The following is a 57,671-nucleotide window of genomic DNA, read 5'->3' as shown; positions in this document are numbered from 1 at the left end:
TCGCATCGCCTGTTCACACAGCAGGGGCTGCGTCTTACCGCGCCGCTGAACTTCGGCTTCGTCGCCGATCCGGATCCCGGCTTCGAGTTCACGGGATGGGAGGGGCACTTCCCGGGGACGAAAAATCCGGACACGCGTGTCCTGAATCCGCAGAACGACGGTCCGGGCGAGCGTATGCTGCTCGCGAAATTCACCCCGTTGCCGCAAGGCGAGTTCGAGCTTGTCTACGACGTCCCCGAGGCCTGGCAGTCGGTGCTCGGCGCGCCGAAGCGTTTCCGCGGCGTGTCGGGCGAGGAGATCGACCTCGAGCTGCCGAAGGGCGGCACGAGCGGCTTCGACTTCCTCGGCTGGGGCGGAAACCTGAACGACAAGGACGTGGTGTCGCCCGTGGCATGGCGGTACGCGCAGAAGATCCGCGTGAAGCTGCTCCGGCATCTGCTCGTCAAGCCGATCCTCGTGCCGCGGCCCTGCACGACCGGCGGTCCGGCGGCGTTTACACACGTCCTCCGCGTGACCACGGTCAAGAACGAGACCACCACACTCACCTACGGCATGCAGGCGGGCGCGGGCGACGGCCTTGAGTCGGGACAGGTGGAACTGCCGCCACCGCCGCCGACGGCCGTTCACGATGCGCGTTTCAAGAACATCGACGGGGCTGCGCAGGGTTCGCTGACCGACATCCGCGCGATCAAGGGGTCGCACACGTACACGGGCACGCTGCAGCCGGGCGAGAACGGAAATCCGCTGATGCTGACCTGGGATCCGATCTCCCCGACCGTGACGGGCAGCTTCGTGCTCGCCGTCGGCAGCGAGTCCGTGAATATGCGCGCCACGACATCCCTGAAGGTGGACGCGGGCACATCGAGCGGTTTCACCATCGAGGTAACGCAGGACACCTGCCGCGAACTGCCGCGCACTGAGATCAGCGTGGCCGTGTCCGATGTGGATGCGTCGAGCTTCCCCTTCATTCGCGGACGCGTGTGCGTGACCGACAAGCAGGGGAATCCGATTCTCAACGTGCGGCCGTCGGATGCGCAGCTCTTCGAGAAGAAGGGCGGCCAGCGCGCCCCGGCCATCCTCATCGCGCTCCGTCCCGCCGACGACTGTTACATCTTCGAGGGCTTCCTCGACAACGGCGAGACGCAGGACGTGAAGAACCGCCAGCGCAGCTTCGGCATACTCATCGCGCTGCGGAATCCGAGCGGACAGGACGACAAGGATGTGACCATCACGCTCCCTGTGCCGGATCCGGGCACGGAGACGGGCAACGGCAACGGGCAGCCCAACACGGCGTACAAAGTGACGCACGGCGACGGCTGGCAGCTCGTGTCGCTTCCCGTGATGCTGACGGATTCCCGCGTGAACAGCGTGTTCGGCGACGGATCGGTGCGCAGCCCGCTCTACGGCTTCGACACCGAGCAGGGGTATCGGACAACCGACGCCCTGACCTTCGGCAAGGGCTACTGGCTGCGATTCGCGGGCACGGGTGAGGGGCGTGTGAACGGCATCGAGCGCACGATCTTCGATGTGACGGGTCTTCCCGGCACGGGCCAGGCCGCGGCCGACGGGTGGAACCTGATCGGCGGCATCTCGTACGACGTGCCGCTGGCATCGATCTCGCAGACGCCCTCGAACGCGATCATCTCGTTGTTCGAATACAACGCCGGATACAAACCCGCCACGGTGCTGAAACCGGGCGCGGGGTACTGGGTGAAGCTGCGGCCCAACGCGACGCTCAAACTCGTGAAACCCTTCGCCGGTTCCGGCGGAGGCGCGACAAAATCCGCCGCTGTGGAAACGGACCACGCGCGTGTCGTGGCATCGCTGCCGCGCGCGGCCACGTTCTCCGTGTCTGATGCAGGCGGTCGCGGCACGGACCTTTTCCTCGCGCCGGACGCCGCCGTGCGGGCTTTGACACAGGACGAGCGCGTCGCGGCGGAACTCCCGCCCACACCGCCGTCATCCGCCTTCGATGCGCGTTTCGCCGGTGACGCAGGTTTCGCGCCGGATGCCGGCGAGCAGACGCTGCGCCTGCAGGGCGCGGCGCCGTGGCGCATTCACATGACCGACGGGACGGGCGCGTACACGTTCACACTCCAAGACGGCACGCCGCTCGGAACGCTGGACGCTCGTGCCGGCAGCGGCATCATGGTGCCCGCACCCGCCGACGGCGGCAACATCACCCGCGTTCTCGTCCGCAAGACGGTGACGCAGTCCGGCGCGCCCGCGTTGTTCGCGCTCGGACAGAATTACCCGAATCCGTTCCGCACAGGTGTGTTGGGATCCGTCGCGACGAGCCTCTCGTACGACGTCGCAGCCGAGCAGACCGTGACGCTGACCGTGTACGACGCACTCGGCCGCGTCGTGCGGACGCTCGTGTCGGGCCTGCACGCCGCGGGGCGCCACACCGCGCAGTGGGACGGCCGCGAGACGTCGGGACGTCCGTCGCCCGCGGGCACGTACCTCGTCGAACTGCGTGCAGGCGACACCCGCATCACACGCCACATGATCATCGTGAAGTAAGGAGACGCGCCATGAAACGATTCAATCTCTCCCCGCATCGTGTGTTGGCCGTGCTGCTCCTCGGCTGCCTCCTGCCCGCCGCGCCCGCGTTCGCGCAGACGCACGCGCAGCAGGTGACTATTCCCTTTCTCGTGAAGAACAACCGCGGCCAGGAGAGCACGGTGCTCACCGGACTGCATGAGGCCGCGACGAAAGGTCTCGACGCGTCGATCGGCGAGCAGGAACTGCCGCCGGTGCCGCCGTCGGAAATTTTCGACGTGCGGCTGGTGAGTCCCGCGCAGGGCATCACGCTCGGCGAGGGCTCCCTCCTCGACTTCCGGCCATGGCCGGGTTCGGGACAGACGGTCACCGAGACGTACCGCATCCGCTACCAGGCGGGGCGTACCTGGCCGTCGGTGACACTGCTCGTGCCGCCCGCGCTGCACAGCGGCATCAAGACCCTCCGCATTAACAACAACGTGGCGAAGGCGGGCGACAGCGTCGTCACGCAGTTCGCGACAGGCGACATCAACATCTCGGTGGAGTACACGCTGACGCCGCTCACGTTCACTGTGGCGCCGGCGAGCGTGGTGTTCTCGCTCAGCACACGTGACACCGTGCTTCCCGCCACGAAGACGGTGCGCGTGACGCCCAGCATCACCACGGCGTCGTGGAGCGCCTCGGCGAGCGCCTCGTGGATCACACTCAGCCGCACCAGCGGCACCGGCGCGCAGGATCTCGCCATCGGCGTGAATCACCTCGCGTTCGAGAACGGCCGCACGTCGGGCGAGGTGCGCATCCGCCAGTCGTTCGCGAATCCTCCCGTGATCATCCCCGTGCACGTCGACATGGTACTGTCGGCGGGCGACGCACCCGAGGTGGCGGACTTCTCGCTCGGCGACGTGTACCCAAATCCGGCGGACGCGACGGGCGGCGGTGCGGTACTCGCCTACACGCTCGAACGTGCGTCGGCGGTGTCGGTGTCGGTGCACGACGCCCTCGGACGCCGCGTGCGCCTCATCGAGGCGAGCGCGCAGCGCGCCGCCGGCCGGCACACGGCGCAGTGGGATCTGCACGATGACGCGGGGCGGCGCCCGGCAGCGGGCATGTACCTACTGCGTGTCGACGTGGCGGGTGTGTCACGGATCCGCTCCGTCGTCCTGCGCTGATTTTCCACCGACTTCCGCAGTCATTGCGGAGGGAGGTCGCAGGACCTCTCTCCGCGGCTGCGGTGATACTCATTCTCCATAGGCACAAAGACTCAGGACTGCACCGATGACGAAATTTGCCCGTACACTTCCTATTTTTTTTGCGGCAGTTACACTGCTGTGGCTCGCGCCGGCGGTGCGCGGCGCGTATCCTACCGCGAACAGGCACGCGTCCTTCCCGGGCTCGTCGTACATCAGTGTGCCGAACTCCATATCACTCAACGGTGCGTTGGCGCAGAGCGGCGCCATGACCATCGACGCGTGGATAGCGCCGTCATCGTATGCCGGTTTTCCGACCATTGTCGGCAACACATGGAACACGGGATACTGGCTCGGCCTGAACACCACGGGACAACTGCGCTTTTATCCCGGATCGGGTGTGCTGTATGAAAGCAACAGTTCTGTGCCGCTGAACAAGTGGACGCATGTGGCCGTCTCATTTTCGGATGTAAAGAACGAGATACTCTTTTACATCAACGGCACGCTCGACCGCGCCATCGGCGGGGTGACGCAGTCGCTCGGAACCTCGGTGGACGATCTCCGCATCGGGGCCGACAGGCAGGGCGCATCGGCGAATTATTTCTTCAGTGGGGGCATCGACGAAGTGCGCATCTGGTCGGCGCCCATCAGTTACAACGTGGCGCTCGGTTTGTTGTACCGCGTGCCGCATGTGTTTGCGGGCGGGCTGTACGGCAACGCACTCGCCGCGGCGTGGCGTATGAACGGCGACGCCGTCGATTCAGCCCGCGGCAACGACGGCAGCGCCGTCGGCAGTGTCACGTATCCCGCGGGGCCGGGAGTACACTACGAACGCATCTGCGCCCTCTTCGTAAACGACGGCAGCAGCGGTCACGACTATTTTTCGGGTCCATCACACACGGGCAACACCTTCTCCGGAAGTTACACCATCGAGTCCTGGGCCTACCTTGCCGCGGGCGGTGCGGCGACAGCGTTTCAGACCTTTGTGTGTAAGGGCTCGGTGCCGAACAATTCCTTCTCGTACTGGCTGGGCGTGAACAAACAGAACGGGCGCCTCCGTTTTGCGCCGACCGGCGTCTGGGCAAACGTGCTTGAAAGTACGGATCCGCTGCCGACCGGGCAGTGGGTGCATGTGGCCGCGACCTATGAGTACGGCGGAAACACGGGCACCGCGCGTCTCTACATCAACGGTGTGCAGAAAGGATCGGCGGGCTTTGCGGGAGCGTCCCCATCGTCGCAGGCCTCTCTGTTGGTCGGCACGTCCGATCCGCAGTTCGGTCCAGCGCAGGCCTACGCCCTTGCGGGACGGCTTGACGAATTGCGCCTCTGGAACGTCGCGCGCAGCGCGGCCGACATCGCGAACACATTTCGCCTCGAGTTCGAGAGCGGGGCGGCGGGCCTCACAGGCGTCTATCATTTCGACGGCGACGTGCTCGACCAGTCCGTCTCCGCGAATCACCTGTACAATACGAACTCTTCCGCTAACGGCCTGTACTTCCGCGACGCGTCCGATCTTCCCGCCGCGGCGACGCTTGTGCTTACCGTGCCGAACGGCGGCGAGAACTGGACCATCGGCAGCACGCAAAACATCACGTGGGTGTCGGCGGGTCTGGGCACCGTCACCATCGAGTTGTCGCGCGACGGAGGTGCGAGTTTCGGCGAGACAGTGGTCTCAAACACTGCCGCCGCCGCTGGAAGTTATCCGTGGACGGTGACGGGTCCGGAAACCCAAAACGCCCGCGTGCGCATCCGTTCCGGAAGTTCGCCCGAACTGATCGACTCGTCGAACGCCGATTTTTCCGTGCTTTCGCCGCCGCCCGTGATTCTGGCGAAACCCTCGTCGCTGGTGTTCACGGCGGGGCAAAACGGGCCGCTGCCTCCTGCACAGGATCTCACGATCTCAAACTCAGGTTCCGGAGTGTTGTCGTGGAGCGTTTCGTGGAGCAGCCCCTGGCTCGACGTGACACCCTCGGGCGGCAGCGGCAACAGCGGCACGATACAGGCGCATATCCCGAGCACCGTGATCGCACCGGGCACCTATCTCGACACGATTCGTTTCACGGGCAACGCCGCAAACATGCCGTACGCCGTGCCCGTCACACTTATCGTCACCGCGACACCACGCTTCGCGGCCGAGCCGGCGGCACTGCAGTTCTCGACGCAGCCCGGCGTGAATCCGCCGCCGCAGTATGTCAAAATCCGGAATGCCGGAACGGGATCACTCGCATGGACCGCGAGCGCCACCGTGCAGTGGATGCAGATCGCACCCGCGGCCGGCGCGGGCGGTGACTCGATACTGGTCTCGATCAACGCTGCCAGTCTTGCTCCGGGTACACACACAGGCGGTGTGCTTCTCAACGGAAACGGCGACAACAGCCCGTTTGTCGTGCCCGTGCAGTTGATCGTTTCGAATCTCGCGTATTATCCCGTTTCGGGCCGCGTGGATGCGGGCGGTGTGCCCCTAGCGAACGCGCGCATCGACATCAGCGGCGACAGCGTGCTGCAGGTTCTGACCGGCGCCGACGGCAGCTTCTCGATTCCCGGCTTGCGCACGGGATCATATGTCGTTACAGCGTCGAGTCCCATGTACTCGTTCATCCCCGCGGCACACACGATTGCGCTGCTCGTATCACCTCGATCCGATCTGAACTTCTCCGCCACACCGCGTGGAGGCAGCGTGATGCTGCACTACAGGAAGGGGTGGAATCTCGTCTCACTGCCTGTCGATCCAGTTGACGGCAGTATCACCACACTTCTGCCCGACGCCTCGCCGGCCAAGGCCTGGCGCTACGCACCCGATACCGGGTATGTGGAGGAGTCGCGCCTGGTCTTCGGAGTCGGTTATTGGATCAAGTTTGCGAAGACCGACAGCGTGCTCATAAGCGGCGCTTTGCGCGGCGCGCTGCGTCTGGTGTTGAAGGGAATAGGCGGCGGCTGGAATCTTGTTGGCGCGGGTTCGGGTCCGGTGGACATCGGCACGTTGCGGCAGACGCCCGTCGATGCGCTCGTGAACGTGTTCCAATTCACACCCGGCGAGGGTTACCGTTTTCCCGAGGGCAATCTTCTCCGGCCCGGTCGAGGATACTATGTCAAGGTACGGCGGGATGCCGTGCTGGATCTGACCGCTCCGCCATTTGCGCCGCCCGATGCGGCGGTCGAGCGGTGAGCGGGGAGTCGAGGATCGATGATACGTCTACCGCGCGTGTGTCGGGCTGAACGTGTCGAAGCCGACACACGCGGGGAAGGGAGTACGTGAGAAAAGCACACAGGAGGAACGGAGGGAAGGGAGGTGTACCAAACGCGCGGCGCGGGGTCGCTATTGCACGCTGTGCCGGTCCCGCGGGTTGCACAGCATGCTTGTGTCAGTCTGAACGTGTCGAAGCCGACACACGCGGGGAAGGGAGTACGTGAGAAAAGCACACAGGAGGAACGGAGGGAAGGGAGGTGTACCAAACGCGCGGCGCGGGGTCGAAATTGCACGCTGTGCCGGTCCCGCGGGTTGCACAGCATGCTTGTGTCAGTCTGAACGTGTCGAAGCCGACACACGTCGGGTAGAGAGTACCGGGGGCTGCCTGCTGGAGCGTTTCTCCTGCCCGATTCCCGGCCCGGCCTATTAACACAAAACCCCGCCATCGGCGGGGTTTTGTGGTACAGTCCGGAACACTTAGTTCTTCGAGGGTGCGGCGGGCTTGTCGGCCGGTGTGGTGGTCGAGGCCTTCTGGGCGTGACCGGCGCACTTCGACATGTCGCAGCTTTCCTTCTTGCCAGTGGTAGCAGCGTGTGATGCACATTCGGCCTTCTCCTTGTCGCTGCACGAAGCCTGCTTGGCCTTGTCGCCACAGGCGTCCTTGGTCTGACCGACGGTCTTCGACGCGCAGCAGGATGCGGCCTTGCCGCCTTCCTTCTTGGGATCCTCGTGTGCCGTGGCGGAGATCAGCGTGAACGACAGGGCAAACATCGCGGCGAGGGCAAATACTTTCTTCATCAGTGTGTCCTTTATAATTGGTGAGAATGAGAGTTCGGGATATTGTAACTCCGTAAATATAGAGACCCCGAACCGAGGGATGCAAGACGGATCGACACCGAATTTTCGATCCCGGCAGGGGAGAAATCGGTGACCTTTGAATCCGGCTGCGGCGTGGATATCTTCCCGAAATATCCTTCCCCATTCATTATTCTCGAAGAGGCCTCCCATGCAGAAGTATGGCGCGGAGTTTTTCGGAACATTCTGGCTCGTTCTCGGCGGATGTGGTAGTGCGGTGCTCGCGGCCGCATTCCCCGCAGTGGGCATCGGACTCCTGGGCGTCTCGCTTGCCTTTGGTCTGACAGTGCTCACGATGGCCTATGCCATCGGACACATTTCCGGATGCCATCTCAATCCGGCCGTCTCGATCGGCCTGTGGTCCGCCGGACGTTTCCCGGCGAAGGAACTCGTCCCCTACATCGCCGCACAGGTGCTCGGTGCCATCGCCGCGGGCGGCGTTCTTCTGGTGATCGCAAGCGGGCAGGCGGGGTTCACGACCGCGGGCGGCTTCGCGTCGAACGGCTTTGCGGAACATTCGCCCGGGCAGTATTCCCTTCTTGCGGCGCTGGTGACAGAAATCGTCATGACCATGATGTTCCTCCTCATCATCCTCGGAGCGACGGATGAACGCGCGCCGAAAGGTTTCGCGCCGGTCGCCATCGGCCTCGGTCTCACACTCATCCACCTCATCAGCATTCCCGTCACAAACACCTCGGTCAATCCCGCGCGCAGCACCGGTGTCGCTCTTTTTGTCGGCGGCTGGGCGGTGGCGCAGCTCTGGTTGTTCTGGATTGCTCCTATTGTAGGTGCGGTTCTTGGTGCGATGGTGTATCGTTTTATCGGGAGACGGTAGACGGTTAGACGATCAGACGGTTAGACGATCAGACGGTTAGACGATCAGACGATTAGACGATCAGACGGGTAGACGATCAGACGGTTAGACGATCAGACGGTTAGACGATCAGACGGTTAGACGATCAGACGGTTAGACGATCAGACGAATGGACACATGGCCGTGGAAGCGACTGAGGCCGCTTAGCGACATCAACCTATGAAGTGGCCGTTCTGGTGTGGACGCTGCCTGATACAAGATGGCATTGGGATCTGGCGCGTATGCGCCGGATATTTCGCGCTTCACGTTGAAGGCGAATACCATGCAAGACGTTCGTTCACTGTTCCCCTATCTCGAATCCGGCCGCATCTACCTGAATCACGCTGCGACCGGACCGTGGTCCACCTACGTCGAGGACGCGGTGCGGCGCGCCACCGAGGTGTTTGTGCGGGGCGACATCGAGATCTATCAATCCTTCCTGCGCGTGCTGGGCGAGACACGTGTGCTCGCCGGCGACATGCTCGGATGCGCGCCGGAACGGGTCGCGTTTGTGCAGAATACGTCCGAAGGGCTCAACGTGCTTGCGAGCGGCCTTGCCTGGAAGCCGGGCGATCGCATCGTGCTGGCCGAGCAGGAATTCCCCGCGAACGTGTACCCTTTCCTGAACGCCACGCGGCACGGTGTGGAACTCGACTTTGTCCCGCAGCGCAACGGCGTGATCGAGCTGGCGGACGTCGAGCGCGCCATCGGTCCGCGCACGGTGCTGGTGGCGCTCAGTTGGGTGCAGTTCCTCTCGGGCTATACCATCGACCTCAAGGCGCTGTCGGATCTCTGCGCCGCGCGCAACGTGCTGCTGTCCATCGACGCGATACAGGGACTCGGCGCGCTGCGCCTCGACCTGCGCGAGACGCCGGTGGATTTCCTTTCGGCGGGCGTGCAGAAGTGGCAGCTCGCACCGCAGGGTGTGGCGGTGATCTACGCCAGCGAACGCGCGCAGGAGCGCATCGCGCAGGCGCATTTCGGCTGGCTCAGCGTGGGACACGCGTGGGACTTCTTCGACTACCGCCTCGCGCCGCGCGACGATGCGCGCCGCTACGAGAACGGCACCTACAACACCGTCGGCATATTCGGGACACACGGGTCCTATTCTCTCTTCCAGCGCGTCGGCATGGAGAACGTGGAGCGCAGCGTGCGCGCCCTCGCGAATCATGCGTACGAACGCATCGCGGAAAAGGGCTTTCCGCTGCTCACCCCCGCCGATCCGGCCCGCCGGGCGGGCATAGTCACCTTCCGCCACGACCGCGCCGATGCCGTCGCCGAAACGCTGCACACACGCGGTATCACCGTCTCTGCGCGCAGCGGTCACATCCGCATCGCGCCGCACTTCTACAACACCACCGACGAGATCGACGCCGCGGTGGAGGCAATCGGTGTCGCGTGACACGTTACACGTAGCAAAGTAGCAAAGTAGCAAGGTAGCAAAGTGGAAAGGCGCGAACGGCTCGCGATCTTCTTTTACTTTGCTACTTTCCACATTCCACTTTCCACGTTCAACGTAGCAAAGTAGCAAGGTAGCAAAGTGGAAAGGCGTCCGCGATTCGCGGTCTTCTTTTACTTTGCTACTTTCCACATTCCACTTTCCACGTTCAACGTAGCAAAGTAGCAACGTAGCAACGTAGAAAGGCGCCCCGGCTCGCGGTCTTCTTTTACTTTGCTACTTTCCACCTTGCTACTTTCTACGTTCTTCATCCGCAGTGTAACTTCCCGCGAAGCGGGTTTGTCCTTCTAGCATACGCACATTCCGGAGGTGGTATGATACGTCGGATTCTGATGGTGTTCGCTGCGTGTTTGTGTTGTGGCAGTGTCGCGCAGTCGCAGGGGAACATCGACTGGGAGGACTTGGCGACGGTGTTGCAGCCCGCTTCGGTTTCGCATCCGACATACGGTTGGATGGCGGGGCAGCGGCAGTACACGGGACTGGCGTACGATTCGGTGCGCAAACTTCTCTATGTTGTGAACCCTGCTCTGGTCACGGTGGGAAGCAATGGAGTGCCGCGGCCCACGATACGCATCCTCGATCCGATGACATTGCTGCCGGTCACATCCGTCGGGCGTGATGCGGTGACGGGCGCGGGAGGTGTGCTGCCCGTACCTCTCGATACGGTTGTGACAGGCAAGGGGTGGCCGAACGCATACTACGGAGGATATGGGAACGGACAGATGTCGCTCTATAAAATCGATGTCGACGACGAGGGCCGCATCTGGGCTTGCAATCTCGTGGCCCCTCTGTTCGGGATCTGCTTCCCCGGTCCTCCGCCGAATTGTGACTCCACCTACCTGTATCAGGGTCCGTTGCGCATCTACCGCTGGGACACCCCGTGGTCCACACCGCGTCGTATGTACGTGACGCTGGACCTCACGCGCGCAAACACCGGCTCCCTGGGCAACAGCGACATGTCGTGGTCGCGCTGGGGCGACGCTTTCGAAGTGACGGGGAAACGCGAACGAGTGTACGATGCAACACTCGGCGCCTTCAAGGTGGTGGACAAAACACAAGTGTATATCACGGGTATAAAGGATGGAGGACAGGACAATGAGATCCTGATACTGCAGCGTGATACAACACTCAACGTGTCCGACGGACTCGGCAGGAAACTCGAATACCGCATCGCGCGGCGCCTATGGACGTATGCGCCCAACACCGGTGGAAACGGACTCGCGGTAACAGGAAATGCCATCACGGACGATATATATACTTCCACGGGCAGCCGCGTCCTCCGATGGTCGGGTGCAATAACGAGCACGTCGGTCCCTGTGACGATACTCGACACGCTGTCATCCGATCCGATCACCGGCACGGGTCCTGCGGGTCCTCTTTCGTTTTTCGCGAATCCGAAAAATGCGAACCAACGATTTCTACTTTGCGCGGATGCGTATCCCACGAATCCGACGAACCCGCCCAATCTCAACACACGCGCCCGTGTCATGGACGTCTCGGCGATCGGATCGGCGTCCCGCGTTATTGGGAATACACCGTATCTCGGCCAGAACGTGTATCATTCCATCGGCAACAACGCATATATATCCGATGTGGACCACGGCATCCAGTGGTTTGGCAACGAACCTGATTGCCTGTATGCGTTTGTCCTGATGGCGAATAACGGCATCGCGACGTACAGGAATCGCGGCATGGCCCCCGGATTCGGCTGCTGGCTTCCGGTGAATGTGACACGCTTCACTGCGGACATGAACGAGGGCGTGATCGCGCTCCACTGGAGCACCGATAACGAACAGAACAATCTCGGTTTCGAGGTGCAGCGCCGGTTTGCATCGGGAGAGGATTGGAGCGGCATCGGCTTCGTGCCCGGGCGTGGCAGCACGTCATCGGTCTCGCGGTATTCGTACACGGATGTGATCGGATCGATGCATCACACGTCGGGCGGAGCCGCGTACCGTCTGCGGCAGATCGACAGCGACGGATCGGCGACGTACTCGCACAGCGTGGCGGTGCTTCTCGGCATGGCCGATGATTTCTCGCTCGAACAGAATCACCCGAATCCCGCCGTCACACATACCGACATCGCCTACTCCGTGCCCGCCGACACACACGTACACCTCGCGCTGTATGACGCGCTTGGCCGTGAAGTACAGGTGGCAGTGGATGCGGTGCAGACCCGTGGTTCCCACACGGCACATATCGTTTTGGGACACACTTCTCCCGGTATCTATTTCTGGCGACTGATCGCCGGCGGACGAACGCTACAGCGGGCGATGGTGGTTGCTATACGTTGACCGGGTAGATGTGGCAGTGCGGAAAGTAAAAGGTCGCAACGTAGCAAAGTAGCAACGCAGCAAGGTAGCAAAGTGGAAAGGCGTCCGCGATTCGCGGTCTTCTTTTACTTTGCTACTTTCCACATTCCACTTTCCACGTTCAACATTCCACTTTCCACATTCGACGTGGCGGAGTCGTTACACCCCTGCCTGCCCATTGGCCCGCAGGAGCATGTCGACCACTTCGCGAACGGCGCCGGCGCCGCCGTCGGCGCGGGTGACGTAGTGGACGGCGATACGGACGCCGGAGTGCGCGTTGCGCGGGGCGCAGGAGAAGCCGACACGCCGGAGCACGGGCACGTCGAGCATGGAGTCGCCCATGTAGGCGATCTCCTCGTCGCGGAGATTGTACAGCGCGCGAAAATCCTCGTAGGCGTCGAGCTTGTTGAGTGATCCCTGGTACAGATCGGTGATGCCCAGTTCGCGCGCGCGCTGCTCGATGATATGCGACTGCGAGCCGGTGATGAAACCGACGCGTATGCCGAAGTCGACGGCCAGCCGCAGGCCGTGTGCGTCAGCGACGTGAAAAGTCTTGGTCTCGAAACTCTGTGACGTGAACGAGACACCACCCACGGTGAGGACGCCGTCGACATCGAAGAGAAAGGCGCGCACGTCGCGCAGGCGCGCGTCGTGTTTCGCCGCGGGGTTTTCGCGTCTCACTCGGTGAAGTCTCCCGCCTGCACCAGCGCGCCGGTCTCGCGCGCCGCGCGGTCGACGGCCACAACCTGCGCGAGGAGCACGTCGATGTACGACAGCGGCAACTGGCTGGCCGCGTCGCTGAGCGCGTTGCGCGGATCCGGGTGTGTCTCGACAAAGATCGCGTCGATACCCACGGCCGCGGCCGCGCGCGCCAGCGGAAGAATAAATTCCGGACGACCGCCCGAGGCCTCGCCCTGGCTGGGCACCTGCACCGCGTGTGTTGCGTCCATCACCACGGGATAACCAAGCGAGCGCATGATCACGAGTGAACGCATGTCGACCACGAGGTCGTGATAGCCGAAGCTGACACCACGCTCGCAGAGAAGGATGTTCGTGTTGCCGGTCGAGGCCACCTTGGCAGCGGCGTGGCGCATGTCGCCCGGCGCGAGGAACTGGCCCTTCTTGATGTTCACCGCCTTGCCCGTGCGGCCCGCTGCCAGAAGCAGATCGGTCTGCCGCGACAGGAAGGCCGGAATCTGCAGCATGTCCGCGACCTCGGCCGCGGAAGTCGCCTCGTCCTCGCGGTGAATGTCGGTGACCACGGGGAGGCCGAAGGTGCTGCGCACTTCGGCGAGAACAGCAAGCGCTTCATCCATGCCGAGGCCGGTAAATCCGGACAAGCTGGTCCGATTCGCTTTGCGATACGAGGATTTGAAGACAAGCGGGAGTCCGAACCGCTCGGCGACGAGGCGGAGCGTCTCGGCGGTGCGGAGCGTCATGTCGCGGCTTTCGACCACGCAGGGCCCCGCGATGAGCGCCAGCGGAGCGCCGGCGCCGATGTGCATGTGTGCAACAGACGCGGCGTTCATGAGTGTGCCTTTCCCTCGATGCCTTCCTGCAGCCGTGCGGTGCGGTCGGCGATCTTGAGTTTTTCGATGAGATCCTCGAGCGCGCCGTTGATGATGTCGCCGAGGTTGTAGAGTGTGAGTCCGATGCGGTGATCGGTGAGCCGGTTCTGCGGGAAGTTGTACGTGCGGATCTTGTCGGATCGATCGCCGCTTCCCACCATCAGTTTGCGGGCCGCCGATATCTCGGCGTTCTGCTCGCTCATCTTCAGTTCGTAGAGACGTGCGCGCAACACCTTCATGGCCTTCTGCCGGTTCTTGAGCTGCGAGCGTTCCTCCTGGCAGGTCACAACGATGCCGGTGGGAATGTGCGTCAGGCGCACGGCGGTTTCGACTTTGTTGACGTTCTGCCCGCCCTTGCCGCCGGAACGGTAGATGTCGATACGCACATCGTTGTCGCTGATCTCGACATCGACGTCCTCGACATCGGGCAGCACCGCAACCGTGGCCGCGGAAGTGTGTATGCGGCCGCTCGCCTCGGTGGCGGGGACGCGCTGCACGCGGTGCACGCCGCTCTCGAATTTCATCGCGCCGTACACATCGTCGCCGCTCAGAGAAAACACAACTTCCTTCATCCCGCCCACGCCCGATTCACTGAGCGAGATAAGTTCCTGTTTCCAGCCGCGCACTTCCGCGAAGCGGCTGTACATGCGGTAGAGGTCACCCGCGAACAGGGCCGCTTCCTCGCCGCCCGTGCCGCCCCGGATTTCTATGATCACGTCCTTGCTGTCGTTGGGATCACGCGGCACAAGAAGGATCTTGAGTTCGTTCTCGGTCTCCGCGATGTCGGCAACGAGTTGATCGATCTCTTCGCGCGCCAGGCGCACGAGATCGGCGTCGTTCTCGGAGTCGAGTATTTCCCTGTGCCCGGCTTCGTCCTGTTTCAAGCGGCGGTACCGTTTGTACACGGTGACCAGCGCCTCGAGCTGACGGCGTTCCTTGGCGAGTTTTGTGTATCGGGTCTGGTCGGACGCTATCTCGGGAGTGCCCATGAGCGCGCCGAGTTCGTCGTACCGCGCGATGACTGCATCGAGTTTATCAAACATGGGTAGCGGGGATTTCCTTCATAACGAACAACCTTTAATATACGGAAATTCTGTGGTAGATGGGTAGATGGTAGTTGGTAGATAGGTAGATGGTAGATCGACCTATGGAGTGTGAGTGAGGAGACAGGGTACAGGATTCAGGAGACATGCACCGTGTAAACTCATTCCTCCTGTCTCCTTTCTCCTGTATCCTCACACGGGTGTTAGGATTCAGGATACGGGAGACAGGAGACAGGCATCGGCCAAGTTCCTTCCTTCTGTCTCCGTTCTCCTGTATCCCCACGCGGGTGTGAGGATTCAGGATGCGGGAGACAGGAGACAGGCATCGGCCAAGTTCCTTCCTCCTGTCTCCTTTCTCCTGTATCCTCACACGGGTGTTAGGATTCAGGATACGGGAGACAGCTCCGTGTCTACGTGTTTATATGAGAGCGCAACCGAGCAGACGTGGAGAATCCGTATATTTCTCGATTCTTGAGACGATTGGAGACATAACAGGTATGAGTGATTCAAAGGCCGTACGGCGAAAAAAGGGCGCGGAGACACGTGCCGTATCGTGGGTCTGGGGTGCGTGGAACGGACGGCAGGCGGCGGTGGCCATGGGACTGCTTGCGGTGCTGGCCGTTGCGTCGGTGCTGTTCTACGTGCTTCCGCTTACGAAAAGCGTAGGGGCGGCGGGATTCCCGTCGGACGAACCCTGGATTGCGCTGACCTTTGCAAAGAACCTCGTGCAGCACGGCGTGTATGCGCCGCATCCCTCAATCCCGTCGTTCTCGGGCAGTACCTCGCCCTTGATGGTGCTGTTGCTGGCGCTGCTCGGACTGCTCGTGTCGAGTCCCACCACCGCCGCGTACATCGTCGGAGCCGCATCGTACGCCGCCGCAGCGGTGTTCCTGTTCCGCCTCGCGCGCAAAGTGTTTCCGGGAGAAGACTGGATCGCCTTCGCCGCCGCCCTTCTATTTGTGCTGTATCCGCGTTTGCAGGCCGCCGCCGCCTCGGGCCACGCAACCATGTTGTTCATCGCCCTCTCGATCGGCGCATGGGCGCTGTATGCCGAACGCAAACCGCTGTGGTTCTTTACCCTAGCAGGCCTGGCGCTGTGGGTCCGCCCCGACGCGCTTGTGCTCCTCATCGCGGCGCTGTTCCATCTCTTCTATCACCACCGCGTGGTGACCGAACGACCGGCCGCCGACGCAACTGATCCGCAGGTCACGCGCCTCGCGTCACGCAGAGGCATGTTCGTGTGGTTCGCTCTGTTCCTCGTCTATCTCGTATTCAACCTCGCACTGAACGGAACCATATTTCCGAATTCTGTCGGATCCAAGTTGGCCTATTTCCATAATGCCGACGGCGGGAGTTTTGCCTCGGGTGTGTTGACATACTTCACCAGCGCAGAAGGAGCGGTGTTGATTCTTGCCGCCGTTTTGGGGATCGGACTCCTTATGCGCGGTTTCCTGAAGCGGAAGCGTATTCCCGTTCTGTCGCCCGCGGTGTTCGCCGCGGGACTGATTATCGCCTACGGCATCTTCCTTCCCGTCCTGCGCGATGACGCACGCTATCTCGCGCCCGCCGTGCCCGCGTTCATCCTGCTTGCACTGTGGGGCGCGCGGCGCCTGTTCGGGCTGCTGGCGGAACAGCTCGGGACAGAGGCGCCGCAGCGCCTTGCGCGTCCGGTGCTGATGCTGCTCGCGATCGCGGCGCTCGCGCTCGGACTCGCGGGCACCGTACCCTCGCGCGAGAGTTATGTGAAGGCGGTCCGCTACGTCAACGAGCGGCAGATCGCCGCCGCGCACTGGCTCGCGCAGAACACAAATCCTGACGCACTCATCGCCACGCAGAGCGCGGGCGTGATCGGATATTTCAGCGGCAGAAAGGTTGTCGATGTGACAGGTGTGTTGACGCCGGAACTCGTGAGCAGCATCGGCGATCTCGGGAAACTCGAGACGTATCTCGCCGCTGTGGGCATCACGCATTACGCGATGCTGCGCGAACAGTATGAGGTCGTGAACGTGAATCCGTTGTTCACCTCCGACATCCGCGTGCCCGAGGTGATGGAAGTGCTGCCGTTCAAGAAGAAACGCAGCCACATCATGCCGCAGGCGGCCAGCGCGTTAAACGTCCGCGCCGCGACGATGATGGCCTCACGTCTGAACGAACAGGCGCTCGCCGTGCTCGAGGAATCGTACAAGCTCGATCCCGCATCCGCGCGCACGCAGACGCTCATCGGCCTGTGCCTGCTGAGCATCGGCGATTCGACCCGCGCGATCAACGCTCTCGAGCGGGCTCTGCGGCTGCAGGAGGATTACGGCGCGGCGATGCTGCCGCTCGGCGACATGTACAGCGCGAAACGCGAGCACACCGCGGCCATACGCCTGCTCGGACAGGCCGTCCTTCTCTCTCCGAATTCCACGCGCAATCGCGAGGCCTTCGAGAAGGCCGCGTTGTCGCACTACCGCGACTCGCTCGCCGCGCTCGGATTCCGCAGCATCATGCTTCGCGGGCGTCGATGAACGCGGGGTGCCGGAGTGTTGAAGGCCGTGCGCGCGACTGAGCCGCGCTCCGCGCGGCGTCGTGGTGCGGCGGCGCTGTGCCTGTGCGCCGCGCTGGCTCTTGCGGGTCCGCTCGCGCCTGCGCAGACGCTGCCCGCGCGCGAGTGCCGCGCGGTCTGGCTCACGACACTCTCCGGACTCGACTGGCCTTCCGCCGCGACGCGCGGGAATCCCGAGGCGCAGCAGCGCGAACTTCGTGTGATACTCGACAATCTCGTGGCGCGGAACATCAACACCGTCTATTTCCAGGCGCGTTCGCGCGGGAACGCGTTTTACCGCAGTGCCATCGAACCCTGGGCCGCGGAATTGAGCGGCAGTTTCGGGACGGATCCCGGATGGGATCCGCTCGCCTTCGCCATCAGCGAGGCACACGCGCGCGGACTCGAACTCCACGCATGGGTGAACGTGTTCAAGGTCTGGAGCGGCGGTGCCTCTCCGCCGCGAAGCACGCCGCCGCACATCGCGCACGCATCACCCACGTGGGCCACCGAGTACAAGGGCGAGCAGTGGATCGATCCGGGCATCCCCGAGGCGCGCGAGTGGCTCGTGCGGCTATTTTCGGACATAGCGCTCCGATATGATCTCGACGCGATCCATCTCGACTACGCGCGCTATCCGGAGGCGGACTTCGACGACGCGGCGACATACAGGCGCCTCGGTCGCGGGACCGAGCGCGCGGCATGGCGCCGCGCAAACGTTGACGCCTTTGTCGAGGAACTCTCGGCGCGACTGCGGGCATTAAAGCCGCGCCTGCGTCTCGGCGCAGCGCCGATCGGCATCTACGAAAGCATCCCCGACGCGCGCGGCTGGCAGGGGTATCACGCGCTGGGCCAGGATTCTCGCGGCTGGCTGCGCAAGGGTCTCGTCGACTATCTCGCGCCGCAGATCTACTGGGGGCTCAAACGACGCGGCAGCAATGTGGATTTCGACGCGCTGATCCACGACTGGCAGCGCGCGTCGTCGGGACGGACCATCATCGCGGGCATGGCCCCGTACAAGGACGATGTGCGTCCCTGGATCGGCGACATGATCGACGTGAGCCGCGCAGCAGGCGCCGCGGGCCAGGCCTATTTCCGCTATGAGCATGTGCGCGACGGCAGCGCTTTCGCGGGGCGGTACGAAACGCGGATACTGCCCCCCGCGGCGCCCTGGCGCGATCCCGTGCGCCCGAATCCGCCGACCGCCTTGCGCGTTGAACGCGGTGACGGGGCGGCGACACTGACATGGAGGTCGCCCGCGCCCGCGGCCGACGGTGAGACCGTCACACGCAGCGCGGTATATCGGATGGAACGTGACGCGGCCGCCGCACCCGTCCTGCTCGCCGTGCTGCCAGAAGGAGTGACACAATACCGCGATACGCAGCGCGCCACCGAGGCCGAGTATGTCGTCACCGCGCTCGACCGCTGCAACAACGAAAGTGACGCCTGCTCCAGCGCCTTCATCGCAGGCCGCGCGCGCACACCCTCGCCCTCGCACGCCCGCACGGCGCCGCGCCTCGCCGAACCAGTGTTCCACGGCGAGCGCCTGCTGCTTGTCGCATACCAGTTACCCGCGCCGGCGGACATGCGCCTGCGCCTCATGGACGGTGACGGAGCCGAACTTGCCGTGCTCGTGGAGGGACGCATCGACGCGGGCACACACATGCTGGGCCTCGATCTCGACCGCCTTCCACCGCGCGCCGCGCGCCTCGTGTTCGAGACCGGCGAGACGACGCAGCTTCGCGAACTCACGTCCGCGCCATGACAACACACGACGCGCTGCCGCCGGACATCGCCGCGCGATGCGCGGACGCGGCGCGCTGCGGGCAGTTGTACGAAGGTCTGCTCGACCTTGCGCGGAAACGGTTCGCGGCGAATCTGAGCGCCTTCGGGACCCTCGTGTGCGAGGCGCTCGGCGCGATGCCCGATCCCGAGAGAGCGTTAGTCCAGCTCTCCCGTTTTCTGAATGCGTCGTTCAGTCCGGGCAGCCTGGTGGACGATTGTATCCGACGTCCGCTGCTGCTCGACACATTCTTCCGGCTTGTCACCACCTCGGGTTTTCTTGCCGATGTGCTCGTGCGCGACGCGGAACTGTACCGCTGGCTGATCGACAGCGAGGCCCTCGACACACGTCCCGCGCGTGAAGACATGCTTGCCGAGGCGCGCGACGCGTGGACGCGATTCACCTCGGCTCCGCGTCGCGTGTTGTCGCTGCGGCGGTATCAGCGCCGTGAGCTGCTGCGCATCGGCGCGCGCGACATATTGCGCGGGACGGCGCTCGAAGACACCGTGCGCGAACTCTCGTGGCTGGCCGATGCGGTGGTGCAGGTGCTTCTTGCGCATGCGATCGACACCGTCAAGGAGCGCCAGCCCGGTCTGCGTGTGCCGCCGCTTGTTGTCCTTGCCCTCGGCAAATGGGGCGGCGAGGAGTTGAACTACAGCTCCGACATCGATTTTGTTGTTTTCTACGAGGCGCTTGACGAGGGCGACACCGAGGCGGTATTCAGCGCCGCGGTGAAGGTTGTGGAGTATCTCGTGCGGTTGCTCACCGAGGTTTCGACCGACGGTATGTTTTATCGCGCCGATCTGCGGCTGCGCCCCGATGGTGCGGCGGGTCCGCTGGCCATGTCGGCCGACGCCGCGATGTCGTATTACGCGGCGCGCGGGGCGCTGTGGGAGAGACAGATGCTGCTCAAGGCGCGCTGCGCCGCTGGTGATGCGGGCGCCGGCGCGCGGATGCTCGAGCGGCTGCGGCCGTTTGTCCATCCGCGGACCCTGGCGGCTCCGCCCTCCCAGATAGCGGCCGACATACGCGCGCGTCTTTCGCCGCGATGGGGTGAAGCGGACGACGTGAAGCACGGGCGCGGCGGCATACGCGATATCGAGTTCGCCGCGCAGTTCCTCCAGTTGATTGCTGGCGCGACGCCGGACGCGGGCACGGGCACGCTTGCCGCGCTCGACACGCTGGCGGACGCGGGGCGGCTGAGCGAGGAGGAGCGCGACGTGTTTGCGCGCGGGTACCGCATGCTGCGCCGCGTCGAGCATATGGTGCAGCTCGAATCGTTTGAACAGACGCACCGCGTGCCGCGCGAGAACAGTGCGCGCGCCGTTCTTGCGTGGAAACTTGGATACGAGGCCACCGACGAATTCACGCGCGCGCTCGAGGAGACACGCGCGGCAGTCGCCCGCTGCGCCGATGCGGTGCTCGGTCCCGTCGATGCGGCACAGGCGCAAGCGTCGGTGCCCGGACCCGAGGCGCTGCGTGTGATGGGTTTCCGGGAGACCGAGACCACCGCGCGCGCGCTGCGCGGACTGCGCGAGGGCCGCGCCTCGCGGCCGCATGACGGCGCGCAGCGCGCGCGCATGTCGGCGATGTTCGACGCGCTGCTCGCGGACCTTGCGCGCGAACCGCTGCCCGACGCCGGCGCGCGGGGTCTCGAGGCCCTGCTTGCCGCGTCGCCCGCGCCGCGCACCGTCGCCGAATTCCTCTCCCGCGCGCCGGCGCGGCGCCTGCTGCTGCGACTGGCCTCGGCGGCGCCCGGACTTCTCCGCGCGCTCGGCGCCGCGCCCCTCGCGCTCGAAGGACTGTTCAGCGGGTCGGTTCACACGGATGCGGCGGCCGATCCCGCGTCGTTCAAACTGCATCGCGAAGCCGCCTACGCTGCGGCCTTCCTGCTCGGCGAATTACCGATCGCCGCCTATGCCTCCGCGCTCGGTGAAACCGCCGACGCCTGCCTGCAAGCGGCGATGTCACAGCTCGCGCCCGGCGCCCCCTTCCTCGTGCTCGCGATGGGCAAATACGGCGGCTGCGAACTCGCGCCCGGCAGCGACCTCGATGTGATCTTTCTCTATCGCGAAACGCCGCGCTTCGGCGGAGACGACGCGCAGGCCCTCGCTCGTGCAGTGATACACGCGCTGGGTCCGTCCGCCCTCGGCGCTCACGCCTACGAGGTGGACGCCCGGCTGCGTCCCGAGGGCAGGAGCAGTCCGCTCGCAACATCTTTCGACGCATACAGGCGGTACTTCGACGGCCGCGCATCGCTGTGGGAAAAGCAGTCGCTGCTCAAGGCGCGCGCCGCGGCGGGGGATGCCGGACTCGCGGCCGAGACGGCGGACTTCATCTCCGGCGTCCTTCACAATGTGACGCTGGACGCTTCCGCACTGACGGGCATCGTGGAGATGCGACGCCGCATGGAGCCCGTGAACCGTTTCCGTCAGGCGGATTTTTTCGACGTGAAGCTCTCGCAGGGCGGACTTGTCGACGCCGAATTCGCCGTGCAGGTACTCCAGCTCGCGGCTGCGGGATCCGGCGGTGCGCTGCGGACACCAAACAGCTTCGCCGCGATCGATGCGCTGCCGTTCGCGTATCCTCCACTCGCAGCGCGCGCACGCGAGGCCGCTGCATCGTATGCCGCGTTGCGCGCGCTGCAGGCCGCGCTGCGGCTCACGCTCGAATCACCGTCGAATCTGCTCCCCGACGACCGCTCCGCCCTTGCTGCGGTGCTCGGCTACGAGAGTGACACGTCGCTTGTACGTGCGCTGCACCGGCATCGTGCCTGCCTCCGCGCACTCTTCGACGACGCGGTGCGCATGGCGGCACTAAAACAGAATAACGGATCCGATACTCCAGAACGTGATACACCATGATTCCCTCTCCCTTCGTCGCCGCCACCCCGGCTCGTCCCTGCACGGCACGCCCGCGCACGCGTTGTTGCTCGTCGACAACGATCTCGGAACTGTGGAGCGTCGCCGTTATGCTGGCCGCCTTTGCGCTGTGCTCGCTGCTCTGTGCGCCGGCGCTGCAGGCGCAGGGCCGCACGCCGGTGGCCGTTGCCGCGCCGCCGAAACCGCTCCCATCGGGCGGCAAACATAAACCCGCGAGCACAGGCACGGGCTTCCTCCGCGTGCTTGTGGTATTTGCGCGGTATGCGGGCGACACGCTGCGCACGGAGTCGTGGCCGGACCCGGATCGGCTGCCTGCATGGGCAAAAACCATGGTCGATGCCACACCGTCCGCCATCGGCCGCAATCCCGAAAACATCAGCGAGTACTTCCGCAGAAATTCCAACGGACTCTTCCGCCTCGTCGGAGATGTGCGCTATGTCACGCTCGATTCCACCGAGGAATATTACCGCATGCGCCTCGAGGGCCGCGACGAGGAACTGCGCGGTGCCGTGATCCGTGATGCGCTTCGCAAACTCGACGATCCGCGAGGAGAACACAGGGTGGATTTTCGGAAGTACGACCTGTGGTCCACCACCGACGATTATGCGGCGCGCAGAAAACCCGACGGTTTTGCCGACATGATCTGGTTCCTCACGCGCACACACAGCGAGAATCCTTTCCCCGAGGGTGATCCGCGCCGCGCGCGATACCGCGATTATGCGCGCGTGTCGGCGGATTTTAACGTGAACGGTCCGCAGCTCCGCTTCGACGGCGTTGCGGTGAATCACACGGCGGGATTTGTGGAGGGGCGTGGCAGTGGTGTGATGAGTTTCGGCGCGAGCGCGCGCAAGCCGGTGACGTTGAACGATACGGTGGCGGGAGCAAAAGGACAGCCGCGTATTTTCGGCGAGCTGATCCACGAGATGGGCCATTACCTGTTCGGACCGTCGCATCTGGGCAACAGCGACATCTCGCTTTCGACCACGCGGTACACCAGTTACTTCACCGCATACGCGGTCACGACGGGCAATACTTTCGGCAACATGCTCGCGTACGAACGGATGCGGCTCGGCTGGGTGAACACGGGCGCGGGCACGTTGCGTGAGGTCGGATTGTCCGATACCGACCGCGTGCTGCTGCTCGAGGATCCTCATACGATGGGCCGCGGCACGCAGGCCGCGCGCATCGCGCTGCAGGGAAGTCCGCAATTCCTCGTGCTCGAGAACCGCGGCTGGAAGGGACCGTTCGAGGCGCGGCGTGTGCCGTATCATGCGACAGGCGCGCGGCTGGCCCCCGGGTTGCTCGTCACACACATCATCGCCGAGGACGCGAGTCTGCCTTACACCCGTGCGCGCATCGTGTGCGCCGACGGACGGTACCGGTGGAGATTGGTACGGGATCGTGGCGGAAGCAACGCGTACACCGCGATTGAAAAGGACAGCGCCGACGCCTTCGGCGGCTACGACGAACGCGAACGTATCTACATCGCGGCGCATCCGAATCGCCACTGGCTCGCCGGATACTGGCCCACGCCCGGCGGACAGCCGCGCGCGATAGGACCGTACCTCGGGTGCAGCAATTGTGCCGATTCCACAGAATCCGCCACCGACAATGTCGGTGATGCCTTCGATGTGTTTCAGCCCGGCGATGTACTCACACCCTGGTCGAATCCGCCGCTTGCCGTGTGGGCCAGGACGCGTTTTACGCTGCCGGACGGAGCCCCTCTCGGCATCCAGGTTCTGGATCGCGATGCCCGCACCGGAGCGCTGCGCGTGCGTGTCAAACGTGGCGCGCTCGACGAGTTCCCACCCTCGAAGCCGACGCTGCTGCGCGTGACCGACACCACACGCGGCATCATTTCATGGGCGCCGAATCGGGAACCCGCCATGGACAATGCCGCCGCGCCGGGCCGCTACGAAATCGAATGTGCGGCGGGCGACGGTCCGTTCACCGCGACGGGCTCGGTGGCGCATCCCGGCTCGACTTTCACCGTTGTTCCCGCGCGTACAGGTGTCACACGCTGCCGCGTGAGGGCCGTGTATGCACACGGCGGGTTTTCGACCTGGTCTGAAGAATGCAGGATCACCACGCGGTGACGGAGACTGCCGAAGGAACGCCCTCACGCGGTGCGCGTGTTCTTTTAGGAACAAAACGGAATCACGAAAGAGAAGCGGAGCAAAAACATGCGGTACAAACTGTTGGGTAAAACCGGATTGCGCGTATCGGAACTTGCTCTCGGCACGATGACCTTCGGAGAGGAATGGGGCTGGGGCGCATCGAAGGACGAAAGCCGCGCGATATTTGATGCCTTCGTCGAGGCGGGCGGAAATTTTTTCGACACAGCCAACCGCTACACCGAGGGGACAAGCGAGCGGTATCTGGGTGAATTCATAGGCGCCGAGCGCGAGAAGTTTGTTGTCGCCACAAAGTACACACTCTATACATCGAAGGACCATCCCAACGCAAGCGGCAACGGCCGCAAGAACATGATGCAGGCGCTCGACGCGAGTTTGAAACGCCTGAAGATGGACTACGTGGATCTGTTCTGGGTTCATGCGTGGGACTTCATGACGCCGCCCGAGGAAGTGCTTCGTGGACTCGACGATCTCGTGCGCGCGGGCAAGGTGCTCTACATCGGCATCTCCGACACGCCCGCCTGGGTCATCTCGCGTCTCGTCACCATGGCCGATCTGCGCGGGTGGACGCGCTTCGCCGCTACGCAGCTCAAGTACAGTCTGCTCGAGCGTACGCCTGAACGCGATCTGCTGCCGATGGCGCGTGAACTGGATCTGGCTGTCATGCCCTGGGGCGCGCTCGGCTCGGGCCTGCTCTCCGGAAAGTACAATGTCGATCCGGCGCAGAAGGGGCGGCTGGCCGGCTCTAAAACGGTGAACGAGAGGAATCTCGCCATTTCACGGATCGTGATGGACATCGCGCACGAGTGCGGATGTACGCCCGCGCATGTGGCGCTGAGCTGGGTGCGGCAGCAGCCGGGTGTCATCATCCCGCTTCTCGGCACGCGGAACGCTGCACAGTTGCGCGACAATTTCGGCTGCCTCGACGTCCGCCTCGACGAGGGACAGCTCCGCCGCCTCGACGAGGCGAGCGCCATTCCACTCGGTTTCCCTCACGAGTTTCTGCAGTCGGCGAACACCGTGGATCTCGTGTACGGCGGCTACCGCGACCGTATCGACGCGCTCCGGTAGTCCGCTTCGGCGCGTGCCACCGCATTGCGGGCGCGCCGATTTTCCGTTACCTTTTTCCCGTGGATCACGTGCAGGCATATCGGCACAGGATCACCGTCGAATATGACGGCGGTGATTTTGTGGGCTGGCAGACGCAGCCCAACGGGCGTTCGGTGCAGCAGGAAATAGAAACGGCGGCGGCGCGGCTGTTTCAGAAATTCGTGCGTGTGACGGGCGCGGGACGCACCGACGCGGGCGTGCACGCGCGTGGTCAGGTGGCGCATTTTGACGCCGAGACCACCCTCGACACGCACACCATCGGCCGCGCACTCAACGCGATGCTGCCGCCCGACGTGACCATACACGATGTCGCGCGCGTGGAATCGGACTTCCATGCCCGATTTTCGGCCTCATCACGCGCCTATGTGTACACGGTCACGAGCAGACGCGCATCCATCGATCGGCGCACGCGCTGGATACTGCACGGCCGCATCGACCACGGGCGCATCCTCGACGCGGTGCCCGCGCTGTCCGGCACACACGATTTCACGAGCTTCTCGAAACAGTCCGACGACGTCGAACACTGCTTCTGCCATGTGTTCGATGCCGCATGGAACAGCGACGGACCCGAGGGCCGCTTCGAAATACGCGCGAACCGCTTTCTGCACGGAATGGTGCGCGCGATCGTGGGCGGGCTCATGCAGGTGGGGCGGGGCCGGCTCGATCCCGGCGACATGGAGGGCATTCTCGCGGCGCGCGATCGCGCGCTGACACCGATGCTTGCTCCGCCGCAGGGACTTGTGCTGACCGAAGTGCGCTACGATCCCGAGGAGTTTGCGATGATGCGCACTGTGATGGCGCGGTGCCGCGACAGGAGGGAGGAGGGAGTGGGGAGGAGGGAGTAGGGGGTAGGGAGTGGGAAGACGCCTGTCCGCCGAAGTGCCACAGGCGCGCGATCAGACAGATCTGCATCGGGGTGTTTCACCTGTGATGTGTTTTCGGTACAATAGGGTGTGTTTCATTTTCCGAGAGTGAGGTGCGTGATGCGTGCAGCATGGGCGATGCGTGTAGTGTACGTGATGGTGGTGGGAGTCGTGGTGTGTGTGTGCGCTCCTTCCTGCGTGGCGCAGACGGGCGTTGTTGAAGGCGCGCCCGCGCAGCTCCCCGCCTTCGAGACACGCGACCGGCTGCCGGCTCCCGCCCTCGCCTTTGTGGTGATCGGTGACTGGGGCGGCGCCGCGAAGGAACTGCGCGCGCTTGCAGCAGGGCTGGCGAGGAAACACGAGGACGATCCTGTCGCGGCTGTACTTGCCGCGGGCGGCAATTTCCTCGATGGTGGAGTTGCCGGCATCGATGATCCGCAGTGGGAGTCGAAATTCGAAAGTGTGTTTGGCCCGGCGGAACTGAAGACGCCACTCTGGGCGGTGCCCGGCATGGCCGACGCCAAGGGCGATGTGGACGCGCAGACACGCTACCGGAGCCGAAATGCAACGATCAGTTGGAACATGCCCGCGCGTAACTGGACCACCGTGTTCTCGAGCGCAGACGGCTCGCTGCATGTGCGCATCACGGGCATCGATACGCCGGGTCTGCTCGCCGCCGCCGAGACCGAAAGGAGCAGGCAGGTGGCATGGCTCGATTCCGTGTGCGCTTCGTCGAAGGAGGAACGCCACATCGTGCTCGGGCATCATCCCGTGTATTCCAACGGCCGCAATGGCAATACACTGGGCATGATCCGCCATGTGAAACCCATCCTCGAAAAACATCGCGTGGATGCCTATCTCGCCGGACGCGACAACGACCTGCAGGTGTTATCACGCGTAAACAGTGTCGGATACCTTGTCAGCGGCGCGGCGGTGAGGGCACGCGATACGCGCTGGGCGGCGAATACGCTTTTTGCAGCGGCCGTCAGGGGTTTCCTGTGGCTGCAGGTGAACAAGGATGCACTGCTCGTGCAGTGTGTCGACACGGATGGTCAGGTCCTGTTCTCCACTCGTCTCTGATCCTCCAATATCACGCGCATTTCCATGTTCCGAGTGCTGTCGGATCGGGAGGCCATACACTGTACCCGTGACGGAGTGCAGAAACTCCTATTACCTTGCACTGAAATGAATCAAGTGAGCAGGTTGGTGCATTTCTGCTTGACTTTCATCCTAAATCCTTTATATTCAGTGCTGGAGAAGCTCAGATTCGATGTTATTCGGCGACGCTAAAAAACGGCGCATGAGTGGGATGACGGCACGAAAACCGGGCGCTTCCTCGGCAAATCACAAAGAGATGCTGGAAGCGCTTCTCACAGTGTGCACAAGCAACATGAGGACGGTCGACACCGATCTCATCAGTCGTGCATTTTATACTGCCGAAGCGGCACATGAAGGCCAGGCGCGCCATTCCGGGGAGGAGTATTTCACACATCCCGTCGCGGTGGCGATGATTGTTGCCCAGGAAATTCCTGTCGATGATGTGACTGTGGCGGCCGCCTTGCTGCACGATGTGATCGAGGACTGCGAAACGTGCACATACGATTCGATTCAGGCGGAATTCGGATCCAATGTGGCCGATATTGTGGACGGCGCGACAAAAATCTCGAACATCCTCCAGAGCAGGGAAGTGACCAAGGCCGAGAACTATCGCAAGCTTCTCGTGTCCATGCTCAACGATGTGCGCGTGATCCTTGTGAAATTCGCCGACCGCCTGCACAACATGCGCACGCTCGAATACATGAATGCCGACAAGCAGAAGCGCATCGCCCGGGAAACGCTCGAGATTTACGCGCCGCTCGCGCACCGGTTCGGTCTGGGCCGTCTGAAATGGGAGTTCGAGGATCTGGCCTTCAAGTATCTCTACGAGGAACCGTACCGGAAACTGAAGGACCAGCTCTCCACCAAGCGGCGTGATCGCGAGGACTACCTCACACGGGTCATGCGGCCGATTCGCGCGGAACTCGAGAAAAACGGACTCAAGGCCGAAGTCAGCGGCAGACCGAAACACATGTGGAGCATCTACAACAAGATGCTCAAACAGAACAAGACACTCGACGAAATCTACGACCTCTTCGCCGTGCGTATCATCCTCGATTCGGAGTCGGAAAAGGGCTGTTATCTCGCCTACGCCATCGTGTGTGAACTGTTCACCCCGATCCCGGAGCGGTACAAAAATTTTATCGCGCTGCCGAAAACAAACGGTTACAAGAGCATTCATACGACGGTGCTCGGACCAGAGGGAAAAATGGTCGAGGTGCAGATCCGCACGCGGCAGATGCACGACATCGCCGAACGGGGCATCGCCGCGCACTGGGCCTACAAGGAAAGTGTGAAGTACAAACAGAGCGCCTTCGAAAATTGGGGCACCTGGGTGCGCGAGATTCTCGAGGCCGCTCCCGCGGGCGGCGAGGAAGACAGCGCCGAGCTGCTCATCGACGGTTTCAAGCGCAACCTGTACCAGGAAGAGATCGTGGTGTTTACACCAAAAGGCGATCTGATCGTGCTGCCGACGGGCGCGACACCGGTGGACTTCGCCTTCGCGATCCACTCCGAAGTGGGCATTCACTGCATCGGCGCAAAAGTGAATCAGCGCATCGTGCCGCTCAACAGGCGCCTGCGCAGCGGAGATCAGGTGGAGGTCATCACCTCGCGCAATCAGTACCTGAGTCCCGACTGGGAACAGTCGGTCGTCACACAGCGCGCAAAAAAGGACATACGCCGCTTTATAAGCGAGCAGGGAAAAATCCGGCAGCAAAAGGGGCGCGAGAAATGGGACCGCAAGATCAAGCGCCTGCGTCTGGACATCCACGACGACGAACTGCATCGCGCCGCGGTACGGCTCGGCTTCTCGAGTCCGGGCAAACTGTTCATCGCCCTCGGCAACGACGAGCTGACCGCCGACGACATACTGCGCACCATAGACGAGTCACGTCCGAAAGACGTCGATATCACGCTGCCCACGGCCGACCGCGCGCAGGTCTTCGAGCAGTACGCGCAGGCCGCGCGTGAAGAGCAGGGCATACTGATACAGGGACAGACCGGCAACATACAGTTCGACTTCGCCCGCTGCTGCAGCCCTCTGCCCGGCGACGAGGTGGTGGGTTTTGTCACGCAGGGGCGCGGCATCAAGATTCACCGCAGCAACTGCCGCAACATCCTGCGCCTGCTCAGCGACGGCGATACATCCACGCAGTCGATGCGCGACCGGCTCATCGAAATCTCGTGGCCGCTGACACCGACCGGCGAATATCTCGGAGGGATACGCATGGAGGGCGACGACCGCCCCGGCGTCCTCAACGAGATTGCGCTCGCCATTTCCAGTTACAATAACACAAACATCCGAAGCGTGAACATCGAAGCACTGCCCGGGACCTCGTCGTTCCACGGGTCGGTGCTGGTCACTGTACGCGACCTCGACCATCTGCAACGCCTTATTGAACGGGTCAAAAAAGTGCGTGGTGTGTCGATAGCAGAGCGGTATGTCGATGTCGCATAACCCCCCCGGGAGGAATCACACCTCATGAAAAACAAGGTTCCCACGCTCACCCGCAAGGATATCGCCAAGCGGGTGTCCGAGGCACACTCAATCAAGACGCAGGACGCGGACCTCTGGGTCGAAAGCGTTCTGACAGCCGTGCGCGATTTGCTGATGTCGGCCGACCCCGAGATGCGCCTAGAGGTGCGTGATTTCGGCGTCTTCGAGGTGAAGCTGACCCGTGCAAAGCCGCGCGCGCGCAATCCGAAAACAGGGGACAAGGTGTATGTTCCGCCGCGACGTAAAACACATTTTAAACCGAGCAAACTGCTGAAAAATTTCCTGACGCAGCCGCTCAGTGCCGACGAAGAAGCGATGTTGCGGGACGGTGTCGAACGCGAACCGAATGTGTTCGCCACGGCCGGCACCGCCGACGATTTCCTTGCGCGCTGAAGGGGCATTCAGCGTCATCCCGGCCGCGGCCGGATGGTCTCAGCCCACCGGACGTGTGAACGCATGACCACACTCGCGATCGACTATGGAGAAAAACGCATCGGCCTCGCCGTCAGCGATCCGATGGGTATCATCGCGTCCGGTGCGGGTACGTTTGGCGCCGGACCCGATCTCATCGACCGGATCCTCGCGCTGGCCGCGGAGAGGAACGTCGGACGCATCGTGGTCGGATTGCCGCTCACCCTGCAGGGTGAGAACGGCCCGGTCACAACCCTTGTGCTCGCGTTCGTCGAGGCGCTTCGTGCGCGAACGGAACTGCCTGTCGAGACATTCGACGAACGATTCACCTCGTCGATGGCGACGCAGACGATCCGTGATCTCGGCGTGGGGCGCGCAAAAAGACGGGACAAGGCGAAAGTCGACGAGATCGCGGCGGTGCACCTGCTGCAAGGTTTCCTCGACCGCGGCGCGAACATGCGCGGACGCTGAGTCCGCGCGCACTGCTTCGATATTTACGCGGCTTCTTCTCCGGTCGAAAGCCGGTAACCGATGCCGGATTCCGTGCAGATCAGCACCGGATGTAGCGGATCATCCTCCAGTTTTCTCCGGAGCTGCGCGACGTACACCCGTGTGTACTCGGTCTCTTCCACGAACGCCTCGCCCCACACCTGCTCGAGAATGTAGCGGTGCGTAAGGACGCGTCCCGCGTTGCGGACGAGGAGGGCGAGCACGTTGTACTCGGTGCGTGTCAGTTTGACCGCGTTGCCGTGAACGGATACCTGGCGAGTGGTCAAATCCACCGACAGTCCGCCGCTGCGGAACACCTGCTCACGCTGCATCCCGGGCCTGTGCCGCAGCGCGCTGCGGAGGCGCGCAATCAGTTCTCCGCTTCTGAACGGTTTCGTAAGGTAATCGTCCGCTCCCGCGTCGAGAAGCGAGACGATGTCGCGTTCCGCATTTCGCACCGAGAGGATGAGTACCGGGATGTCGGACCATTCGCGCAGGCGCGCGAGCACGGCCTCGCCCGACATGTCAGGCAGGCCGAGATCGAGGATCACCGCATCAGGGTGTTGCATGGCCGCTGCGGTAAGACCGTCCGCGCCGCTGGCTGCGAGCAGCGTCCGGAAGCGTGCGGATTCGAGTGTGATCTGCACGAGGCGCCGTATCTGCACCTCGTCGTCGATGACGAGAATCAGGTGATCATTGCTCATCCGGCGCCCCCTCTGCCTGTCGCGGTGCTGGTCCGGCGGGCAGGCGCACGACGCAGCGCGCTCCTCCATCGGGCCTGTTGTCCACCTGCAGAGACCCATGATGTGCCTCGATGAAGCCGCGCGCGATGGTGAGCCCCAGACCGATTCCACCCGTGCCCGAATTCGCTCCACGCACAAATTTCTCGAAGGCGCGCGCGAGGACGCTTGAATCGAAACCCGGCCCTTCGTCCTCCACTGTCACCACAATCTGGTCGCCCGAAATGCGGGCTGACACAGAGACACGCGTCCCGGCGGGAGTGTGTTGCATCGCGTTTCTGAGCAGATTCGACAGCGCGACTTGGAGAAGGGTAAAATCCGCCTTGATCAGAGGAACCGCGGGCGCGATGTCGATCACGAAAGGATGTTCGTGCAGCGAGTCGCCAAGCTCCGATGCGGCCGCATTCACCACATCGCGCAGGTCGAGCCAGTCGGCGTCCACCCCCACGCGGCCCGCCTCGAGACGGGTGACGGCAAGCAGGTTCTGCACCGTGCGGTCGAGCCGCTCCGACGCGTGCAGGATTTCCGTGACAAGTTCGCGACGCAGACCCGGATTCCCTGAGATCGTGTCATCGGAGAGCGCCTCTGCACTCCCGAGAAGCGCGGTGATCGGCGTGCGGATTTCGTGCGAGATGGAATTGAACAACGTGGTGTAGAGCCGTTCGGATTCGGCGAGCGCGATGGATTTTTTCGCCATCTCGTTCAGAAACTCGCGGTCAAGTGCCGTGGCGATTTGCCGCAGAAAGTTTTCCAGAAGTATCTCCTGATCCAGTGTCAGGCGCTCGCCTGAAACGGTTCGTATGCCGACAGCGCCCAGTGTGTACCGTGGTCCGGAGAGCGGGTAATAGGTCGCATCGGCGGAGGAAAGGGTGTCGGTGAACTTCCCCGCACGCTTTTCATTCCAGTGCACCCACGAGGCAACGGCCACTTCTTTCGTGTCGGGAAAAAACGCGCTGCCCTGATGTGGCACGGGAACAAAATCCCCGTCGAGATCGCTGAGGAAAAACGTCGCGTCCGCATCGAGGTATTTTCTGATGTGCCCCGCCGCGGCGTGCACCACGTTGTTTTGATCGAGCGCAGAGGAGAGATCGTGTGTCAAAGAGTATAGCGCCGAGGCGCGATGCTCGCGCGCATGCACCGAGCGCTCGCGCGTGCGCACGCGCACCGTCAGCACGCCCGTGACGACCGCGATGGTAAAATAGGCGGCGATCATGAGCATGTCCTGCGGGAGCGCGATCGCGAAGGTAAAGCGCGGCGGAATAAAAAAGTAATCCCAGAAAAGCGCACTGAGTGTCGATGCCAGAATGACGGGTCCGACCCCCAGCCGGAGAGGCAGAATCGTCACAGCGAGGAGGAAGACAAGTGCCACTGTCTGATAGCCGATATGCGGTGCGAGCGGATAACACGCGGTGGCCAGCAGGGCGACGATCGCGGCGGCGATGCCGTAGTGGTGCACGGGAGAACGGCGGGTCAGACCGGCCAGTGGCGACAGCGGCCGTGAGTGTGCCGCCGGGTCGCCTCCGACCACGTACACATCCACATCCCTGCTCTGCGCCATGATGCCGGCGACGATGTTTTTTCGCCAGAATGCAAGACGGGGCGAGCGGCCGACTATGATTGTTGTCGCGTTCTGTTCGCGCGCGACGCGCACCAGGGCCGCCGCCACATCCTGATCCGCCGTGGTGATGATCTCCGCGCCGAGCTCGCGCGCGAGTTCGATGTTGCGCGCGAATTGTTCGCGCTGATCCGGCGGCATCGATGGCGACCGCTCGACAAAAACCGCGATCCACGAGGCGCGCAACATGGTCGCGAGACGCTTGGTCCAGCGTGCGAGCTGCACGGAATCACGTCCGGGCGTGATGCCGACGAGCAGCCGCTGACCCGTTTTCCACGGTCCGCCGATACGTTCGGCCGCGAGGAACTCGCGCATCTGGGCATCCACGCGCTCGGCGGCGAGGCGCAGCGCCATCTGGCGCAGAGCGGTCAGATTTCCGCGTCGGAAGAAATGCCGCTGCGCACGCTCGGATCTTTCGGCCGAGTATACTTTTCCTTCCGTGAGGCGTGTGAGCAGCTCGTCGGGAGGCAGGTCGATGACCTCGACCTCGTCGGCGCGTTCGAAGATGGAATCGGGAACGGTTTCGCGCACGACGATGCCCGCTATTTGTGCGACGGCGTCGGCGCGGCTTTCGATGTGCTGCACATTGAGAGTCGTACACACGTCGATACCGTTGTCGAGCAGTTCCAGCACATCCAGATACCGCTTCGTATGCCTGCTTTCCGGCGCGTTCGTGTGTGCGAGTTCATCCACCAGCACCAGCGACGGCTTGCGGGCAAGGATCGCGTCAAGATCCATTTCCTCCATCGTGACGCCGCGGTAAACGACCACGCGCCGCGGCACCGTCTCCAAACCCTGCAGCAGCGCTTCCGTTTCAGTCCGCCCGTGTGTTTCGACGTATCCCACCACCACGTCCGTGCCGCGGATCAGGGCCTCGCGCGCGGTGCGGAGCATCTCGTAGGTTTTGCCCACACCCGCGCACATCCCGAAAAAAATCTTCAGATGCCCGCGTTTCTCCCGCACTTCCGCGCGTTTCATCGAGCGCAGCAGCGAGTCGGGGTCCGGCCGTGTTCCATCAACGTCCATTACGCCGCAACCTATCAAAATTCCGGGTGAGAATCGATGTGCACCGCATCGTGAGGCGCACGCGATTGTGTGACGTGTCAGCGGACACGGTCAGCACGCGTATGTGGCTGCGCATCCGTGCTCTGAATAGAGGCCTGAAACGGCAGCCCGTAGTATTCCATGACATGCCGGATGATGTACAGGATGATCAGCGTCTGCTGCGCCAGGTGACGTCCCGTCACACGCACAATGACACGCAGCACGGGATCCGCCGCCACACGATCGGGATCGGGTACCAGATGCACGGCGTCGCCGAACCGCGCTTCCAGAAGCCATTGCAGTCGTGTACAGGCCCTGCTTTCGAGAAGCGCGCGCGCCACGGAAGATTCTGTGCGTGGTGAGGGCGGCGTATGCGCGGGGCGCCGCCGGATGAGGCGTGTGATCCATGCGGGCAGTGTCATGACGCACCTATCGCGACGAGAAACACGTCGATGAGTTTGATGCCGATGAACGGCACGAACAGTCCGCCCACGCCATAGATCAGGAGATTGCGCCGCAGCAGCGTTGCGGCATCCGCGGGAGAGTAGCGGATGCCGCGCAGCGCAAGAGGGATGAGTGCGACGATGATGAGGGCGTTGAAGATCACCGCCGAGAGTATCGCGCTGTGTGGGGTCGCCAGGCCCATGATGTTGAGCGCCTTCAGCGCGGGAAAGGTGCCGACAAAAGCCGCGGGAATGATGGCAAAGTACTTCGCGAGGTCATTCGACAGACTGAAAGTCGTCAGTGCTCCGCGTGTCATGAGGAGCTGTTTGCCGATCTCGACGATCTCCAGAAGCTTTGTGGGATTGCTGTCGAGATCCACCATGTTTGCCGCTTCGCGCGCGGCCTGTGTGCCGGTGTTCATCGCGACTGCCACGTCGGCTTGCGCAAGCGCGGGCGCGTCGTTGGTGCCATCCCCGCTCATGGCAACGAGGTGTCCGCCGCTTTGGTGTTTGCGAATCAGCGTCAGTTTGTCCTCCGGGGTCGCCTCCGCGAGGAAGTCGTCGACTCCGGCCTCGGCGGCGATGGCCGCCGCCGTCAGGGCGTTATCGCCTGTGATCATCACGGTCTTGATGCCCATCGCCCGCAGCCGCGTGAATCGCTCCTTGATGCCGCCCTTGACGATGTCCTTCAGCCGGATCACCCCGAGTACTTCGGCATCTTCCGCCACAACGAGCGGCGTCTCGCCGTTGCGGCTTACATCCTGTACCCGGGCATCGATCTGCTGCGGGAACGTGCCGCCGTTGCCTGCGACAAATGAGCGGATGGCTCCTGCCGAGCCCTTGCGTATACTTCGGGTCGGCCTGTATTCGGCGCCCACGATATCCACACCACTCATACGTGTGTGCGCCGAGAATGGGATGAATTGGAGATGCGACTCCTGAATGTCCCGCGCACGCAGACCGTACCGTTCCTTCGCGAGCACGACGATGGACCGTCCCTCGGGAGTTTCATCGGCCAGCGACGCAAGCTGGGCGGCGTCCGCGAGGCGCTCGGATGTCACACCGGGGGCGCACACAAATTCGGTGGCCATGCGGTTTCCGAGTGTGATGGTGCCCGTTTTGTCGAGAAGCAGCACGTCGACATCGCCGGCGGCCTCGACTGCGCGGCCCGATGTGGCGATGATGTTGTGACGGAGCATGCGGTCCATGCCCGCGATGCCGATCGCTGAGAGCAGGCCTCCGATGGTTGTGGGAATGAGACAGACCAGAAGGGCGATCAGAACCGTGAAGGTGACGGGTTCGCCCCTGCCCATCGCCGTCACGCTGTACTGCGAGAAGGGAAGAAGTGTCGCACAGACCACAAGAAAAATGATGGTGACCGCGGCGAGCAGTATGTTGAGTGCGATTTCATTGGGTGTTTTCTGCCTGCGCGCCCCCTCGATAAGCCGGATCATCCTGTCGATGAAGCCCGAACCCGGTTCCGCGGTAACGGACACGATCAGCCAGTCCGACAGCACCGTGGTGCCGCCGGTCACGGCGCTGCGGTCGCCTCCCGCCTCGCGTATGACCGGCGCGCTTTCTCCCGTGATGGCACTTTCGTCCACTGATGCCACCCCGTCTATCACTTCACCGTCCGCCGGTATCATGCCCCCGGCTTCCACCATCACGATATCGCCGCGGGACAACATGCTCGACGAAACCTCCCGTCGTTCCGCGCCCGGATCGGGTGAAGCGAGCAGCACCGCCGACGCTTCACGCCGGCTCGCGCGCAGTGCGTGGGCCTGGGCCCTGCCACGTCCCTCCGCGATCGCTTCGGCGATGTTAGCGAAATAGACGGTGAACCATAACCAGAGACTCACCGCGCCGCTGAACGATGAAGCATCTTCGCCGTGGCCTGCGAGCGCCTGCACCCAGAGGACGGTTGTGAACAGGGCTCCCACCTCCACAACAAACATGACGGGATTGCGCATCATCAGTCGCGGATCCAGTTTCCGCAGCGCGTCTATCAGCGCACCTGTCAACAGGCCGCGGTTGAATACGACGGAGGGGCGGGTGTCGGGTCTCGAATGCTGTGTCATGTGAGTCACCTGTCAGGGAAGCAGAAGGTGTTCTGCAATGGGGCCGAGAGCCAGTGCCGGAATAAAATTCAATGCGCCGACAAGGAGCACGATCGCAAGGAGCCAGCCGATGAACAACGGCGTGTGTGTGGGAAGAGTGCCCTGTCCCGGCGGAGTGTGCTGTTTGCCGGCGAGGGAACCCGCGAGGGCGAGCGCGGGAACGGCGAGCCAATAACGGCCGATCAGCATGGCGATGCCGCCGCTGATGTTGTAGAACGGAGTGTTCGCACCGAGGCCCGCGAATGCGCTCCCGTTGTTGTTTCCCGTCGAGGTGAACGCATACAGCACTTCGCTGAAGCCGTGCGGCCCGCCGTTAAATATCGCTGTACGCCCCGCGTCGCACGACACTGCCAAGGCCGTCAATCCGAGCACGGTTATCGGCATGATCAGGATGAGCAGCGACGACATCTTCATGTCGAAGGCGTCGATCTTGTGTCCGAGATACTCCGGCGTGCGGCCGACAAGCAAACCCGCGACAAAGACCGCCACGATCACAAACACGAACATTCCGTAGAGTCCGGAACCGACTCCCCCGAACACAACCTCGCCGAGCTGCATGAGGAACATCAGGATGCCGCCTCCCAAGGGCATGAAAGAATCGTGCATGGAGTTGACGGATCCGTTCGACGCGGCCGTCGTGAACACCGCCCACAACGCGGAGTTGCCTGCGCCGAATCGCACCTCCTTCCCTTCCATGTTTCCGCCGCATTGTATGGAAGTGGACGTCTGATCGACTCCGAGACGCATGAATACGGGATTGCCCTGTTCTTCCACCACAAGGACTCCTGCGGATGCACAGAGCAGAATCGCAAGCATCGCGATGTACAGCGCCGTTCCCTGCCGTGAATCGCGGACCATCGATCCAAAGGTGAAACAGAGGGCCGCGGGGAGCAGGAGAATGGCAAGCATCTGCAGCAGATTCGACAGCGGCGTGGGATTTTCGAACGGGTGCGACGCGTTTGTGTTAAAAAATCCGCCCCCGTTTGTGCCAAGTTGCTTAATCGCTATCTGCGACGCTGCCGGACCCATCGGCACAAGACCCGACGCGCCATCCGCTGCACCGGCCCTGTGTGCGGTTTCAAGAGAAGTCGCCGGCACGGGCGCATCAAAATTCTGAATCACACCCTGCGACACCAGTACAAGGGCGAGGCACATGGAAAGGGGCAAGAGGATGTACAGAATGCTGCGCGTCAGATCCACCCAGAAATTTCCCAGCAGCGTGGTGGAGTGGCGCGCGAGGCCGCGGATACACAGCGCGGCAACCGCCATGCCCGTGCCCGCAGAGAGGAAGTTCTGTACGGTGAGTCCAAACATCTGCGAGAGATAACTCATCGTTGTCTCTCCGCTGTACGACTGCCAGTTTGTGTTGGACACGAAACTTACGGCGGTATTAAACGCCGTGTCGGCCGCAACGCCGGGGAGCGATTGGGGATTGAACGGGAGCATGTCCTGCATCCGAAGCAGCGCGTAGAGTACGACGTACCCGGCGGCATTGATCACGAGCATGGCCGTCGCATTCCATTTCCAGTCGTGTTCTTCCTCCGCGCGAATACCGGCGACACGGTAAATGGCCCGCTCTATCGGGCGCAGCAGCGGATCGAGAAATGTCCGCGAACCCGAATAGACGCGTGCCATATACCTGCCGAGAGGGATACACGCGGCCGTGAGAAGCACAATGAGCACGAACAGGCGGAGTATGTCGATGGGGATCATGAGAACTTCTCCGGTTTGAGCATCGCGACGAACAGGTAGGCGAGGAGTCCGATCGCAACACACGCCGCAACGACCTGAAATGTGATCATCGCCGTCCTCCACTGTCGCTGGCGCGCAGTCGCTCGCAGAGCTGTATGAGGCCGACCGTACAGAGCCCGAAGCCCGCCACAAGAAGAACATAGACGAGATCACTCATGGGTCGGTCCCTCCCTCAACGAATCGAGCGCGATGTTCAACCGCAGCACGTGTACCCGGGCTTCGCCGAGAAATCCCCATCCCCGCGATTCCGTGTGACTCTCGATCAGGGCGTACAACGGCTCCTCCGGGATGCCCCGGGCTTTTGCGACCCGGGGAATCTGATACATCGCCGCGGCGACGCTTATATGCGGATCGAGGCCGCTTCCCGAGGCCGTGACAAGATCGACGGGAACAGGGCGTGTGTCCGACGTGTCGAAAGCCCGGAGATCGGCTATGCGCTGTCGAGCCCTTGCCAGCAGGGAATCGTGTGTTGGAGCATAATTGGATCCGCCCGAAGCGCCGGCGTTATACGGCATGGGCACCGTCGCCGACAGTCGTCCCCAGAAATATTCGGGCCGCGAGAATTGTTGTCCCAGCAGCGCGGATCCCAGCACCGTGTCGCCGTGGCGGATCAGGCTGCCGTGTCTTTGCCAGGGGAAGAACAGATCGGCAAGGGCCGTGACCAGGGCGGGATACGCTGCTCCGGTGAGAAGCATGCAGCCGGCGAGAAGCACAAGCGCGGGCCGAAGATGGTGTCGCATGAGTGACCTCCATGTACCAGACGATTGCAGGTCATGCCGCTGGAACGCGCCGCAGTGTCGTCTCCCGGAAGCTCTGTGCATCCATCGCGGGGGACCTCACGCGGCAGTATGACGCGGGGCATGACACCCACAATCTCATCATCACCCTTACAAAAGCATGTGAAGACACCGTAAAAAGCCGCATGTGTCTTATAAAGAATTCGTCAAGATTTTTGACGCAGGGGAGCGCCGTCAGCCCGCTCCCCGCGCGGCCCGTGTCGCTGCATCCCAATCTCCGTTCCCCCGAAAATGCAACGGCGCGGGGTGGAAGAACCACCCCGCGCCGTGTTCGCCCAGCTTTGCGCGTGTTACTTTTTGACGAGGTGTATCGTCAGCGTGAGAAGCTCGCCTCCGCGTTTCACGGTCACCGGCACATCCTCCTCGGGCTTGTGCAGGCCGAGCGCATTCATGTAATCGTAGATGTTCTTCAGCTTGGTGTCGCCGAATTGCACGATAAGGTCGCCGGCCTTGAGACCCGCCTTTTCGGCAGGACTGCCCGGACTCGTGCCTGTGATCTTGAATCCTTCCTCGGTGTTTCCGTAGTCGGGAATCGTTCCGACATACACGTTGAAACCACGTACGCGCCGGTCTTCCTTTACCACGACCTTCGTGAAGAGCGGACGCTCGTCGCGCGCGTCGATTGCCCGCAGCACATCGGCGATGAAGCGCGCCGCGCGTTGCTCGCCGGGGAGGTTGATCTTGTCGGCGTCGTCGCTGGGACGGTGATAGTCGGTGTGCAGGCCGGTGAAGAAGAACAGCACGGGCAGATCCTTGCGGTAGAAGCTGGCGTGGTCGCTCGAGCCCTGCCCGTCCTGAATCAGGCCGAGGTCGAACTTGTAGGACTCGTTTACTTTTTTCACGAGTTCTTCAAAACCATTCGAAGTGCCCACACCCTGCACGTTCAATTTATTGGTGCTGTCGGAAAGGCGGCCGAGCATGTCGATGTTGATCATCCACGCGACGTCGGCAAGCGGCCTCGTGGGATTCTTCGCCCAATGCGACGAACCGAGCAGGCCCATCTCCTCCGCGGCGAAACCGAGAAACAGCACCGACCGCCGTGGCCGGTTCGACGCAAAGTACTGCGCGAGTTCGAGCATCGCCGCGGTACCCGACGCGTTGTCGTCGGCGCCGTTGTGTATCACGCGATCCTTGCCGCGGTACAGCGATCCGCTCTGCCCCCAGCCGAGATGGTCGTAATGCGCGCCGATCACAATGACCTGTCCGCGCAGCGCCGGATCGCTCCCCTCGAGCAGGGCGGCGACATTCGAGACGGGCTTGCGAATAAAGGATACGTCGGTCTGAATATCGGCGGTCACATCGGACAAGACGGACGACGCCGGTGTTTTAGTGCTGTCGATGCGCGCGAGTATGGCGGGGAGCGCCTCGCGGGTGAAGAGCGCAAGGGCCTCGGCACGTGTGATATTCACGACCATGATGCCCGCACCCTGAGGCGAATTGTCGTAGGTGAACTCCGCGAGGCCGTCGCCATCGGGATTCACGATGAGCAGCGCGGCCGCGCCCGCTTCACGCGCGAAGAGCGCCTTGCTGCGCACGCTGGAGATGTCGTCGAAGTCCGAATGCGGATTGCCGCTCTCGGGATGTCCCTTCGCCACAAGCACCACGCGGCCCTTCACGTCGACGGACGCGTAGTCGTTGTACTGCTTGTTCGGTGCGTTTATCCCGTAGCCCGCGAAGACGAGAGGCGACGAGGCCCTGCCCGCAGCGGAGAAACCGTAGGGAGTGAAATCGCGTCCGACCAGCAGCGTGCGGCGCGCACCAGCCGTCGAGAGGGTCAGAGTATTGTCGGCGCCCATGGCCACGCCGGTCACGGCTTCGAAGGTCTGGCGGTAGCCCTTGTCCCCCGCGGGCGCGAGCCCGTAGCGCTGGAACTCGCGCTCCAGGTACGAGACGGCCAGTTCGCCGCCCTTTGTTCCCGTGCCCCGGCCTTCGAGTTCGTCGGACGCGAGGTAGCGGATGTGATAGCCCAGCTCGTCGATGGTCACGTCGGCCGTCGACGTGGGAGGCGGAGGCGGAATCGTCTGTGCGTACGCCGCGCAGGCGGCCGCGAGAAGGAGGATTGTGGTAAGGCGGGTGCGTGTCATGCTGAAATTCCTCGGATCAGTCGACCCATTCGGCGATAAAGACGTTTGTGTCGCCGGGATTCTTGTTGTTGCGATTTGAGCAGAATACAAGATGTTTTCCGTCACGCAGAAACATGGGAAATCCGTCGAACTCGCCGTCGAAGGTGATACGTTCGGCTTCGCCGCCGTTGATGCTCACCATGTACAGGTCGAAGTTCCGCCGGTTGCTGGCGTCCATGTTCGAACAGAAAATAATGCGTCGGCCGTCGGGGTGCATATACGGCGCAAAATTCGCCGCGCCATTGTCGGTCACCTGGCGCATGTTGCTGCCGTCGGCGTCCATCACGAAGATTTCGAGATTTGTCGGTCGGACGAGATGTTCGTTCACCAACTCCCTGTACGCGGCCTGCTCCTCCTCGGTGCGCGGCCTGCTGGCGCGGAACACGATCTTCGAACCGTCCGGCGAGAAAAAGGCGCCACCGTCGTAGCCCGGCTCGTGTGTCAGGCGGGTGAGATTTCTGCCGTCGATGTTCATGATGTAAAGTTCGGGATCCCCGTCGCGCGTCGAGGTGAAAATGATCTTGTCGCCGTTGGGCGACACGGTCGCCTCCGCATCGTACCCGTCCGACACCGCCAGCGGTTGTATTTCGCTGCCGTCGGAACGAGCGCGGTAAATGTCGAACTCGGGATACAGTTTCCACACATACCCCTTCGACTTGTCGGGCTGAGGCAGGCAGTCGGCGGCGTGTCCCTCCGTGGAGGCGTAGATGATGTGTTCTCCGTCGGGCAGCCAGTACGAACATGTGGTGCGTCCGTTGCCCGACGACACACGACGACGGTCGGCGCCGTCGATGGTCATCGTGTAGATCTGGTCGCACTCCATTCCCGCGAGACGCGACTGGAAGATGAGTTTGGTTTCGTCGAAGGACAGGTATGCCTCGGCGTTCTCGCCCTCAAAGGTGAGCTGACGGATGTTTCGCAGGTGTTTCTCGCCGTCACGGAGTAGCCGGGCATCGTCGGAGCCCGCCTCCTGCGCCAGAGCGCCGGCGTGGATGGCAAGAACAAGGATAAAGGTTGGGGCAAATATCTTCATGACGGGGATCTTCGGAATGAATGTCTGTGATGCGACGTAATCGGCGCGGCACACCGGCCCTGCGCCGACAGGCAACGGCGGCGGGAACGTGCCGGGAAACAGAAACGCGTGTCTACAGTGTCGCCCGCTGCGATTTAAAAAGGTGATAAATCGTGGAACGAATCGTGTCGGACGTTGCGGTCGGACAGCGGACGGACTTGAGGTGTTTGTGCAGACACAGCTTCGTGGCCAGATTCAGTTGATACTCCCCGAACAACTCCGGCCGCTCATGCACCATCCGCTGCAGGATCTCCACTTCCTCGTCGGTCAGATCCGTGATTTCCTTGTCGACAAGGGCGCTGATGTATTCCGGGACTTCTTCCGCTTTCATTGGTCTCGCGTCGCAGCGCAGTGAATGGTGGTGGTATCAGATCGTCTCGTCGGCCGATGCGAATCCGCGGGACTTTGCGTAATCAAGGAGTTTTGCGCGCAGCATTTTCCGCCCGCGGTGGAGGCGCGACCGGACTGTCCCGATCGGGCATTCCACAAATTCCGCTATCTCCTCGTATGTGAATCCCTCGATGTCGCACAGGATCACCACGGTTCGGAACTCCTCGGGCAGCGATTCAAGCGCCTCGGAGACGTCGTCGTCGAGCAGATTCGAAAACAGCTTTTCTTCCAGGTCGTTGGCATCCGCCGATTCCGCCCGGATCGAGTGATAGAACTCCTCGACCTCATCGTAATCCACCTTGTCCGGCTCTTTTGCCACTTTCCGGTAGATGTTGATGAAGGAGTTCTTCATGATGCGAAACAGCCAGGCCTTGCAGTTCGTTCCTTTCTCGAATTTGTCGAAGAAACGGTAGGCCTTCAGGTAGGTTTCCTGCAGCAGATCGTCGGCATCATCCGGATCGGATGTCATGCGCAGCGCGAAGTTGTACAATGCGTCCATATGTGGAAGCGCCTCGCGCTCGAATTCGAGGTGGCGCTTCTTCAAGTATTCGGCGTCGATGGGCGCATCGACCGAATTTTCATCCAATATTTCTTCCTGAAGTTCAGGGTTCAGGAGCGACATATATCTCCATCATTCGGCTAATCCTTAGCTCAAGAATATAGGGCGAGTTCCCGAGATTTCACAATTTTTGCGGTGGGGACTACTTTTTGCCCTGATTGTACCGATAATACGGGGAATTGTCTTGAAAACCGTGTGCAACGGGTTATGAAATGGGCGGCTGCCGGAGTTATATTTCCCACCAGTACTGTCCGGCCCCGGGAAGAACCTGCCGACTAACCCCCACAATTGCCACGAGCATGGAACACCACCCCTGGTTACAGCATAGCGAGGTGATCGCCTTGTGTCCGAAGTGCGGCGCCGAAGCCCTGCGGAGGAGCCACAGCAAGACGCGTCTGGAACGATTCAAGCGCGCGCACACCCTCAAGCGGGTGTTCCGCTGCCATGAGTGCGGTTGGCGCGGCTGGGTTGACGAAGCGAAATTGCGTTACTCCGCAAGCGGCATCGAATCGGTAGCAGCCCCCATGGTCGAGGGCGACGACACGATCCCGAATTTTACCTTGGATGACGGGGCTGCACCCATCGAAGCGATTCTGCCGCCCGAAAGGGATATCCCGCGTCCAGCTACGCCTGCCCCTCCACCTGCATCGCCCACCGGCGGCGCGCCGGAGACACCATCCCGCAGCAGCACGTTTCCGCCGGACGAAAGGCCCGCGCAGGTGATCCGTCCTCCGCTCGATGACGACGGGTTCGGTGACGTGGAGATGCCCAGCATCGACGCACAACCCAAGCCGTATTCCGAACCGCAGGATTTGGAATTTCATTCCTCGAAACGGCACAAGGGACGCGCCTGTCCGAGCTGCGGTGAGTTCCGCCTGTTCCGTTCCCGCCCGCGCAACATATGGGAGACGCTTCGCCGCAAACTGCTCGGCAGGCGTCCGTACCGCTGCCACAAATGCGGATGGCGCGGCTGGTTCTCGGCCGATCAATGACGATGTCTGCAAAAAAAAATTCAGACCATATTGTAATCCGAAAAAATTGTGATAATTTTACTCTGAATTGATGGGCCTCTTATTCTCACCATACCAGTACGACCATGCACATTTCAAAATCCGCAGGATACGCAGTCCACGGGCTCGTATATCTCGTCACGAAGAAATCGGGCGAGCCCGTCCAGATTTCTGAAATCGCGGAGTATCAGAACGTCTCCCGCACCTATCTGGCGAAGATCTTCCAGCAGCTTTCTACCGCCCGCATCATTCTGGGACAGCGCGGAATCACGGGTGGATATCTTCTCGCCAAGGACCCCGCGTCGGTTACCCTTCTCGACATCGTTGAAGCTGTCGACGGACCCGTCATCAAGCGCCACTGCTGTCTCGGCATTATGGACTGCCACCTGAAGTCGACCTGCGTCGTCCTCGATTCATTCGTCGAAGCGAACAACCGCTTCGCGAATTACCTGAAGGGCATCACATTGTCCGACATCATCGGCAAGGTGACCTCGCAGGGCGCGCCCTACGTATTCAACAAGAAGAAGTCGGGAAAGAAGTAACCATTCTTTCCGAGGGTCCTTCACACATGTCCGCACCCGGGAGACACGGGAGCGCGTCCCCGTTTTTTACTCTCGCGCATCGTGATGCAACGACCGGCGCGCGCGCGGGAATTGTACACACCGGTCACGGCGACATCCCCACGCCGGTGTTTATGCCGGTGGGTACACAGGGAACCGTAAAGGCCGTCGAGCAGCGGGAGCTTGTCGACATCGGCGCGCGCATTATCCTGGCGAACACCTACCATCTCGCGCTGCGCCCCGGAGCGGACTTCCTGCGGGAGCGCGGGGGATTGCACCGGTTCATGGCATGGAACGGCGCGATGCTTACCGACAGCGGCGGCTATCAGGTGTACAGTCTTGCGCAATTGCGCCGCATTGAACAGAGCGGTGTCACCTTCCGTTCGCATATCGACGGCTCGGTGCACCGTTTCACTCCCGAGAGTGTCATCGACATTCAGCGCGATATCGGCTCCGACATCATGATGATACTCGACGAGTGTCCCGCCGCGGACTGCGGATACGAATACGCCGCGCGCAGCGCCGAATTGACGCTTCGCTGGGCCGCGCAGGCCCGCGAACATCTCGGGAAAACCGTCCCTCACTACGGACACACGCAGGCGGCTTTTGGCATCGTGCAGGGGAATGTGTTCCAGGACCTGCGCCTTCGCAATGCGGAAGGACTTATCGCGTTGGACTTCGACGGGTACGCCATCGGTGGTCTTGCCGTGGGCGAGGACATCGACACTATGTACGAGGTGACCGGGTACACCGCCGCGGCATTGCCCGCGCACAAGCCGCGCTATCTGATGGGCGTCGGCACCCCGCTCAACATCGTCGAGGCCGTGTCGCGCGGCGTGGACATGTTCGACTGTGTCATGCCCACACGCGACGGCCGTCACGGTCTGCTGTTCACCTTCGACGGACCGCTTCCCATCGACAAGGAGCGATTCGCGCGCGACGAGGCCCCCATCGACGCGCAATGCGGCTGTTACGCCTGCGCGACATTCAGCCGCGCGTATCTGCGGCATCTCTTTCATGTGCGCGAGACGCTCGCGATGCAGCTCGCCTCGCAGCACAACCTGGCATTTTACCTGCAATTGACGCGCGACATGCGGAATGCTATTTTGGGAGATGTCTTTTCCGGGTGGAAGCAGCAATTCATCGCCCGGTACACGAGCGGCACACACGCCGCATGATTCGAATCGCACCAGCAAGGAGCATTTTGTGAATTCACTTTTTATCGCGCTCATGGCCCCGCAGCAGGGCGGGGGCGGCGGCAACAGCATGGTCAGCACCCTCATTTTCTTCGCGCTGATCTTTGTCATCTTCTATTTCATGATTCTCCGTCCGCAGCAGAAGCGCGCGAAGGAACGCCAGAAGCTACTCGACAGCGTGAAGAAGGGCGACAAGGTCGTCACCACCGGCGGCATGCACGGCAAGGTCGTGAGCGTCGACGAGAAGACCGTGCTGATCGACGCGGGCGACAACCTCAAACTCAAGTTCGAGCGCGCAGCCATCGCGAGCATCACCAAGGAAGCGTCGGAATAAGCAGCACATGTCCTCCCATTTCCATAGCGTCGACGAAGCCATCGCCGATATTCGCGCGGGCAAGGTCATCATCATCGTCGACGACGAGGACCGCGAAAACGAAGGCGATTTCGTCTGCGCCGCCGAACTCGTCACACCCGAGATCGTCAATCTCATGATATCGGAGGGCCGCGGACTCGTCTGCACGCCGCTCACCGAAGAACGCATGCACGATCTCGGCCTCGACATGATGGTCGACACCAACACGGCGATCCACGGAACAAATTTCACCGTGACCGTCGACTACGTGCACAACACCAGCACCGGCATCTCGGCGGCCGACCGCACGGCCACCATCCGCGCGCTCGCGGATCCCGCGACAAAGCCGCGTGATTTGGCGCGCCCGGGGCACATCTTTCCCCTCAAGGCCATACCGGGCGGCGTGCTGCGCCGCGCGGGTCATACCGAAGCCGCCGTCGATCTCGCCCTGCTGGCCGGCCTCCGGCCCGTGGGTGTTCTCTGCGAGATTCTCAACGAAGACGGCAGTATGGCGCGCCTCCCCCAGCTCCTCTCGATCGCGCGCAAGCACCATCTCAAGATCATCTCCGTACAGGATCTCATCGCCTACCGCGTGCAGAAAGAGCGACTCATTAAAAAGCTCGCGCAGTCGAAACTGCCCACGCGCTACGGCGACTTCGAAATCCATCTCTACGAAAACGTGCTCGATAGCAAGGAACATCTTGCCCTCGTGCGCGGCGACATGACGCAGCCCGGTCCGGTGCTCGTGCGTGTGCATTCGGAGTGTATCACGGGTGATACGTTCGGGTCACTGCGCTGCGACTGCAAGGACCAGCTCAACGCGGCCATGATGATGGTCGAGCGCGAGGGGCGCGGCATCATTCTCTACATGCGCCAGGAAGGCCGGGGCATAGGCCTCGCAAACAAGCTCATGGCCTACAATCTGCAGGATCTCGGTCGCGATACCGTCGAGGCCAATCTGGAACTCGGTTTCCAGGAGGACCTTCGCGATTACGGCATCGGCGCGCAGATTCTTGCCGACCTCGGCGTGCACCAGATGCGGCTCATCACCAACAATCCCAAGAAACTCATCGGACTGCAGAGTTACGGCCTGGAGATCGTCGAGCGAGTGCCCATCGAGATCATGCCGAACGAGGTCAATGAGTTCTATCTCCGCACGAAGCGCGAGAAGATGGGGCACCTTCTCTCGAAGGATCACTGAGGAGGAGCTAGGAGTTAGGATGTAAGAACAGGGTGGGGCGCTTGACTTCAGCGTGGCCGCTCACTATATTAGGAAAGCATAGCCAGTATTCCGGGCGGAACGCTGGCTCTGTTTTTTTATTGTTTCCATCCAATTGAGGAGTCACGTCGTGGAAGGATCTGGAACCGTGTACCTGACGCGCGAACGCATGCGCGAACTGGAACGCGAACTGCATGAGATGAAGACCAAGGGTCGTGCGGAGATCGCAGACAAGATTTCCGAGGCGCGCTCGCACGGCGATTTGAGTGAAAACGCGGAGTATGACGCGGCGAAGGAAGAGCAGGGGCTTTTCGAACTCCGTATCAGCAAACTCGAGACCACACTGTCGCGCGCGCGCATCATCGAGTCGAAGGATCTGCCGAACGACGCCGTGTACATCCTCTCCGATGTGACATTGAAGGATCGCAAATCCGGCGAAACAGTCACATACAAACTTGTCTCCCCGGAAGAAGCCGACTTCGACGTGAACAAGATCTCGGTCACCTCGCCCATCGGTAAAGCACTGTTGAAGAAGAAACTCGGCGACGATGTGACGGTGACAGTCCCGGCCGGCACGCTCGAATACACGATCATCAACATCACGCGCTGACGATCGCCCCCCTCTGAATACAAAAGGCCGTCCTGAGAATTCAGGACGGCCTTCTCCGTTTTATGCGCGGGAAAGCGCCCGTGTTAACGCAGGACGTGCAGCGTACGCGCCGCCTCGATGCCGCCCGATTCGATGGTGCAGATGTAGACGCCCGCGGGCAGCGTCGACGCATCGACGACCGCGGCGTGCAGGCCCGGTCCTACCTCGCCGTTTTCGAGTGTGCGCACCTCGCGTCCGAGCGCGTCATACAGCCGCAGCGTCGCGTACCGCGCCGTGGTGGCGCCCGTGCGGTAGTTGATCGTGATCAGCGATGTGTGCGCGGCGTGTATCGGATTCGGGAACGTGGAAACGATCTCCGGCGCGTCCGGCGCCAGCGGCTCCGTCACGCCTGTCGACCGCGGAATACAGGGCAGCCGGTCGAGCAGCGCCTGCATCGTGGGCTTCATGTCTTCGGGCACAACGCGGTAGGGGCGCATGCTGAGGAAGGCCATGTATCCCGTGGGTGCGCCCGCGATGGTCTGCGGCTTGGCCAGTACGCCCTGCCCAAGCTCGGCCGAGGGATTCGCCTGCGTGTCGACGTACAGGAGTTCGTTCTCGGGACGGGTGAGCACCGACTGGAAGGGATGCACAAGCGACTGGTCGCCGACGACACGCATGTTCGCCAGCCAGGTCTGCTTTGTTTTGAGTTCCGCCAGCGGACGGTTGCTCTGCACCCATGTCAGACCAAGGAACTGCTGCAGATCGGTCGAGATAAACGAACGGCCCATACGGGTCACCAGAATCACATTGCCGCCGGCCTTGATGTATTCCCAGATGTTCGAATTGTTCCACACGGCCTCGTCGCCGCCGTAGGCATTTCCTATCCATACAACCGTGCAGTAATTGCCGATGAGTTCTGCGGGCACCGCGCCGCTGCCGGCGGGCGCGGGCATGTTCGCCGGATACCCCGCGTCGGGATCAGGGAACAGATCCCAGAATGTGTAGGGCTTGTTGCCGGTGAATATGGAATCGGCGTACGCGTTTTTGATTTCCGTCGTGTACGCCTCGACGTCCCAATCCACGCCGTTCACAAGCAGGATGCCCTTGTCGAAGGTGGGATTCGCGATCGGTGTGACAACCTGCTTCAGTATCCAGTTGTCCTTGTCGAGCTGCACGGTGCGGGGTTTCTCGGGCAGGACAAATGTGTATGTCGCGAGCGCGGTGTTGTTGCGTATAACGACGGTGGTGTCGCGGCCCGCGAGCTGGAAGGTGATGTCGATCGGCATGTCGAACACCTGCCGCTGCGGCGTGTAGAGCTGCTCGATGCGCAGATCCACCTGCGTGTCGGCGCCCGAGGGCGCGGAGGTCCAGCTCACCTTGTACGTCGGAAAGTACTCGCCCATGATCCACTGCTGGAAGAAGGGACGCAGATCCATGCCGCTCTCGCGCTCGTAGTAGCCGCGGAATTCGTCGGTGGTCACGCTGCGGTAGGCCGTGCGTTCCTCGCCTCCGAGATATTTGCGTGTGGCGCGGAAGAAGACGCTGTCGCCCACGACGTGGCGCAGCATGTGCACGACCCACGAGGCCTTGTTGTATGAAAGATTGCCGTTGAAGATCTGGTTCATGCCCTTGTCGAGCGCGTTGTACACGTAGATCGTACCGGGTCCGTAGAATGTGTTGGAGGACATGATGTCCTTCAGTCCCGCGAGACCCCAGCGCGATTCCGCGTAGAGGGCTTCGCCGTATGTCGCCCAGCCCTCGTTCAACCAGATGTGCTCGAAGGTGGCGCAGGTCACCTTGTCGCCGAACCACTGATGAAACAGCTCATGCACCGTGACATCGGTGCCGTAGAAGCCCATGGACGACACGGTCTGATGTTCCATCGCGCCGCCGAAGGCCTCATACTCGGCCATGCCGTACTTCTCGCGTATGAACGGGTAGGTCCCGAAGAGATCCGAGTACACGCGCAGTCCGTCGAGCATGGCCGTTTCACTCTGCGCCATCTGCGCAGCGGTCAAGCCGTAGTACCAGTTTGTGACGGGCATCGTAATGCCGGCATGTGTGAAGGTGGTATCGAACGTCGCGTACCGCGCCGCCGCGATCATGACGAGGTAGGTCGCGATCGGATATTTCGAAACCCAGTGGAAGGTGCGCGTGCCGTCGGTGTGGCGCGTGTCGGCGCGCAGCAGGCCGTTGCTCACGCAGAAGAGGGACGAGTCGACGGTGACAACCACTTCGACCGAGTCGGCCTTGTCCGCCGGATCGTCCTTGCACGGCCACCAGTGGCGCGCGTCATACGGTTCCGACTGCGATCCTATCGCGAGGGTCTGCCCTCCGAACACCGCGTGATTCACGAGGCCGCGCGCGACGGGACTATCCTGAAACGGTGTGTGATACACGATACGCAGTTCAAACGCCGCGCCGCGGGCCAGGTTTCCGACTGTCACCTTGAGCGAGTCGCCCTCGTGCGCAAAGGCCATGATGGTGCGCGCGCCGTCGAGCACGGAATCGATAACCAGCGCCGCTCCCGCGTTGAGTACCACCGTGCCGAGTCCGTCGATGGTGCTGTTCGCCTTCATCGTCACCGCGCCGCGGAATTGCGGATCGGCCGAGGGCATGGTGAGTTCGAGACGGTAATGGACTACGTCGTAGTCCGCTCCCGACGCGAGCACATGCGACTCGCGCGCAGTGAGTTTGGCGTAACGCTGCATCTCGGCCTCGCGGTGCGCCCGCGTCTCGAGCGACTGGCTTGTGGAAAGTGCGGTGGCGAGCAGGAAGAAAAGCAGGCCCGCAACGCCGCAATGGCGGTGTCGTGACATAATATCTCCGTATGTCGTGGAAAGGCGGAGCCGGATCCGGTTCCGCGCGCGTCGATCAAGCACACAATCTAGCACGCGCGCCGTGTGTGTGCAATGCCGGAATTCCGCACCGCTTTGAGAAGTGCGCGCAACGCCGTAGGTTTTCATATTCTCGTACACTCTCACAACAATATCAGACCTATGTCTCGTCTTCTCTCTCTGGCAGCCCTGGCCGCTCTCGCCCTGCTTTCCGCGTGTGGTCCATCACACCAACTCGCGCGCTACGATTTTGCAGGGAAGGAATTCATGTTCCGGCCCGTCGTCGCGTCCGACGCCTCGCGGGTACGTATCGACATCGAAAATCCGACACCCGGCGGTACCGTCGGCGCGCTGGTCTCGGGTATCGGATCGGACCTGCTGTCGGGCGGCGCGGAGAGCAAGCTGCACAATGCCGTCCGACCCATCGGTGTTGCAAGCGCCATCAACAGCGGTGTACAACGCACCGTCGAGACCTACCTCTCCGGCACCGGCGTCGATGCGGCCGGCGAGCGCACCGACTTTGTTGTCGAGACGGTGCTGCGCCAATGCGACGTCGTGTCGCGCGCGACGGGTGTGTTCCTGCGTGTCGAGGCGCTGTGTATGCTCATCGACCGCCGCACGGGCGAGGAGATATGGGATGAGGCCGAGGCCGTGACCTCAACCATCACCTTCACACCGTCGGGCGCCGTTCCGGTGTCGGGTGTGGCCACAGCCGCCAGCGTCCTGAACGCCGTGCGCTTCTTTGCCATGTCGGAAAAGGAAATTCAGGACGCCGTGCTTGCGGCTGCGACCGACGTGGGCGAAGTGATCGGCCGACGGTTGCGCGAGGATTACGCGGGGTCGAGGAAGCGGTAGATGGTAGTTGGTAGAGAGTAGATGGTAGGTGGGTAGAAGGAATACTTCTCGCGGAATTGAGGTGATTGTACGTCGTTAATACAACGCCCCCCTTGCTCTGTATGCAGCAAGGGGGGCGAATTGTATCGAGGGGAGCAGCGTGGTCGGAACGCTGCGTGTGTCTCTCCCGCTGTTAGAGGCGCACGACAACGCCGAGCATGGCGGTGATGTAATCGGTCTTTGACGAGGTGAGTTTCGAGTCGTCGAATTTTACGGCGCCGTTGGGGAGCTGGTACACCGCGTTGTCGGTGTAGTACTTGGCGGTGCCGCCGTAGAGGTAGCGCACGCGCGCATCGACAAACACCTCCATCGGATGGTTGCGGCCGCTGCTCTGATCAGGCGCAGTGCCGCTCCACACGCGCACCATCACGCCGCCGCCCGCACCGTACGAAAAGGCCACGTCGGAGTGTTTGGTGTCGCCCGCGATTTCCTCGTCGGTATTCAAGTTGCGCACGCTCGACGAGGTGGTGAGCACATTCATGCCCAGCAGGCCTTCGGCGTAGGGCCGGAAGTCGCCGTAGTGTGGTTGCAGGCGGCAAAAGAGGTGCAGAGGCACGATGCTGTTTGTGGCAGTCACCTCGACGCTGACGGGAACAAATTCGCTGAACTGCGTCTTGTACGTCTTGCTGCCGTACACGACGTAGCCGCCTTCGAGGCCCACAGTGACGGGCAGGCCGGGGAAGGAATACCCCAGATCGATGTTGGCGCCGAAGCCGAGGTTGTCGACTTTCTTTTCGAAGTCGCCGCGCGGGAAAACGAGCTGCAGGTGCAGTCCGGCGGTCACGCCCGTCGGGCGTTCTTCTTCCTGCGCAAGGAGATGTGCGGGCTGCGCAAGCGCAACGATCGCCGCGAGCGCGAGCGCCAGAAGTATGCCGGAGGAAGTACGTGTGTGTGTCATGGTCTACCCTGTGTTGTGGTGTCTCGTGAGAGTTCGTGAGGGGAATTGTACCCGGTGAATAAGCTCATGGAGATTGAACGAAACAGGATGACGGTTGTTTCACGGCTTCTCCGATTGCTCGGGAGTGAATACCGTCCGGAGTCCGTACAGTTGTTCGAAGAGGTCCTTGCGGCGTTCGGCGCCCCAGACCTCGAGCGAGCAGTCGACCGCGCGATGCCTGTGGAGCCGGAACGTCATGCTGTCGCGCGTCTGTTCACAGACGACCGACGAGAAGACGGCGCGATGCCGGCGGTCGAGGCCGTCGGCGATGCGCAGGATGGCGGAGAGATGCAGGACGACGGTGCGGTCCTGCTCGGCGAGAGCCGCGAAGTTTTCGTGTTTGGGTTTCGGATGACTTTTCCGATGGTAGCGCGCGACGTTTGCGATCACGTCCTTTTCGCGCTCGGTGAAACCGAGCAGCTCTGCGTAGCGGATGATGTACCACGAATGCCTGTGATGCAGCGAGTGCGAGATGTGATAGCCGATATCGTGCAGCAGCGCCGCGGCCTCGAGCAATTCCCGCTCGGCGCTGCCGAGTTTGTGCAGGCGGCGCGTCTGGTCGAAGATCGACAGCGCGTACCGCGCGACGGCCGCGCCGTGACGGGCCTCGTAGCGGCACGATTCCCCGAGATGCAGCACGCTCGTGCGACGGATGTTGCGCAGATGCGCCCCTGCGTCCTCGTGACCGGGCGTCTTGGTGATGGTGTCGAGTATCACACCCTCGCGCAGGGCGTACTTCGAGGTGACCATTTCCTTCAGATGCAGGCGCTCGAAAATCTGTTCCAGCAGCAGCACACCGGCCACGATGATATCGGCGCGCGCCGGATCGAGTCCGTCGATCTGACGGCGCTTCGTGATTGTTCCCGCGGCGAGAACGGTCTCGACCACACGCGCGAGTTCGCGGCGCGTGATGACGGCGTTGCCCTCCTCGGCGGTGTCCTCGCGCCCCTGCGCCGCGAGGATCATGGCGGCCGTGTTGATGATGGTACCCGACGAACCGACCGCCACGTCGATGGCCGCCGAACGGATCGTGCGTTCGATGGGATTCAGTTCACCCGCAAGAAAAGCCCGGCACGCGTCCACGTCGCGCGCGCGCACGGTCTTCTCCTGAAAAAAGCGGTTGCTCAGTCGCACCGCGCCGAGTTTCAGACTGTTGACGTACTGCACCTCGCCCGCCTTCCCGACCAGAAATTCCGTACTTCCTCCTCCGATATCCACGAGCAGCGCGGTCTTGTTGTACACGGGCAGCGCCTGCAGCACGCCGATATAGATGAGCCGCGCCTCCTCGAAACCGCTGATCACCTCGATCTCGAGTCCCAATTCCGCCCGCACACGCTCGACAAACACGTCGCGATTCGAGGCCTCGCGCACGGCGCTGGTGGCAACGGCGCGCACGCGCGCGTCGTGCTGCTCGGCGATGAGGGAAAAACGGCGCAGCGCCTCCATGCCGCGGTCCATCGCCGCAGCGCCAAGACGCTTCATGTCGCTGCTGCCTTCGCCGAGACGGATAACTTCCTTTTCACGGCCCAGCACGGTGAACTTCCCGTTCGGACGCGCCTCGGCCACGATCAGGTGGAAGGAGTTGGTGCCGATGTCGATGGCGGCGAGACGGGCGGGGGAGGGCATGGGGGGTAGGTGGAAGGTGGAAGGTTGGAAGTGGAAGGTGGAAGGTTGAAGGTGGAAGGTGGAAAGTGGAAAGTCAGTGGATACGTTGTGATCAGTGTGTATGACGCGTGCGGAGCATGTCGGTGAGGACGGCCCACACTTTGTCGACGGTGATGGCGTTGACGTTTGCGCCACTGCCGAGAATGAAGCGGTGCGCCTGTCCGGGAGGCGCCCACTGCAGCGGATCCGTGGGGCCGAACAGCGAGAGTGTGGGTGTGCCGACTCCTGCCGAGACGTGCATCATGCCCGTGTCGTTTGTGACAAACACGTCGCAGTGGCGGATGATGCCCGCGACAAAACGGATCGGTTCGTTGTGCAGTGTCAGGCACTCGTTCGGCATGTTGAGCGTCATCTCGCGCAGGGGATCGTCGTCGTTGGGTCCGGCGGTGATCACGATGTACGCCCCGTAGATTTCCGCGCAGCGGTTGGCGATCTCGGCGAAACGTAGCGCGTCCCAGCGGTTCGGTATTTTGGCCGCGCCGGGATGGAAACCGATCACCAGCTCGCGGCCGTTGCGCTTTTTGTCGAGATGCTCCCTGCCGGCGCGGATTTCATCGTCGCTGAGTCCTATTTCCAGATCAGGCGGGACGGGTTCAAGGACGAGTATGGAGGCGATGTCGAGATTGCGCTGCGTCTGGTGTGTGGTGGATTCGCGACGCCAGTCCAGCGGCACCTGCACATTGTAGAGGAAGCCCGAAAGATTTTTTTTACCGTCGAGAGAGCCGGGACCGATGCGTCGGCGCGCACCCGACAGGAACGCGATCATGTCGCTCGTCACCGACATCGACACGGTGGAGGGCACAAGCGCGAGGTCGTAGCGCCGTTTCTTGAGCAGCCGCGCGAAGCGCCACACCGCAAAGGGCGAGCGCATGAAACGCGACTTGTCGTACTCGATCACCTCGTCGAGGTAGGCGGCGCCGCGCAGTATCTCGCTGTTGAGCGGACGTGCCAGCAGGTCGATGCGCGCATCGGGATAGGTTGCGCGCAACGCGCGGAACAGCGGCACCGCGCACAGCATGTCGCCAAGCTGATTGTGCTGGCGGATGACCAGAATGTTCCGGACGGAATCGCGCGGAATGGCGCGCACGCGCCGCACATGAACGAGCAGGCGCAACAGCGCGAAGATCAGGCGCGTGAACGCTTTTTCGATGCGGCGCATCAGCGGCGGTCTCCTGCGTCCGCGGGATTACTTCTTTTCGTCCAGGTCCTCGAATTCCGCGTCGATGGCGCCGTCGGCCGCGCGACGTCCGCGCTCGCGTCCGCGGGCACCGCGCGAGAAGACGCCGTCGCCGCGCATCGCGGACGGGGTCATGAGCCGTTGGAGGAAGCGGATCACAAAAAACGAGATCACTGAAATCAGGATTATTCGGAACAGCGACATCAGTGATCCTTGCGCGTGCGTGACAGGGGCGTGTAGTACTCGACCGCGACGTGGTCGGGCTTCAGGATCTGGGTGACAAGATCTTCGAGCGTCTCCTCGTCCTTCACAAAATCGATTTCGGTGGTGTTGACGATAAGCAGGGGCGTGGCCTTGAAGCGGAAGAAAAAGTAGTTGTACGCGTCGTTGAGATCGGCGATGTACTTCTTCGACATGCCGCGTTCGAAGTCGCGTCCGCGATGTTTGATGTTCAACATCAGCCGGTCGACACTTGACTGGAGATAGACGACGAGATCGGGTTTGGACAGATTCCTCTCGATGCTGGCGACAAGCGTGTCGTAGAGCTGCAGCTCGTCGTCCTGCAGATTGAGGTGTGCGAAGATTTTGTCCTTCTCGAAGATGTAATCGGCGATGATGTACTCTTCGAACAGTTCCTGTTGGCTCAGATGCTGCAGTTGTTTGTACCGCGCGAGCAGGAAGAAGATCTGCGTCTGAAATGCGTACCGCTCCGGATCCTGATAAAAGCGCGACAGGAAGGGATTCTCCTCGAACTTCTCGAGCACGAGGCGGCCGCCCAGGCGGGAATGAAGGAGCCGCGTCAGACTGGTCTTCCCCGCTCCGATCACACCCTCGATCGCGATATATCGTATCTCGCGTTTCATTCCCATTATTATACGGGAAAAGTCGGTGGTGCGGAAATAGCGGATCCAGAATCTAGGAGCTAGGAGCTGGAATCTAGAAGAGGGAAGCTGGAATTTGGAGCGGAATGGAGGAAGGCCGTAGCGCGGGAATAGGGCCCGGATGATGCAGGTCGCCTTACGTCGTTCGTCTTTCGATATGTTCTTCGTGGAGCCGCACGAGGCCGGTGTCGGGGCAGGAGGCGAGCAGAGCGGCAACGGTGTGGCCGGTGACGGGATGGCGCAGAGCGGGTGCGAGGTCGTTCAGTGGCACGAGCACGAAGCGGCGCGCGGGCATGCCGGGATGCGGCACCGTGAGCTCGGGGGTGCTGATGACAGTGTCGCCGTGCAGCAGCAGGTCGAGGTCGATGAGACGCGGGCCGTAGCGCGGACCCTCGACGCGTCCCATTACACGCTCGATGTCCTTTAACACGTGGAACAGTGCCTCCGCATCCAGAGTCGTCTCGACCTCGGCCACGGCATTCAGGAAGTCGGGTTGTGCGGTAAGACCCCAGGGCGCGGTTTCGTAGAACGGGGAACAACGGAAGACACGCGTCCCGCCGAGTGTATTGATATGACGGAGTGCGGAGTCGAGAGCAGCGCGGCGGTCACCGACGTTTCCGCCCAGCGCTATGTAGGTGAGACGTGTTTCAGCGATGCTCATCCACCTGCACTTCCACAAAATCCACCACACCCTTGATTGGCGCTCCGGGCTTGCGCATGCGCACGCTCACACCCGTCACGAAAGGGAATGAGGCAAGTATCGTGTCGGCGATTTTTTTTGCGATGGTTTCGATCAGGTTGAACTTGTCGCTGGTCACGATGTCCTGTATCAGATCGTAGACGTCCGCATAATTGACGGTCTTCGCGAGTGCGTCCGACGCGGCGGCCTCGGTGAAGTCGGTTTCCATCTCCACATCCACGTAGAATTTCCCGCCCAAGCGGCG

General features: G+C 62.3%; 46 protein-coding genes (2 of these 46 cut by a window edge). 23 read left to right on the top strand and 23 right to left on the bottom strand.

Annotated elements, in window-relative coordinates:
- From HY962_10230 to HY962_10220, 3 genes are all read left to right on the top strand, one after another.
- A protein-coding gene (locus tag HY962_10230; GenBank protein ID MBI5647297.1) for a T9SS type A sorting domain-containing protein crosses the window boundary here: on the top strand, positions 1-2,523 show its 3' end. It extends 2,733 nt beyond the left edge of the window; 2,523 of the gene's 5,256 nt are visible here — the last part of the coding sequence; its start codon lies off the left edge, out of view; the stop codon is at positions 2,521-2,523.
- A gap of 11 nt (positions 2,524-2,534) precedes the next feature.
- Positions 2,535-3,671, top strand: coding sequence for a T9SS type A sorting domain-containing protein (locus HY962_10225; protein MBI5647296.1), 1,137 nt, complete (start codon positions 2,535-2,537; stop codon positions 3,669-3,671).
- A 106-nt stretch (positions 3,672-3,777) separates the two neighbouring features.
- Positions 3,778-6,855, top strand: coding sequence for a carboxypeptidase regulatory-like domain-containing protein (locus tag HY962_10220; GenBank protein MBI5647295.1), 3,078 nt, complete (start codon positions 3,778-3,780; stop codon positions 6,853-6,855).
- Positions 6,856-7,353: 498 nt separating this feature from the next.
- On the opposite strand, the gene HY962_10215 is transcribed toward HY962_10220, so the two are convergent.
- Positions 7,354-7,674 (bottom strand): hypothetical protein, encoded by a 321-nt coding sequence (locus HY962_10215; GenBank protein MBI5647294.1) that lies wholly within the window; start codon positions 7,672-7,674, stop codon positions 7,354-7,356.
- Positions 7,675-7,882: 208 nt separating this feature from the next.
- On the opposite strand from HY962_10215, the gene aqpZ reads away from it, so the two are divergent.
- From aqpZ to HY962_10200, 3 genes are all read left to right on the top strand, one after another.
- Positions 7,883-8,566, top strand: a complete 684-nt coding sequence (gene aqpZ, locus HY962_10210) for an aquaporin Z (protein MBI5647293.1) — start codon at positions 7,883-7,885, stop codon at positions 8,564-8,566.
- Positions 8,567-8,867: 301 nt separating this feature from the next.
- Positions 8,868-9,986 carry an aminotransferase class V-fold PLP-dependent enzyme gene (locus HY962_10205; GenBank protein ID MBI5647292.1) on the top strand — a complete coding sequence of 373 codons (1,119 nt, stop codon included), beginning with the start codon at positions 8,868-8,870 and terminating at the stop codon, positions 9,984-9,986.
- A 371-nt stretch (positions 9,987-10,357) separates the two neighbouring features.
- Entirely contained in the window at positions 10,358-12,337 is a 1,980-nt protein-coding gene (locus tag HY962_10200; GenBank protein ID MBI5647291.1) for a T9SS type A sorting domain-containing protein, read from the top strand.
- Between the two features lie 177 nt (positions 12,338-12,514).
- Here the strand turns inward: HY962_10200 and HY962_10195 are convergent, their stop codons facing one another.
- The 3 genes from HY962_10195 to prfA are packed head-to-tail and all read right to left on the bottom strand — an operon-like array spanning position 12,515 to position 14,966.
- The gene (locus HY962_10195; GenBank protein MBI5647290.1) at positions 12,515-12,997 is read right to left on the bottom strand and encodes an HAD-IIIA family hydrolase; all 483 of its coding nucleotides are present in this window, start codon (positions 12,995-12,997) and stop codon (positions 12,515-12,517) included.
- Positions 12,998-13,032: 35 nt separating this feature from the next.
- Positions 13,033-13,884, bottom strand: coding sequence for a 3-deoxy-8-phosphooctulonate synthase (gene kdsA, locus HY962_10190; GenBank protein MBI5647289.1), 852 nt, complete (start codon positions 13,882-13,884; stop codon positions 13,033-13,035).
- The gene (gene prfA, locus HY962_10185; GenBank protein MBI5647288.1) at positions 13,881-14,966 is read right to left on the bottom strand and encodes a peptide chain release factor 1; all 1,086 of its coding nucleotides are present in this window, start codon (positions 14,964-14,966) and stop codon (positions 13,881-13,883) included. The genes kdsA and prfA overlap by 4 nt, the downstream gene beginning before the upstream one ends.
- A gap of 497 nt (positions 14,967-15,463) precedes the next feature.
- On the opposite strand from prfA, the gene HY962_10180 reads away from it, so the two are divergent.
- From HY962_10180 to ruvX, 10 genes are all read left to right on the top strand, one after another.
- Positions 15,464-17,473 carry a hypothetical protein gene (locus HY962_10180; protein MBI5647287.1) on the top strand — a complete coding sequence of 670 codons (2,010 nt, stop codon included), beginning with the start codon at positions 15,464-15,466 and terminating at the stop codon, positions 17,471-17,473.
- Positions 17,474-17,500: 27 nt separating this feature from the next.
- Positions 17,501-19,255, top strand: coding sequence for a family 10 glycosylhydrolase (locus HY962_10175; protein ID MBI5647286.1), 1,755 nt, complete (start codon positions 17,501-17,503; stop codon positions 19,253-19,255).
- Positions 19,252-22,137 (top strand): hypothetical protein, encoded by a 2,886-nt coding sequence (locus HY962_10170; protein ID MBI5647285.1) that lies wholly within the window; start codon positions 19,252-19,254, stop codon positions 22,135-22,137. Before HY962_10175 ends, HY962_10170 begins: the two co-directional genes overlap by 4 nt.
- Positions 22,134-24,251, top strand: coding sequence for a hypothetical protein (locus HY962_10165; protein MBI5647284.1), 2,118 nt, complete (start codon positions 22,134-22,136; stop codon positions 24,249-24,251). The genes HY962_10170 and HY962_10165 overlap by 4 nt, the downstream gene beginning before the upstream one ends.
- 87 nt (positions 24,252-24,338) lie before the next feature.
- The gene (locus tag HY962_10160) at positions 24,339-25,361 is read left to right on the top strand and encodes an aldo/keto reductase (protein MBI5647283.1); all 1,023 of its coding nucleotides are present in this window, start codon (positions 24,339-24,341) and stop codon (positions 25,359-25,361) included.
- Positions 25,362-25,429: 68 nt separating this feature from the next.
- Complete coding sequence (truA, locus tag HY962_10155) at positions 25,430-26,245, top strand: tRNA pseudouridine(38-40) synthase TruA (GenBank protein ID MBI5647282.1); 816 nt, start codon at positions 25,430-25,432, stop codon at positions 26,243-26,245.
- Positions 26,246-26,383: 138 nt separating this feature from the next.
- Complete coding sequence (locus HY962_10150) at positions 26,384-27,343, top strand: metallophosphoesterase (protein ID MBI5647281.1); 960 nt, start codon at positions 26,384-26,386, stop codon at positions 27,341-27,343.
- A gap of 229 nt (positions 27,344-27,572) precedes the next feature.
- Complete coding sequence (locus HY962_10145) at positions 27,573-29,819, top strand: bifunctional (p)ppGpp synthetase/guanosine-3',5'-bis(diphosphate) 3'-pyrophosphohydrolase (protein ID MBI5647280.1); 2,247 nt, start codon at positions 27,573-27,575, stop codon at positions 29,817-29,819.
- A gap of 24 nt (positions 29,820-29,843) precedes the next feature.
- Positions 29,844-30,251, top strand: coding sequence for an integration host factor subunit beta (locus tag HY962_10140; protein MBI5647279.1), 408 nt, complete (start codon positions 29,844-29,846; stop codon positions 30,249-30,251).
- 63 nt (positions 30,252-30,314) lie between these two features.
- A complete protein-coding gene (gene ruvX / locus HY962_10135; GenBank protein ID MBI5647278.1) occupies positions 30,315-30,740 on the top strand; it encodes a Holliday junction resolvase RuvX in 426 nt (141 codons plus the stop codon).
- A 23-nt stretch (positions 30,741-30,763) separates the two neighbouring features.
- Here ruvX and HY962_10130 read toward each other — a convergent pair whose 3' ends face one another.
- The 11 genes from HY962_10130 to HY962_10080 all read right to left on the bottom strand — a co-directional run bounded on the left by HY962_10130 (position 30,764) and on the right by HY962_10080 (position 43,473).
- Positions 30,764-31,462 (bottom strand): response regulator transcription factor, encoded by a 699-nt coding sequence (locus HY962_10130; protein MBI5647277.1) that lies wholly within the window; start codon positions 31,460-31,462, stop codon positions 30,764-30,766.
- Positions 31,452-34,139, bottom strand: coding sequence for a sensor histidine kinase KdpD (locus HY962_10125; protein ID MBI5647276.1), 2,688 nt, complete (start codon positions 34,137-34,139; stop codon positions 31,452-31,454). Before HY962_10125 ends, HY962_10130 begins: the two co-directional genes overlap by 11 nt.
- Before the next feature lie 77 nt (positions 34,140-34,216).
- Positions 34,217-34,579, bottom strand: a complete 363-nt coding sequence (locus HY962_10120; GenBank protein MBI5647275.1) for a hypothetical protein — start codon at positions 34,577-34,579, stop codon at positions 34,217-34,219.
- Positions 34,576-36,678, bottom strand: a complete 2,103-nt coding sequence (kdpB, locus tag HY962_10115) for a potassium-transporting ATPase subunit KdpB (GenBank protein ID MBI5647274.1) — start codon at positions 36,676-36,678, stop codon at positions 34,576-34,578. Before kdpB ends, HY962_10120 begins: the two co-directional genes overlap by 4 nt.
- 12 nt (positions 36,679-36,690) lie before the next feature.
- Positions 36,691-38,430 (bottom strand): potassium-transporting ATPase subunit KdpA, encoded by a 1,740-nt coding sequence (kdpA, locus tag HY962_10110; protein ID MBI5647273.1) that lies wholly within the window; start codon positions 38,428-38,430, stop codon positions 36,691-36,693.
- Positions 38,427-38,519, bottom strand: a complete 93-nt coding sequence (gene kdpF / locus HY962_10105; GenBank protein ID MBI5647272.1) for a K(+)-transporting ATPase subunit F — start codon at positions 38,517-38,519, stop codon at positions 38,427-38,429. Before kdpF ends, kdpA begins: the two co-directional genes overlap by 4 nt.
- A 99-nt stretch (positions 38,520-38,618) precedes the next feature.
- Positions 38,619-39,209, bottom strand: a complete 591-nt coding sequence (gene kdpC / locus HY962_10100; GenBank protein ID MBI5647271.1) for a potassium-transporting ATPase subunit KdpC — start codon at positions 39,207-39,209, stop codon at positions 38,619-38,621.
- Between the two features lie 347 nt (positions 39,210-39,556).
- Positions 39,557-41,350, bottom strand: a complete 1,794-nt coding sequence (locus HY962_10095) for a M28 family peptidase (GenBank protein MBI5647270.1) — start codon at positions 41,348-41,350, stop codon at positions 39,557-39,559.
- Positions 41,351-41,366: 16 nt separating this feature from the next.
- Entirely contained in the window at positions 41,367-42,422 is a 1,056-nt protein-coding gene (locus HY962_10090; protein ID MBI5647269.1) for a PD40 domain-containing protein, read from the bottom strand.
- 112 nt (positions 42,423-42,534) lie between these two features.
- Positions 42,535-42,792: a hypothetical protein gene (locus tag HY962_10085; protein ID MBI5647268.1), complete on the bottom strand. Its 258-nt coding sequence runs from the start codon at positions 42,790-42,792 to the stop codon at positions 42,535-42,537.
- A gap of 36 nt (positions 42,793-42,828) precedes the next feature.
- A complete protein-coding gene (locus HY962_10080) occupies positions 42,829-43,473 on the bottom strand; it encodes a sigma-70 family RNA polymerase sigma factor (GenBank protein MBI5647267.1) in 645 nt (214 codons plus the stop codon).
- A 236-nt stretch (positions 43,474-43,709) separates the two neighbouring features.
- Between HY962_10080 and HY962_10075 the strand changes: the two genes are divergently transcribed.
- The 6 genes from HY962_10075 to greA all read left to right on the top strand — a co-directional run bounded on the left by HY962_10075 (position 43,710) and on the right by greA (position 48,357).
- Complete coding sequence (locus HY962_10075; protein ID MBI5647266.1) at positions 43,710-44,402, top strand: hypothetical protein; 693 nt, start codon at positions 43,710-43,712, stop codon at positions 44,400-44,402.
- 104 nt (positions 44,403-44,506) lie between these two features.
- The gene (locus HY962_10070; protein ID MBI5647265.1) at positions 44,507-44,962 is read left to right on the top strand and encodes an Rrf2 family transcriptional regulator; all 456 of its coding nucleotides are present in this window, start codon (positions 44,507-44,509) and stop codon (positions 44,960-44,962) included.
- 26 nt (positions 44,963-44,988) lie between these two features.
- A complete protein-coding gene (gene tgt / locus HY962_10065) occupies positions 44,989-46,158 on the top strand; it encodes a tRNA guanosine(34) transglycosylase Tgt (GenBank protein ID MBI5647264.1) in 1,170 nt (389 codons plus the stop codon).
- Between the two features lie 52 nt (positions 46,159-46,210).
- A complete protein-coding gene (gene yajC / locus HY962_10060; protein MBI5647263.1) occupies positions 46,211-46,510 on the top strand; it encodes a preprotein translocase subunit YajC in 300 nt (99 codons plus the stop codon).
- Between the two features lie 7 nt (positions 46,511-46,517).
- Complete coding sequence (locus HY962_10055; protein MBI5647262.1) at positions 46,518-47,729, top strand: bifunctional 3,4-dihydroxy-2-butanone-4-phosphate synthase/GTP cyclohydrolase II; 1,212 nt, start codon at positions 46,518-46,520, stop codon at positions 47,727-47,729.
- A gap of 187 nt (positions 47,730-47,916) precedes the next feature.
- Positions 47,917-48,357: a transcription elongation factor GreA gene (gene greA / locus HY962_10050; protein MBI5647261.1), complete on the top strand. Its 441-nt coding sequence runs from the start codon at positions 47,917-47,919 to the stop codon at positions 48,355-48,357.
- A gap of 83 nt (positions 48,358-48,440) precedes the next feature.
- Here the strand turns inward: greA and HY962_10045 are convergent, their stop codons facing one another.
- A complete protein-coding gene (locus HY962_10045; protein MBI5647260.1) occupies positions 48,441-51,155 on the bottom strand; it encodes a T9SS type A sorting domain-containing protein in 2,715 nt (904 codons plus the stop codon).
- 180 nt (positions 51,156-51,335) lie between these two features.
- On the opposite strand from HY962_10045, the gene HY962_10040 reads away from it, so the two are divergent.
- Positions 51,336-52,028, top strand: a complete 693-nt coding sequence (locus HY962_10040; protein ID MBI5647259.1) for a hypothetical protein — start codon at positions 51,336-51,338, stop codon at positions 52,026-52,028.
- Between the two features lie 172 nt (positions 52,029-52,200).
- Here the strand turns inward: HY962_10040 and HY962_10035 are convergent, their stop codons facing one another.
- From HY962_10035 to folB, 7 genes are all read right to left on the bottom strand, one after another.
- On the bottom strand, positions 52,201-52,965 hold the full coding sequence (locus tag HY962_10035) for a hypothetical protein (GenBank protein MBI5647258.1): 765 nt from the start codon (positions 52,963-52,965) through the stop codon (positions 52,201-52,203).
- A gap of 99 nt (positions 52,966-53,064) precedes the next feature.
- Positions 53,065-54,630: a Ppx/GppA family phosphatase gene (locus HY962_10030; GenBank protein MBI5647257.1), complete on the bottom strand. Its 1,566-nt coding sequence runs from the start codon at positions 54,628-54,630 to the stop codon at positions 53,065-53,067.
- 91 nt (positions 54,631-54,721) lie between these two features.
- Complete coding sequence (locus HY962_10025) at positions 54,722-55,828, bottom strand: glycosyltransferase family 9 protein (GenBank protein ID MBI5647256.1); 1,107 nt, start codon at positions 55,826-55,828, stop codon at positions 54,722-54,724.
- Between the two features lie 27 nt (positions 55,829-55,855).
- Positions 55,856-56,050: a hypothetical protein gene (locus HY962_10020; protein ID MBI5647255.1), complete on the bottom strand. Its 195-nt coding sequence runs from the start codon at positions 56,048-56,050 to the stop codon at positions 55,856-55,858.
- Complete coding sequence (locus HY962_10015) at positions 56,050-56,715, bottom strand: deoxynucleoside kinase (GenBank protein MBI5647254.1); 666 nt, start codon at positions 56,713-56,715, stop codon at positions 56,050-56,052. Before HY962_10015 ends, HY962_10020 begins: the two co-directional genes overlap by 1 nt.
- A gap of 148 nt (positions 56,716-56,863) precedes the next feature.
- Entirely contained in the window at positions 56,864-57,388 is a 525-nt protein-coding gene (gene folK, locus HY962_10010; GenBank protein ID MBI5647253.1) for a 2-amino-4-hydroxy-6-hydroxymethyldihydropteridine diphosphokinase, read from the bottom strand.
- Positions 57,375-57,671, bottom strand: the 3' portion of a protein-coding gene (gene folB, locus HY962_10005) for a dihydroneopterin aldolase (GenBank protein ID MBI5647252.1). 72 nt of this gene lie beyond the right edge of the window; 297 of the gene's 369 nt are visible here — the last part of the coding sequence; its start codon lies off the right edge, out of view; its stop codon occupies positions 57,375-57,377. The genes folK and folB overlap by 14 nt, the downstream gene beginning before the upstream one ends.

The organism is Ignavibacteriota bacterium (assembly GCA_016218045.1).
In the GTDB taxonomy this organism is placed as follows: Bacteria; Bacteroidota; Ignavibacteria; order SZUA-365; family SZUA-365; genus JACRFB01.
This window is presented reverse-complemented; position numbering and strand designations above follow the sequence as displayed.

What these genes read in the sequence shown, in the direction of transcription:
- kdpA (MBI5647273.1), bottom strand. Translation starts at nt 38,430, where the DNA reads ATGATCCCCATCGACATACTCCGCCTGTTCGTGCTCATTGTGCTTCTC.
- HY962_10125 (MBI5647276.1), bottom strand. Translation starts at nt 34,139, where the DNA reads ATGGACGTTGATGGAACACGGCCGGACCCCGACTCGCTGCTGCGCTCG.
- HY962_10045 (MBI5647260.1), bottom strand. Translation starts at nt 51,155, where the DNA reads ATGTCACGACACCGCCATTGCGGCGTTGCGGGCCTGCTTTTCTTCCTG.
- greA (MBI5647261.1), top strand. Translation starts at nt 47,917, where the DNA reads ATGCGCGAACTGGAACGCGAACTGCATGAGATGAAGACCAAGGGTCGT.
- HY962_10205 (MBI5647292.1), top strand. Translation starts at nt 8,868, where the DNA reads ATGCAAGACGTTCGTTCACTGTTCCCCTATCTCGAATCCGGCCGCATC.
- HY962_10225 (MBI5647296.1), top strand. Translation starts at nt 2,535, where the DNA reads ATGAAACGATTCAATCTCTCCCCGCATCGTGTGTTGGCCGTGCTGCTC.
- yajC (MBI5647263.1), top strand. Translation starts at nt 46,211, where the DNA reads ATGGCCCCGCAGCAGGGCGGGGGCGGCGGCAACAGCATGGTCAGCACC.
- HY962_10095 (MBI5647270.1), bottom strand. Translation starts at nt 41,350, where the DNA reads ATGACACGCACCCGCCTTACCACAATCCTCCTTCTCGCGGCCGCCTGC.
- HY962_10180 (MBI5647287.1), top strand. Translation starts at nt 15,464, where the DNA reads ATGAGTGATTCAAAGGCCGTACGGCGAAAAAAGGGCGCGGAGACACGT.
- HY962_10165 (MBI5647284.1), top strand. Translation starts at nt 22,134, where the DNA reads ATGATTCCCTCTCCCTTCGTCGCCGCCACCCCGGCTCGTCCCTGCACG.
- aqpZ (MBI5647293.1), top strand. Translation starts at nt 7,883, where the DNA reads ATGCAGAAGTATGGCGCGGAGTTTTTCGGAACATTCTGGCTCGTTCTC.
- kdpB (MBI5647274.1), bottom strand. Translation starts at nt 36,678, where the DNA reads ATGACACAGCATTCGAGACCCGACACCCGCCCCTCCGTCGTATTCAAC.
- HY962_10145 (MBI5647280.1), top strand. Translation starts at nt 27,573, where the DNA reads ATGACGGCACGAAAACCGGGCGCTTCCTCGGCAAATCACAAAGAGATG.
- HY962_10040 (MBI5647259.1), top strand. Translation starts at nt 51,336, where the DNA reads ATGTCTCGTCTTCTCTCTCTGGCAGCCCTGGCCGCTCTCGCCCTGCTT.
- HY962_10220 (MBI5647295.1), top strand. Translation starts at nt 3,778, where the DNA reads ATGACGAAATTTGCCCGTACACTTCCTATTTTTTTTGCGGCAGTTACA.
- HY962_10035 (MBI5647258.1), bottom strand. Translation starts at nt 52,965, where the DNA reads ATGACACACACACGTACTTCCTCCGGCATACTTCTGGCGCTCGCGCTC.
- HY962_10150 (MBI5647281.1), top strand. Translation starts at nt 26,384, where the DNA reads ATGCGTGCAGCATGGGCGATGCGTGTAGTGTACGTGATGGTGGTGGGA.
- kdpF (MBI5647272.1), bottom strand. Translation starts at nt 38,519, where the DNA reads ATGATCACATTTCAGGTCGTTGCGGCGTGTGTTGCGATCGGACTCCTC.
- HY962_10090 (MBI5647269.1), bottom strand. Translation starts at nt 42,422, where the DNA reads ATGAAGATATTTGCCCCAACCTTTATCCTTGTTCTTGCCATCCACGCC.
- HY962_10025 (MBI5647256.1), bottom strand. Translation starts at nt 55,828, where the DNA reads ATGCGCCGCATCGAAAAAGCGTTCACGCGCCTGATCTTCGCGCTGTTG.
- kdpC (MBI5647271.1), bottom strand. Translation starts at nt 39,209, where the DNA reads ATGCGACACCATCTTCGGCCCGCGCTTGTGCTTCTCGCCGGCTGCATG.
- HY962_10080 (MBI5647267.1), bottom strand. Translation starts at nt 43,473, where the DNA reads ATGTCGCTCCTGAACCCTGAACTTCAGGAAGAAATATTGGATGAAAAT.
- HY962_10140 (MBI5647279.1), top strand. Translation starts at nt 29,844, where the DNA reads ATGAAAAACAAGGTTCCCACGCTCACCCGCAAGGATATCGCCAAGCGG.
- HY962_10085 (MBI5647268.1), bottom strand. Translation starts at nt 42,792, where the DNA reads ATGAAAGCGGAAGAAGTCCCGGAATACATCAGCGCCCTTGTCGACAAG.
- ruvX (MBI5647278.1), top strand. Translation starts at nt 30,315, where the DNA reads ATGACCACACTCGCGATCGACTATGGAGAAAAACGCATCGGCCTCGCC.
- HY962_10055 (MBI5647262.1), top strand. Translation starts at nt 46,518, where the DNA reads ATGTCCTCCCATTTCCATAGCGTCGACGAAGCCATCGCCGATATTCGC.
- HY962_10160 (MBI5647283.1), top strand. Translation starts at nt 24,339, where the DNA reads ATGCGGTACAAACTGTTGGGTAAAACCGGATTGCGCGTATCGGAACTT.
- HY962_10200 (MBI5647291.1), top strand. Translation starts at nt 10,358, where the DNA reads ATGATACGTCGGATTCTGATGGTGTTCGCTGCGTGTTTGTGTTGTGGC.
- kdsA (MBI5647289.1), bottom strand. Translation starts at nt 13,884, where the DNA reads ATGAACGCCGCGTCTGTTGCACACATGCACATCGGCGCCGGCGCTCCG.
- tgt (MBI5647264.1), top strand. Translation starts at nt 44,989, where the DNA reads ATGTCCGCACCCGGGAGACACGGGAGCGCGTCCCCGTTTTTTACTCTC.
- HY962_10030 (MBI5647257.1), bottom strand. Translation starts at nt 54,630, where the DNA reads ATGCCCTCCCCCGCCCGTCTCGCCGCCATCGACATCGGCACCAACTCC.
- prfA (MBI5647288.1), bottom strand. Translation starts at nt 14,966, where the DNA reads ATGTTTGATAAACTCGATGCAGTCATCGCGCGGTACGACGAACTCGGC.
- HY962_10120 (MBI5647275.1), bottom strand. Translation starts at nt 34,579, where the DNA reads ATGACACTGCCCGCATGGATCACACGCCTCATCCGGCGGCGCCCCGCG.
- HY962_10015 (MBI5647254.1), bottom strand. Translation starts at nt 56,715, where the DNA reads ATGGGAATGAAACGCGAGATACGATATATCGCGATCGAGGGTGTGATC.
- HY962_10215 (MBI5647294.1), bottom strand. Translation starts at nt 7,674, where the DNA reads ATGAAGAAAGTATTTGCCCTCGCCGCGATGTTTGCCCTGTCGTTCACG.
- HY962_10075 (MBI5647266.1), top strand. Translation starts at nt 43,710, where the DNA reads ATGGAACACCACCCCTGGTTACAGCATAGCGAGGTGATCGCCTTGTGT.
- folK (MBI5647253.1), bottom strand. Translation starts at nt 57,388, where the DNA reads ATGAGCATCGCTGAAACACGTCTCACCTACATAGCGCTGGGCGGAAAC.
- HY962_10130 (MBI5647277.1), bottom strand. Translation starts at nt 31,462, where the DNA reads ATGAGCAATGATCACCTGATTCTCGTCATCGACGACGAGGTGCAGATA.
- HY962_10020 (MBI5647255.1), bottom strand. Translation starts at nt 56,050, where the DNA reads ATGTCGCTGTTCCGAATAATCCTGATTTCAGTGATCTCGTTTTTTGTG.
- HY962_10070 (MBI5647265.1), top strand. Translation starts at nt 44,507, where the DNA reads ATGCACATTTCAAAATCCGCAGGATACGCAGTCCACGGGCTCGTATAT.
- HY962_10170 (MBI5647285.1), top strand. Translation starts at nt 19,252, where the DNA reads ATGACAACACACGACGCGCTGCCGCCGGACATCGCCGCGCGATGCGCG.